This window comes from Pseudomonas sp. B22129, from assembly GCF_044218875.1.
Taxonomy (GTDB): domain Bacteria; phylum Pseudomonadota; class Gammaproteobacteria; order Pseudomonadales; family Pseudomonadaceae; genus Aquipseudomonas.
Map to the genome: position 1 here is coordinate 4242694 of NZ_CP162592.1, position 53755 is coordinate 4296448.

59 protein-coding genes (2 of these 59 running past the window's edge) are annotated in these 53755 nt (G+C 59.0%); 28 read left to right on the plus strand and 31 right to left on the minus strand.

The window, feature by feature from the left end; translation table 11 throughout:
* The 4 genes from AB4P94_RS19595 to yfcF all read left to right on the plus strand — a co-directional run.
* A protein-coding gene (locus AB4P94_RS19595) for a DUF924 family protein (protein WP_395611362.1) crosses the window boundary here: on the plus strand, window positions 1-21 show its final stretch. Its footprint begins 522 nt before the window's first position; only the last 21 of its 543 coding nucleotides appear in the window; its start codon lies beyond the left edge, outside the window; its stop codon occupies window positions 19-21.
* A gap of 154 nt (window positions 22-175) precedes the next feature.
* Entirely contained in the window at window positions 176-1096 is a 921-nt protein-coding gene (locus AB4P94_RS19600; protein ID WP_395606994.1) for a hypothetical protein, read from the plus strand.
* Window positions 1097-1298: 202 nt separating this feature from the next.
* Window positions 1299-2189 (plus strand): hypothetical protein, encoded by an 891-nt coding sequence (locus AB4P94_RS19605; protein WP_395606995.1) that lies wholly within the window; start codon window positions 1299-1301, stop codon window positions 2187-2189.
* A 149-nt stretch (window positions 2190-2338) separates the two neighbouring features.
* Window positions 2339-2971, plus strand: coding sequence for a glutathione transferase (gene yfcF, locus AB4P94_RS19610; RefSeq protein ID WP_395606996.1), 633 nt, complete (start codon window positions 2339-2341; stop codon window positions 2969-2971).
* Between the two features lie 3 nt (window positions 2972-2974).
* On the opposite strand, the gene AB4P94_RS19615 is transcribed toward yfcF, so the two are convergent.
* Window positions 2975-3220: a hypothetical protein gene (locus tag AB4P94_RS19615; protein ID WP_395606997.1), complete on the minus strand. Its 246-nt coding sequence runs from the start codon at window positions 3218-3220 to the stop codon at window positions 2975-2977.
* Between the two features lie 131 nt (window positions 3221-3351).
* Between AB4P94_RS19615 and AB4P94_RS19620 the strand changes: the two genes are divergently transcribed.
* Window positions 3352-3996, plus strand: coding sequence for an ATPase (locus AB4P94_RS19620; RefSeq protein ID WP_395606998.1), 645 nt, complete (start codon window positions 3352-3354; stop codon window positions 3994-3996).
* A 45-nt stretch (window positions 3997-4041) separates the two neighbouring features.
* Window positions 4042-4383: a hypothetical protein gene (locus AB4P94_RS19625; RefSeq protein WP_395606999.1), complete on the plus strand. Its 342-nt coding sequence runs from the start codon at window positions 4042-4044 to the stop codon at window positions 4381-4383.
* Window positions 4384-4559: 176 nt separating this feature from the next.
* Here AB4P94_RS19625 and AB4P94_RS19630 read toward each other — a convergent pair whose 3' ends face one another.
* Entirely contained in the window at window positions 4560-5306 is a 747-nt protein-coding gene (locus AB4P94_RS19630) for a creatininase family protein (protein ID WP_395607000.1), read from the minus strand.
* Between the two features lie 30 nt (window positions 5307-5336).
* The gene (locus AB4P94_RS19635; RefSeq protein ID WP_395607001.1) at window positions 5337-6050 is read right to left on the minus strand and encodes a murein L,D-transpeptidase catalytic domain family protein; all 714 of its coding nucleotides are present in this window, start codon (window positions 6048-6050) and stop codon (window positions 5337-5339) included.
* A 40-nt stretch (window positions 6051-6090) separates the two neighbouring features.
* Between AB4P94_RS19635 and AB4P94_RS19640 the strand changes: the two genes are divergently transcribed.
* Both AB4P94_RS19640 and AB4P94_RS19645 read left to right on the plus strand, forming a co-directional pair.
* Complete coding sequence (locus AB4P94_RS19640; protein WP_395607002.1) at window positions 6091-7671, plus strand: murein L,D-transpeptidase; 1581 nt, start codon at window positions 6091-6093, stop codon at window positions 7669-7671.
* A 259-nt stretch (window positions 7672-7930) separates the two neighbouring features.
* Window positions 7931-8389, plus strand: a complete 459-nt coding sequence (locus AB4P94_RS19645; protein WP_395607003.1) for an REP-associated tyrosine transposase — start codon at window positions 7931-7933, stop codon at window positions 8387-8389.
* Window positions 8390-8466: 77 nt separating this feature from the next.
* Here the strand turns inward: AB4P94_RS19645 and AB4P94_RS19650 are convergent, their stop codons facing one another.
* The 4 genes from AB4P94_RS19650 to AB4P94_RS19665 form a co-directional block, all read right to left on the minus strand.
* Window positions 8467-8946 carry an AAA family ATPase gene (locus AB4P94_RS19650; protein WP_395607004.1) on the minus strand — a complete coding sequence of 160 codons (480 nt, stop codon included), beginning with the start codon at window positions 8944-8946 and terminating at the stop codon, window positions 8467-8469.
* 42 nt (window positions 8947-8988) lie between these two features.
* Complete coding sequence (locus AB4P94_RS19655) at window positions 8989-10017, minus strand: alginate lyase family protein (protein WP_395607005.1); 1029 nt, start codon at window positions 10015-10017, stop codon at window positions 8989-8991.
* A gap of 263 nt (window positions 10018-10280) precedes the next feature.
* Window positions 10281-11429 (minus strand): ATP-binding protein, encoded by a 1149-nt coding sequence (locus AB4P94_RS19660; protein WP_395607006.1) that lies wholly within the window; start codon window positions 11427-11429, stop codon window positions 10281-10283.
* The gene (locus AB4P94_RS19665; RefSeq protein ID WP_395607007.1) at window positions 11419-12234 is read right to left on the minus strand and encodes an alpha/beta fold hydrolase; all 816 of its coding nucleotides are present in this window, start codon (window positions 12232-12234) and stop codon (window positions 11419-11421) included. Before AB4P94_RS19665 ends, AB4P94_RS19660 begins: the two co-directional genes overlap by 11 nt.
* A gap of 126 nt (window positions 12235-12360) precedes the next feature.
* On the opposite strand from AB4P94_RS19665, the gene AB4P94_RS19670 reads away from it, so the two are divergent.
* Complete coding sequence (locus AB4P94_RS19670; protein WP_395607008.1) at window positions 12361-13560, plus strand: TPM domain-containing protein; 1200 nt, start codon at window positions 12361-12363, stop codon at window positions 13558-13560.
* A gap of 245 nt (window positions 13561-13805) precedes the next feature.
* On the opposite strand, the gene AB4P94_RS19675 is transcribed toward AB4P94_RS19670, so the two are convergent.
* Window positions 13806-14483 carry a methyltransferase gene (locus tag AB4P94_RS19675; RefSeq protein ID WP_395607009.1) on the minus strand — a complete coding sequence of 226 codons (678 nt, stop codon included), beginning with the start codon at window positions 14481-14483 and terminating at the stop codon, window positions 13806-13808.
* Window positions 14484-14591: 108 nt separating this feature from the next.
* Here AB4P94_RS19675 and AB4P94_RS19680 point away from each other — a divergent pair, with 108 nt between their 5' ends.
* Window positions 14592-15125: a GNAT family N-acetyltransferase gene (locus tag AB4P94_RS19680; protein ID WP_395607010.1), complete on the plus strand. Its 534-nt coding sequence runs from the start codon at window positions 14592-14594 to the stop codon at window positions 15123-15125.
* Here AB4P94_RS19680 and AB4P94_RS19685 read toward each other — a convergent pair.
* The 3 genes from AB4P94_RS19685 to AB4P94_RS19695 all read right to left on the minus strand — a co-directional run bounded on the left by AB4P94_RS19685 (window position 15112) and on the right by AB4P94_RS19695 (window position 16569).
* Window positions 15112-15537, minus strand: a complete 426-nt coding sequence (locus tag AB4P94_RS19685; protein WP_395607011.1) for a GNAT family N-acetyltransferase — start codon at window positions 15535-15537, stop codon at window positions 15112-15114. The two genes, AB4P94_RS19680 and AB4P94_RS19685, sit on opposite strands and share 14 nt — an antisense overlap.
* The gene (locus AB4P94_RS19690; RefSeq protein ID WP_395607012.1) at window positions 15537-16028 is read right to left on the minus strand and encodes a GNAT family N-acetyltransferase; all 492 of its coding nucleotides are present in this window, start codon (window positions 16026-16028) and stop codon (window positions 15537-15539) included. Before AB4P94_RS19690 ends, AB4P94_RS19685 begins: the two co-directional genes overlap by 1 nt.
* A 247-nt stretch (window positions 16029-16275) precedes the next feature.
* Complete coding sequence (locus AB4P94_RS19695) at window positions 16276-16569, minus strand: fructose-bisphosphate aldolase (protein ID WP_395607013.1); 294 nt, start codon at window positions 16567-16569, stop codon at window positions 16276-16278.
* Window positions 16570-17033: 464 nt separating this feature from the next.
* On the opposite strand from AB4P94_RS19695, the gene AB4P94_RS19700 reads away from it, so the two are divergent.
* A complete protein-coding gene (locus tag AB4P94_RS19700; RefSeq protein WP_395607014.1) occupies window positions 17034-21914 on the plus strand; it encodes a hypothetical protein in 4881 nt (1626 codons plus the stop codon).
* Between the two features lie 108 nt (window positions 21915-22022).
* On the opposite strand, the gene AB4P94_RS19705 is transcribed toward AB4P94_RS19700, so the two are convergent.
* On the minus strand, window positions 22023-23258 hold the full coding sequence (locus AB4P94_RS19705; protein ID WP_395607015.1) for an MFS transporter: 1236 nt from the start codon (window positions 23256-23258) through the stop codon (window positions 22023-22025).
* 94 nt (window positions 23259-23352) lie between these two features.
* Here AB4P94_RS19705 and AB4P94_RS19710 point away from each other — a divergent pair, with 94 nt between their 5' ends.
* Window positions 23353-24246 carry a LysR family transcriptional regulator gene (locus tag AB4P94_RS19710; protein ID WP_395607016.1) on the plus strand — a complete coding sequence of 298 codons (894 nt, stop codon included), beginning with the start codon at window positions 23353-23355 and terminating at the stop codon, window positions 24244-24246.
* A gap of 247 nt (window positions 24247-24493) precedes the next feature.
* Window positions 24494-24841, plus strand: coding sequence for a barstar family protein (locus tag AB4P94_RS19715; protein ID WP_395607017.1), 348 nt, complete (start codon window positions 24494-24496; stop codon window positions 24839-24841).
* A 51-nt stretch (window positions 24842-24892) separates the two neighbouring features.
* On the opposite strand, the gene AB4P94_RS19720 is transcribed toward AB4P94_RS19715, so the two are convergent.
* From AB4P94_RS19720 to AB4P94_RS19735, 4 genes are all read right to left on the minus strand, one after another.
* Complete coding sequence (locus tag AB4P94_RS19720; RefSeq protein ID WP_395607018.1) at window positions 24893-25363, minus strand: hypothetical protein; 471 nt, start codon at window positions 25361-25363, stop codon at window positions 24893-24895.
* A 106-nt stretch (window positions 25364-25469) separates the two neighbouring features.
* Window positions 25470-25907 carry a GNAT family N-acetyltransferase gene (locus AB4P94_RS19725; RefSeq protein ID WP_395607019.1) on the minus strand — a complete coding sequence of 146 codons (438 nt, stop codon included), beginning with the start codon at window positions 25905-25907 and terminating at the stop codon, window positions 25470-25472.
* 260 nt (window positions 25908-26167) lie between these two features.
* Window positions 26168-26752, minus strand: coding sequence for a hypothetical protein (locus tag AB4P94_RS19730; RefSeq protein WP_395607020.1), 585 nt, complete (start codon window positions 26750-26752; stop codon window positions 26168-26170).
* A 112-nt stretch (window positions 26753-26864) separates the two neighbouring features.
* Window positions 26865-27248, minus strand: coding sequence for a winged helix-turn-helix transcriptional regulator (locus AB4P94_RS19735; protein ID WP_395607021.1), 384 nt, complete (start codon window positions 27246-27248; stop codon window positions 26865-26867).
* A gap of 97 nt (window positions 27249-27345) precedes the next feature.
* Between AB4P94_RS19735 and AB4P94_RS19740 the strand changes: the two genes are divergently transcribed.
* Window positions 27346-27927, plus strand: coding sequence for a glutathione binding-like protein (locus AB4P94_RS19740; protein WP_395607022.1), 582 nt, complete (start codon window positions 27346-27348; stop codon window positions 27925-27927).
* A gap of 17 nt (window positions 27928-27944) precedes the next feature.
* Here AB4P94_RS19740 and AB4P94_RS19745 read toward each other — a convergent pair whose 3' ends face one another.
* Together AB4P94_RS19745 and AB4P94_RS19750 are read right to left on the minus strand one after the other, a co-directional pair.
* Window positions 27945-28685, minus strand: a complete 741-nt coding sequence (locus AB4P94_RS19745) for an SDR family NAD(P)-dependent oxidoreductase (RefSeq protein WP_395607023.1) — start codon at window positions 28683-28685, stop codon at window positions 27945-27947.
* Window positions 28686-28904: 219 nt separating this feature from the next.
* Window positions 28905-30320, minus strand: coding sequence for a purine-cytosine permease family protein (locus tag AB4P94_RS19750; RefSeq protein WP_395607024.1), 1416 nt, complete (start codon window positions 30318-30320; stop codon window positions 28905-28907).
* A 222-nt stretch (window positions 30321-30542) separates the two neighbouring features.
* On the opposite strand from AB4P94_RS19750, the gene AB4P94_RS19755 reads away from it, so the two are divergent.
* Window positions 30543-31454 (plus strand): LysR substrate-binding domain-containing protein, encoded by a 912-nt coding sequence (locus AB4P94_RS19755; RefSeq protein WP_010171799.1) that lies wholly within the window; start codon window positions 30543-30545, stop codon window positions 31452-31454.
* A 265-nt stretch (window positions 31455-31719) separates the two neighbouring features.
* On the opposite strand, the gene argE is transcribed toward AB4P94_RS19755, so the two are convergent.
* The 4 genes from argE to AB4P94_RS19775 are packed head-to-tail and all read right to left on the minus strand — an operon-like array spanning window position 31720 to window position 35318.
* Window positions 31720-32865, minus strand: a complete 1146-nt coding sequence (gene argE / locus AB4P94_RS19760; RefSeq protein WP_395607025.1) for an acetylornithine deacetylase — start codon at window positions 32863-32865, stop codon at window positions 31720-31722.
* Complete coding sequence (locus AB4P94_RS19765; RefSeq protein WP_395607026.1) at window positions 32862-33539, minus strand: DUF1028 domain-containing protein; 678 nt, start codon at window positions 33537-33539, stop codon at window positions 32862-32864. The genes argE and AB4P94_RS19765 overlap by 4 nt, the downstream gene beginning before the upstream one ends.
* 11 nt (window positions 33540-33550) lie before the next feature.
* Window positions 33551-33961 (minus strand): RidA family protein, encoded by a 411-nt coding sequence (locus tag AB4P94_RS19770; protein WP_016969085.1) that lies wholly within the window; start codon window positions 33959-33961, stop codon window positions 33551-33553.
* Window positions 33962-33986: 25 nt separating this feature from the next.
* The gene (locus AB4P94_RS19775; protein ID WP_395607027.1) at window positions 33987-35318 is read right to left on the minus strand and encodes a flavin-containing monooxygenase; all 1332 of its coding nucleotides are present in this window, start codon (window positions 35316-35318) and stop codon (window positions 33987-33989) included.
* 184 nt (window positions 35319-35502) lie between these two features.
* Here AB4P94_RS19775 and AB4P94_RS19780 point away from each other — a divergent pair, with 184 nt between their 5' ends.
* Window positions 35503-35937: a GNAT family N-acetyltransferase gene (locus tag AB4P94_RS19780; protein ID WP_395607028.1), complete on the plus strand. Its 435-nt coding sequence runs from the start codon at window positions 35503-35505 to the stop codon at window positions 35935-35937.
* A 12-nt stretch (window positions 35938-35949) separates the two neighbouring features.
* Window positions 35950-36420 (plus strand): GNAT family N-acetyltransferase, encoded by a 471-nt coding sequence (locus AB4P94_RS19785; RefSeq protein WP_395607029.1) that lies wholly within the window; start codon window positions 35950-35952, stop codon window positions 36418-36420.
* A gap of 271 nt (window positions 36421-36691) precedes the next feature.
* Here the strand turns inward: AB4P94_RS19785 and AB4P94_RS19790 are convergent, their stop codons facing one another.
* Entirely contained in the window at window positions 36692-37171 is a 480-nt protein-coding gene (locus tag AB4P94_RS19790) for an HIT family protein (protein ID WP_395611363.1), read from the minus strand.
* A 42-nt stretch (window positions 37172-37213) separates the two neighbouring features.
* Window positions 37214-38122, minus strand: coding sequence for a LysR family transcriptional regulator (locus AB4P94_RS19795; RefSeq protein ID WP_395607030.1), 909 nt, complete (start codon window positions 38120-38122; stop codon window positions 37214-37216).
* Window positions 38123-38239: 117 nt separating this feature from the next.
* Here AB4P94_RS19795 and AB4P94_RS19800 point away from each other — a divergent pair, with 117 nt between their 5' ends.
* Window positions 38240-39451, plus strand: a complete 1212-nt coding sequence (locus AB4P94_RS19800) for a cation:dicarboxylate symporter family transporter (RefSeq protein ID WP_395607031.1) — start codon at window positions 38240-38242, stop codon at window positions 39449-39451.
* Window positions 39452-39521: 70 nt separating this feature from the next.
* On the opposite strand, the gene AB4P94_RS19805 is transcribed toward AB4P94_RS19800, so the two are convergent.
* Complete coding sequence (locus AB4P94_RS19805; protein WP_395607032.1) at window positions 39522-41144, minus strand: argininosuccinate lyase; 1623 nt, start codon at window positions 41142-41144, stop codon at window positions 39522-39524.
* A gap of 201 nt (window positions 41145-41345) precedes the next feature.
* On the opposite strand from AB4P94_RS19805, the gene AB4P94_RS19810 reads away from it, so the two are divergent.
* On the plus strand, window positions 41346-42266 hold the full coding sequence (locus AB4P94_RS19810) for a LysR family transcriptional regulator (RefSeq protein WP_395607033.1): 921 nt from the start codon (window positions 41346-41348) through the stop codon (window positions 42264-42266).
* 87 nt (window positions 42267-42353) lie between these two features.
* Here AB4P94_RS19810 and AB4P94_RS19815 read toward each other — a convergent pair whose 3' ends face one another.
* Window positions 42354-42821 (minus strand): copper chaperone PCu(A)C, encoded by a 468-nt coding sequence (locus AB4P94_RS19815; protein WP_395607034.1) that lies wholly within the window; start codon window positions 42819-42821, stop codon window positions 42354-42356.
* Window positions 42821-43429, minus strand: a complete 609-nt coding sequence (locus AB4P94_RS19820; protein ID WP_395607035.1) for an SCO family protein — start codon at window positions 43427-43429, stop codon at window positions 42821-42823. Before AB4P94_RS19820 ends, AB4P94_RS19815 begins: the two co-directional genes overlap by 1 nt.
* A gap of 179 nt (window positions 43430-43608) precedes the next feature.
* Here AB4P94_RS19820 and AB4P94_RS19825 point away from each other — a divergent pair, with 179 nt between their 5' ends.
* Together AB4P94_RS19825 and AB4P94_RS19830 are read left to right on the plus strand one after the other, a co-directional pair.
* Window positions 43609-43992 (plus strand): DUF2946 domain-containing protein, encoded by a 384-nt coding sequence (locus tag AB4P94_RS19825; RefSeq protein ID WP_395607036.1) that lies wholly within the window; start codon window positions 43609-43611, stop codon window positions 43990-43992.
* Between the two features lie 62 nt (window positions 43993-44054).
* Window positions 44055-44594: a putative natural product biosynthesis protein gene (locus AB4P94_RS19830; protein ID WP_395607037.1), complete on the plus strand. Its 540-nt coding sequence runs from the start codon at window positions 44055-44057 to the stop codon at window positions 44592-44594.
* Here the strand turns inward: AB4P94_RS19830 and AB4P94_RS19835 are convergent.
* A complete protein-coding gene (locus AB4P94_RS19835) occupies window positions 44569-45483 on the minus strand; it encodes an aromatic alcohol reductase (protein WP_395607038.1) in 915 nt (304 codons plus the stop codon). The two genes, AB4P94_RS19830 and AB4P94_RS19835, sit on opposite strands and share 26 nt — an antisense overlap.
* 91 nt (window positions 45484-45574) lie before the next feature.
* Here AB4P94_RS19835 and AB4P94_RS19840 point away from each other — a divergent pair, with 91 nt between their 5' ends.
* The gene (locus AB4P94_RS19840; RefSeq protein WP_395607039.1) at window positions 45575-45979 is read left to right on the plus strand and encodes a winged helix-turn-helix transcriptional regulator; all 405 of its coding nucleotides are present in this window, start codon (window positions 45575-45577) and stop codon (window positions 45977-45979) included.
* A 4-nt stretch (window positions 45980-45983) separates the two neighbouring features.
* Here AB4P94_RS19840 and AB4P94_RS19845 read toward each other — a convergent pair whose 3' ends face one another.
* Entirely contained in the window at window positions 45984-46271 is a 288-nt protein-coding gene (locus tag AB4P94_RS19845; RefSeq protein WP_395607040.1) for a hypothetical protein, read from the minus strand.
* A 192-nt stretch (window positions 46272-46463) separates the two neighbouring features.
* On the opposite strand from AB4P94_RS19845, the gene AB4P94_RS19850 reads away from it, so the two are divergent.
* Window positions 46464-46670, plus strand: a complete 207-nt coding sequence (locus AB4P94_RS19850; protein ID WP_395607041.1) for a PLDc N-terminal domain-containing protein — start codon at window positions 46464-46466, stop codon at window positions 46668-46670.
* Between the two features lie 98 nt (window positions 46671-46768).
* Here AB4P94_RS19850 and AB4P94_RS19855 read toward each other — a convergent pair whose 3' ends face one another.
* On the minus strand, window positions 46769-47551 hold the full coding sequence (locus AB4P94_RS19855) for a DeoR/GlpR family DNA-binding transcription regulator (RefSeq protein ID WP_395607042.1): 783 nt from the start codon (window positions 47549-47551) through the stop codon (window positions 46769-46771).
* 122 nt (window positions 47552-47673) lie between these two features.
* Between AB4P94_RS19855 and AB4P94_RS19860 the strand changes: the two genes are divergently transcribed.
* Window positions 47674-48834, plus strand: a complete 1161-nt coding sequence (locus AB4P94_RS19860) for an L-lactate dehydrogenase (protein WP_395607043.1) — start codon at window positions 47674-47676, stop codon at window positions 48832-48834.
* Window positions 48835-49026: 192 nt separating this feature from the next.
* On the opposite strand, the gene AB4P94_RS19865 is transcribed toward AB4P94_RS19860, so the two are convergent.
* Complete coding sequence (locus AB4P94_RS19865) at window positions 49027-49953, minus strand: alpha/beta hydrolase (protein WP_395607044.1); 927 nt, start codon at window positions 49951-49953, stop codon at window positions 49027-49029.
* 172 nt (window positions 49954-50125) lie between these two features.
* Here AB4P94_RS19865 and AB4P94_RS19870 point away from each other — a divergent pair, with 172 nt between their 5' ends.
* From AB4P94_RS19870 to imuA, 4 genes are all read left to right on the plus strand, one after another.
* Entirely contained in the window at window positions 50126-50713 is a 588-nt protein-coding gene (locus tag AB4P94_RS19870) for an NUDIX domain-containing protein (protein ID WP_395607045.1), read from the plus strand.
* A 21-nt stretch (window positions 50714-50734) separates the two neighbouring features.
* Window positions 50735-51883: a lipase family protein gene (locus AB4P94_RS19875; RefSeq protein ID WP_395611364.1), complete on the plus strand. Its 1149-nt coding sequence runs from the start codon at window positions 50735-50737 to the stop codon at window positions 51881-51883.
* Window positions 51884-52762: 879 nt separating this feature from the next.
* A complete protein-coding gene (lexA, locus tag AB4P94_RS19880) occupies window positions 52763-53380 on the plus strand; it encodes a transcriptional repressor LexA (protein WP_395607046.1) in 618 nt (205 codons plus the stop codon).
* On the plus strand, window positions 53380-53755 hold the 5' portion of the coding sequence (gene imuA, locus AB4P94_RS19885; protein ID WP_395607047.1) for a translesion DNA synthesis-associated protein ImuA. Its footprint extends 239 nt past the window's final position; 376 of the gene's 615 nt are visible here — the first part of the coding sequence; its start codon is at window positions 53380-53382; its stop codon lies beyond the right edge, outside the window. Before lexA ends, imuA begins: the two co-directional genes overlap by 1 nt.

Consider the following 53755-nt stretch of genomic DNA (forward strand, 5'->3'; position numbering starts at 1 on the left):
GAGGGAGGGTTCTCGGGTTAACGGCTTGGGTGCGGCTTGTGTCGGCGGGTTCTGTAGAAGTACCTGTTAGTTCTGACAGTAGACGGGCTGCGTGATCGGGTGTGAAGTGACTTGGCATCCGCCAATAGCTGCCAACCTTCGGGAAAACTACTCGAAGGTGTATGGAGTGCACAACATGCCTAATTCCAGCAAATGCCCGCATTCGGTACCTGCTACGCCGCAGGGGTGTCATGAACATCCCCAAGAGTGTTGCGGGGAACCGATACAAGTGCATGTCCATGTCCATTTGCACCGTAAATGCCGTTCGTCTGCGGCAACTACACCGGTGCTGCCAGTGACGCCAGCAGCAGTGCTACCTGTCACTCCAGCGGCGCCCGTGAAACCCCCTGAATTACCTACCATCAGGATAGGATATACAGACTGGGCAATTGGATATTCCGTTTATCCTGCTCTTCCGTCGCAAATCAAGGCGTTGGCAAATTACGGGCCGGTCGGGATTTATAATAAGCTAACGTCTGTAGCGTTCTTGAGTGCCATGGCAGATATTACTGCTTCCTCATTAACAGCCGCTCAACTGAAAGATAAGTATGAAATTATTTCCCTTGGTCTTCATTCGCTTGTTTGCACCGTGGCCCAAGCAGAGCGGCTTAAAGCCTATGTCGACTTGGGGGGTGTTTTGATAATGGTGTGCGATCATGGCATTTCCGCCGGTTCGATTAATGTGCTAAAGAGTTTTGGGCACATTGGGCCGTACAGTGTGTCGTCTGCATTGGGCACGCCTTATACGGGACAGTCATCGGCGACAGAAAGTTTAAGTAATTATTTTGGTGATTCCCGCGCCGTGCAACTTAAAGGGCACGCGGGGCTTGAAATGAAGAGGGCTCAGTTGCCGCCTGGAAGCAAGGTTTTAGCCGAATATAACGGCAATGTACTGGCTTGGGAGATAGGTGGAACCAACGGGGGGGCTCTCGCCTTTTGTGATATACAACTTACGGAGTATCAGGTGGCGGGGGTTGATGTCGATAACGGTCAAGAAAGGTTTTTGAATAATGCGATGGCTTATCTGTTTGATCGGGTGATCGAGCGCAATAAGTAAAGGCTGATATTTTTAGGGTTGGCGGATTGAATAACAAGCATCGGTTGCAAACAGTGAAGGTGGTGACGGCTTGTTGCTTTTGACCGTGAACCGAGCTCTGAAGCAGGTGTGTAGTATCCGTCTCTCGTAGGGCCGAGGAATGCTGATCTTCGTTAATCACTCGCTTGGGCGATAGAGGCCTGAGATTACGGGAGTTTAGATTATGTCTGATTCAAACCAATCTTCGCGTGATGTCAGTTGCTGCGTAAACGCTGTGGCGTGTGATCACTGCCCTGATGATTGTGATGATGGCGGCGCAGACGTGCATGTGCATGTCCATGTGCATCATCACCATCATTGCTGTCGGCCTGCCTCAGCTAAACCAGCGGTAGTGCCGGAAAAAAAGCCAAAGGTATTGCCGACTATTAATATTGGATATGCAGGTGCCACACTCGGCAGTCCTGCTTACTCCAAGGTGCTGCCCCTAATTGGCTCGCCTTCAAATTACGGGGCGAATGGGATTTACAATAAAGTTGCGGCGATAAAGTTTACCGATGCATCAGCGGATGTCATTGGCTCATCGTTAACCGCTCTGCAACTACGGACCAAATACCCAATGCTTTCCATCGGGCTGTTTGCCAGTGCTTTTAACCTGACGGAAGCGCTTAGGTTTCGGGAGTATGTGAAGGCTGGCGGCGTCATGTGGATTACGAGCGATCAGGCGGCTAGCCCGGGGGCGACGAATGTTTTAACGCAGTTTGGTCATACCGGTTCCTTTGCGAGAACGATTGCAGCTCCCTACAGTGGTGTGTCCTCTGCAACCGAGGCTTCGAGCAACTATTTTGGTGCCTCTACTGGCGTGCCGCTGAGTGGCAATGCAAAGTTTGTGATAGCGGCGTCACAACTTCCCCCCGGTAGCAGAGTACTGGCAACTTCCGGCCCTGAGCCCATTGTCTGGCTTCCGGGCGGCACTGGAGAGTGCGTGGCCTGGACGGCGGATGCTGAGCTTGTGAATTCCAATACTGATGGAACAACAGTCGATGGCCCGCAGGAGATTTTTTTCCAGAACTTGTTCGCTTTCCTTATTGATAAAGTCTTGTTGAATACCCAGTGATGAAGTCGCCTGTAAAACGATAACATCAGTGCTTTTAATGAGGGTGTTCTGAGTTCGCCATTCCCGCCAGGAATGCCCCCATAAAAACCGCGCATTGTCTTTCCGCTCGCGGATCTCGTAGCGTGGGCTTCCAGTCAAGGAGACCCGCCATGAACGCTCCCTCGTTGCGCCTGTATGTCGATGCCCAATTCACCAGCCCCTATGCGATGTCGGTGTTTGTCACCCTGCGCGAAAAAGGTTTGGCGTTCGACACGCTCACCGTGGACCTGGATACCGCGCAAAACCAACAGGCTGACTTTGCACGACTGTCCCTGACCCAGCGCGTGCCGACATTGGAGGAGGGCGACTTCTCCCTGTCGGAGTCCTCCGCGATCAGCGAATACCTGGACGCGGTTTACCCCGGCACGGCGGTGTACCCCGCCGACCCGAAACAGCGGGCGAGGGCGCGGCAGGTGCAGGCCTGGCTGCGCAGCGATTTGCTGCCGATTCGCCAGGAACGCTCGACGCTGGTGGTGTTCTACGGGCAGAAGATGCCGGCGCTGTCGCCAGTGGCCGAGGCGGCTGCGCGCAAGCTGATCGGCGCGGCGCAGACGCTGTTGGCGGGCAACCCGGATAACCTGTTCGGCGAGTGGTCGATTGCCGATGTGGACCTGGCCGTGATGCTCAACCGCCTGATTCTCAATGGCGACAGCGTGCCCGCGCAGTTGGCGGCCTACGCCGAGCGCCAGTGGCAGCGGCCTTCGGTGCAGGAATGGGTCAATCAACCCCGCCCGGCGCTTTAGGCGTTACAGCCATTGCTGGGTCACGCGCCGGTCCAGGTCTTCCCAGTCGGCCATGCCCAACACCCGTGTGGTGTTCAAGCCGCGCAGGTAACCGCGCAATTGCTGGGCACTGGCGTAGCGTTGGTCGGCGTCAGCGGCTTCATCCTGCAACACGCTTTCATAGTCGACCAGGTAATCGGCGACGCGCTCGCGAAACTCCGGCAAAACGGCTTCGCGAATACGGTCGAAGGTTTTCTGGTGGGGCTTCATGGCGTGGTCCTTATCAGTTTTATGTGAGCACTATCGGTTCAGATAATAGTCACCATCAAGAATCGCAAGTTCTGTTTTTTGTACAAGAGCGCAAAATCGCTGCATCAAGACGCTGCTCAAGGAAATGCGCGATGAGGACGATAATCCAGCTGGCCTTAATGACCATGATGCTCAGCGCCGTGGTGCTGACCAACCCCGCGATTGCCGGTGATCTGCGTACAGCCCATTTGCTGCCGCTGGCCGGTAGCGTAGACTCCCTGGCGCGCGCGCAGTCGGTGGGTGTGTTGTACAGCGAAAACACCCGCGACAACCTCAGCTACCTTGAGCGCTACCACGCCATGGCCTTGAACGGCGCCAAAGATGACCTCGACGGGCGTATCCGCGAGGCGTTCGTCAACAGCTCCGACCCTGAATTGGCCATTGATTGGTTAATGAACTCGTTGCAGGGCACTTTTCTATCGGTCACGGTCTATAGCAGCCTGGATGAACTGGTTCAGGCGCACCCGGACGTGGTGGTGATGCTTGATACCCATAACCAGTTGTTGACCCAGCGTAACGACATGGTCGAAGCCCGGTTTACCGCACGGTTCTATGACGCGGACCTGCAATACATCGCCAAGGCTCAAGGCTCGGTGCGCAAGCAGGTGTCATCGGTATGGGTACACGACAAGGCGGCCCCCGAAATCGCCGCGCAGATTGAACAACAGCGTGATGTACAGCTCGATGCCTTGAAGCAGTTCGATGCGTCGCTCAAGGCACTGGTCCGCGCAGGATGACACGCGGGCTGATGTGAACCCTATTTGCTCTTTTCAGGAATGTTTATGCGCTCTTTTTTCGTCCCGGCCCTGGCTTTTTCTTCTGTGTTGCTGACCGGTTGTATCACTGCTCCAAACGCTCCAACCCTGACCCTGCAAACCGACAAGACGCCTGAAGGCTACTTGCAGTGCGTGTTGCCCAAACTTGAAAAGCACGGCATCACCTCGACCGTGACGCAGAACTCACGCCACGCCAAGGTCGTGTTGACCAGCAAAATTGCGGCCGATGACGTGCTGGAAGCGTACAAATCCCAGGACGGCACCAAGGTGTTCCTGTATGAGCGCAAGCCGTTGGCATCGGCGATCAAGCCATCGCGGCTGGAGATGACGGCGCAAGATTGCAAGTAACCGCAGGCCATACACAGATCCAAATGTGGGAGCGGGCTTCTGTGGCGAGGGAGCTTGCTCCCGCTGGGCTGCGTAGCAGCCCCAAAAACCTGGGAGCGCTTCGCACTGGAGCGCCAGCCCGGTCCAGCGGGAGCAAGCTCCCTCGCCACAGAAGCCCGCTCGCATTTTTGTGAAACCTAGGGCTTCGCTTCGTTGCTGAAGCTGTTCACTGTATTGACCAACCCTTTAGCCGCCAACGCCACCAACTCCCCACCTTTTTCCACCGTGGCCAGTGCCGGGTCCGAGCCCATGCGGCCGTCGGGGAAGCGTGCGCGGAAGTCCAGGGCTTCGCGGATCGGCCCGGTGTTGGCGATTTGCGGTGAGTAATCGGCGGTCTTGATCGACTCCGGGTACGCCCATTGCGTCACCGCAATTTCCGACGGCGTGGCGTGGCTGCCGTGGCCGACCGGGAATTGGCGGTGGGCCAGGTCGTTCACACCTTCCAGGTCCCACCAGTTGACCAGTTTCAGCGCAAAGCCGGCCGGGCGGCGGGCGAAGCTGGCTTCGGCGTACAGCTCGGAAAACGCCGCTTCAATGGTCGCAATGTTGCCGCCATGGCCATTGAGGAACAGGATTTTCTCGAAACCATGCCCGGCCAGCGAGCGCACCCAATCGCCAATCGCGGCGATAAAGGTGGAAGGGCGCAGGGATATGGTGCCGGGAAAGCCCAGGTGGTGTTGGGCCATGCCGATATTGAAAGTCGGGCCGATCAGAATGTCGGCGTTCTTCTGCGCCTCATGGGCGATGATTTCCGGGCACATCCAGTCGGTGCCCAACAGGCCGGTGGGGCCGTGTTGTTCGTTGGAGCCGATGGGGATCACCACCGTGCGGCTGCGCTCCAGAAACTGCCCGATCTCGATCCAGGTGGATTTATGTAGAAGCATTCGACGCTCTCTTTTATCTGTGGGGACAGGCTAACCACCACGGATTGTACGACTACTCGCCACTTGTTGGGGCTTGCAGTTCAGGTACGTCGACGACTTCAACCAGCGTTGGTCCGGGTACCAGGAAAACATGAATTGCCCATCCTTGAGCTTGTCCACCACCTGGCGCGCCACTTGCGGGCGTACGGCGGGGCAGCCCTGGCTGCGGCCGATGCGGCCTTCACGCTTGCTCCAGGCCGGGTTTACATAGTCAGCGGCGTGGATCACCAACGCGCGGTCGCGGGCCTGATCGTTGAAGCCGGGTTCCAGGCCGTCCATGCGCAGCGAGTAGCCGTGGGCGCCCAGGTAACTTTCCTGGGTGCGGAACAAGCCCAGGCTGGATTGGTGGCTGCCCTCGAGGTTGGAGAACTGGGTGGCGAAGTTTTCCCCGGATTTGGCGCCGTGGGCCACCAGGTCACGCAGCACCAAGGTCTTTTTGCGCAAATCGAAGATCCACAGCCGACGGGCGGTCGAAGGCTGGGAGTAGTCAATCACAGCCAGGCGGTCCGAGCGTTCTTCACCGTTATTGACCGCACACTGCACCGCGCTCAGGGCGCTTTTCAAGACAGTGGGATTGAGTTCTGGAGCCGAGCGCGCCAGGCTGCTATACAAAGTAGGAAAGGTCTGATTGGCGGCGAGCGCAGAATTGCTCAGCGTAGCCAGGCTTACGGCCAACAGGCCGAACAGGTATTTAAAAGTCAGCATCTACAGTACATCCCCCCACTGTGGATTGGAGCGTAGCCAATTGTTCAAAAAACACGCATGTTACTTGAGCATTTGCCTGCTCGTTGCGCCGCTGGTCGCGACAGCCGACGAGCTGCCGGTGGCGCCCATCCCGGTGATCGCCACCAGCCCCGTGCAACAGGCCCTGGCGCAGTTGCCCAGCGTTTGCCCCGGCCTTGCCCCGCACGTAGACACCGCCGCGTTGGCGCGCCTGCAAGCCTTTTACCAGCAGCAGGGTGATGCACCGCTATGGTCCGCCGCCGAACGCCGCCACGCTTTGCAATCTCAGTTGCAATTATTGGCCGACGACGGCCTGGACCCCGTCCACTATAGCCTGCCTGCGCCAGACGCCACGGCCAACGTGCTGTGCAGCGATATCGACGTGAGCCGCCAGTACCTGCAAGCCCTGCAGGACTTGCACTTCGGGCGCTTGCAGCAATCGCGCTTCGAACCTTTGTGGCACTCCCAGCCGCCGAGCCGCGACCCGAATACCGAAGTGTTGGCGTTCGCCGCCACCGGCTTGCAGGACATGGCCCAAGCGTTCGACCAGGCCCGCCCCAGCGCCGACCTCTACCGCAGCCTGCGCAATGCTTATTCCACGCTGCGCCTGCAACCCTTGCCCCATTGGGACCCGGTCGCCACCGGCCCGTTGCTGCGCCCCGGCATGGAAGACCCGCGCGTGCCCGAGCTGGCGCGGCGCCTGGTCAGCGGCGGCTACCTGGCCAAGGCCCCCAGCGGCAAGCAATACCGTGACGAGTTGGTCAAGGCGGTCAAAGCCTTTCAGCTCAGCCACTCGCTGCAAGCCGACGGCGTGATCGGCGCCGGCACCGTGGCCGAACTGAATATCAGCCCGGCGGTGCGCCGCGAACAGCTGCGCATCAACCTCGAACGGTTCCGCTGGCTGGCCCAGGACCTGGAGCCCGAGGGCGTGCTGGTCAACGTCGCCGCCGCGCAGCTCAGTGTTTATCAAAGCGGCATTCCGGTGTGGCAAACCCGCCTGCAAGTCGGCCGCGCCGAGCGCCAGACGCCACTGCTCAAATCCCGCATCACCCGGCTGACCCTCAACCCGACCTGGACCATCCCGCCGACCATCATGCGCGAGGACAAACTGCCGGCCATCCGCCTCAACCCTGAATACCTGCGCCAGCAAAACCTGCAAGTGCTCGACCCCGAAGGCCGCCCGCTGGCCCCCGAGCAAATCGACTGGGCGCGCCCCGGCAATATCCTGCTGCGCCAGCAGGCCGGCCCGCGCAACCCGCTGGGCAAAATCGTGATGCGCTTTCCCAACCCCTATTCGGTGTACCTGCACGACACGCCGAGCCAGCCACTGTTCACCAAAGGGCCGCGCGCCTTCAGTTCAGGTTGCGTGAGGGTCGAACAGCCGCTGCTGCTGCGTGACCTGTTGGTGACCCCGGCCGAACGCACCCGTACCGATGAACTGCTCGCCACGGGCGTGACCCATGAATTCCGCTTGGCCACACCCGTGCCGGTGCTGTTGGGATACTGGACGGTAGAGGTCAACCGCGAGGGCGGGTTGGTGTATTCGCCGGACATCTACGGGCGCGATCTGGTGTTGATGAAGGCGATGGGGAGTGTGCTCTGATACTCAATTGGGGCGAGCGCGTCTCCTGTGGCGAGCGGGCTTGCCCCGCGTTGGGCTGCGAAGCGGCCCCAAAACCAGCACCGAGTTCTTCCTGAAACAACTCGATGTTTTTCATTGGGGCTGCTGCGCAGCCCAACGCGGGGCAAGCCCGCTCGCCACAAAAGCCTGCCTTGCGACACATATGGAAATCCAGTAGTACAGGATGGCAGTCCAGCCTTGGCTAGTTTGAAAACTCCTCAATACCAAAAGGCGCAACGGAATGCCGCTTCAACCCAACTCTCACCGGCTACGTCGTGGCCGCTATTCAGAAACCGGTCGGGCTTATCTGGTCACCGCAGTCGTACATCAACGCCAGCCCTTGTTCCGTGACTTTCACTTGGGGCGGTTACTGGTTGCTGAACTCAAGCGTGTCCATGACAAAGGGCTGGTCAACTCGCTGGCGTGGGTGGTGATGCCGGGTCACGTTCACTGGTTATTCGATCTGAAGAATTCCACCCTGCCCGATGTGATGCGTCAGACCAAATCCCGCAGCACGCTCAGCATCAACAGTGCGCGCGGCAGTAAGGAGCGGTTCTGGCAGCGGGGTTACCACGACCGTGCGGTTCGGGCTGATGAAGATGTTCTGAGAATGGCTCGTTACGTTATCGCTAACCCTTTGCGGGCGGGGTTAGTTGAGCGCATCGGAGATTACCCCTTGTGGGATGCGGCCTGGCTATAACCCCAAGGCGAACGGGCTGATTTTTGTGGCAAGCCCGCTCGCCACAGGAAGCCTGCTGGCTACAGGAGTCTGGCTTGTTAGAGTTTGAGGGCGGCCACGGCTTGCTCCAGTGTCATCACGGCTGTATCGATCGTCAGTGGCGGCTTATCCCACGGCTCATACTCATGCGCCAACACTGATTGCCAGCTCGGCGGCGTCAGGCCGGGAATATCTCCGGTACGCGCTTCCACGCGGCGCTGGTGCTCCAGCCGGTCAGAGCAAATCACCAGAATATCCAGCAACTCAACGCCTGCCGCCGAAGCCGTGGCTTTCCACGCCTCGCGGCTCTCCTTGACCGGGTTTACGCAGTCCGCAATCACGGAATGCCCCAAGCGCAAATTACTCAGCGCCAGACCATTCGCCACCTTGTAACCGCTGGCCCCCACCCACACACCGGCATCGCGCAGGGCCTGCTCGATCACATCAATGCGCAGGTACACCGCGCCAGTCTGGCGTGCGAGTTCGCGGGCAATCGTGGTTTTGCCGGTGCCGGGCAGGCCGCTGAATACAATAAGCATCGTCAATCCTTTGAGAGGGGAGCCTGGCCAGTCTAGCCGCAGCTATTTCAAATAGCAGGCACTGATCCAGTCCGCCGGGTGCTCTGCCAATTGCTTGGCCACCGGCAGGTAACGCGCGTCGAGCTGCGCCGCCAGCCAGAACAGTGTGGCGCTGCTTTTGGGTTGCCAGGTGCCGCTGTAGCCGGCTTCCCCCACGCCCGCGCGGTCTTTGTCGAATTGCACGTGGGTGTGCACGAACTCCTGGTGGCTGCGTTGCCCGTTGGCATAGGGCACCAGCCAATCCAGGGCGGCGGCGAGCGAGGCGCCGTTGCTGTTGAGGTTCAGCCAGTCTTCGCCATAGGCCTTGGCTGCCAGCGCGGCCTGCACCAGCGGTTCAAGGTCGTAGACCACGTAATGCAGGGCGTCGCGGTCCTGAAAGTCGGTGACCGAACCGTCGGGCAACACGTTGTCGGCGATCTGTTGTTTGAACAGCTGATGCGCCTGCTCGAGCATCGCCTTGTCGCCCAGCGCGGCGGCGGCCACGGTCACCAATTTGACGCGGTGGCTCTGCCAGTTGTTGGTCTGGGTGCCTTTTTTCTGCCCGTGAAATTGCTCGATGCGCGCGATGTAGCCATTGCCCAGGTTGCTGATCAGGCGGCGGCTGGCGTCGCGGGTTTCCAGGCGCAAGTGGTCAGCGGTCAACGCGTAGGCGTTGATCAGCATGTCGAGGTTGGTTTCGTCGATGGGGTTGAAGTCCGGCTGATACACGTCGGCCCAGGCGGCCAGGTAGTTGTCGACTTGCCTGAGGTAACGCGGGTCACCACTCAAGCGCCACGCCAGCGCGGCCTGGCGCATCAGCGGCCAGTCTTTTTCGGCGGCGATGCTCTGCTCGCGAATGCCGTGGTTCGGCAACGTACCTTCGGTGTGCAGGTGCGCCAACGGGTTGGGTTGATCACCCAAGTGGCGTTGGGCCGCGGCCAAAAAAGCGGCGTTCGCCGGATTTGACGCAACCGGCTGGCAGAGGTTGGCAGCCAAAGTCGCATGAGATAAACCGGCGAATAAAGCAGACAAGACCAAGGTGGTTTTTTTCATGGGCGGCTCAGGTGGGCTCGAACGCGTTTACGCTAGCACGCGGCCAGTTTCGGCTGGATGAAACTCCCATATCCTTCGCAGAGTGCTTTTTTTGTGGCGAGCGGGCTTGCCCCGCGTTGGGCTGCGAAGCAGCCCCAATCCAGCCACCTCGTTTCTTCAGACAATTCGCGTGCTCAGGGTTTAGGACGGCTTCGCCACCCAGCACGGGGCAAGCCCGCTCGCCACAGAAAACCCGCTCGCCACAGGTGATGTGCAAGCGCCATTCAGCCAAGCGCAGCCTGAAACGTCACGGTAAAGGTCGTGCCCCGTGTGGCGCAGGAACTCACCGCCACGTCGCCGCCGTGCACCCTGGCCAGTTCGCGCACGATGTACAGGCCCAGCCCGACGCTGCGCACGTCGCTGCCCTGGTCGGTGCCCCGGGTCATGGGCTCGAACAACACCGCGATCAGCGCTTCGGGAATCACCGCGCCATGGTTGTGCACCGCCACCTCGCAGCCACCGTCGCCGAGGCGTGAGGTGACGGTGATCGGCTGTTGCAGGTCGCCATAGGCCACGCTGTTGGCCACCAGGTTGCCGATAATCTGCTGCACCCGGTCGGCGTCGAGGCACGCATCGCCCCGGCCTTCGGTCTTGTGTTCCAGCGTGGCGGCGGGGAAGGCCACGCGCAGCTCATCCACGGCGCGATGGATAACGCCGTGCAAGTCCAGCGGCGCGGCCTTGATGGTAATGCCCTGGCCAACCCGCGCCTGGGTGAAGTCCAGCAGGTCGGCGATCATGCGCTGGGCCCGCTCGGACGACTGGCCGATATGCCCCAGCAACTGGCGCTCCTTGGCCGTGCGTTCGCCACGGCCGAGAAAGTCCGACGCCATGCGGATCGCCGTCAGCGGGTTTTTCAGGTCATGGCTGACAATCGCCACCATCTGCTCGGCAAACAGCGCACGGCGCTGGGCGATGGCATAGGCCTCGCTCAATTCGGCCTGGGCCTGTTTCAGGGCGAGTTCCGTCGCGGATTTTTCTTGCAACAACGCTTCGGCGAGGTTGCGCGCGTTGAGCAACTCGCGCTCGTACTTGTCACGATCGGTGGTGCCGAACAGCGCCAGGTCGTACACCGTGCTGTCGGCGTTTTCGCGCTTGATGCCGTTGAGCAGCACGGTCACTTTGTGGCCGTCCTGGTGCAGCATGTCGAGCTTCACTTCGGTGACGCTGCCGCGCAGGCGCAGCATCGGTGCCAGGTGCGTCTGGTGGAAAATCCTGCCGCCCATGGTCAGCAAGTCCTGGAAGCGTCGGCTACACAGCTCGGCGGTGCTGAACCCCAGCCAGTCGCTGAAGCGCGCATTGGCTTGCAGGATCGTGCCGTCTTCGGCTGTGACGGCCAGGGCGCACGCGGCGCTGTCGAACAGGTCAGCTGGCATGGGCGACCGCCCACGGCGCCAAAAACCCTTCCATCGCCGCCGCGCACGCCTGTGGCGCGCTCATGTGCGGGCAGTGGCCGACATTGTCCACCAGGCAATAGGTGCTGTTGGGCAACACGCTGTGCAGGTATTCGCCCACGGCCACCGGGGCGATCAGGTCGTCGCTCGATTGCAGGATCAGCACTGGCGTAGTCAGGCCGGCCACGTCCTGGCGGTTGTCCGATGTAAAGGTCACCCGTGCAAACTGCTTGGCGATCTCGGGCTCAGTGCGGCAGAAGCTGTCCGTGAGGGCTTCGCTCAACGCCGGCTGGTCCGGCGCGCCCATGATCACCGGGGCCATGGCGCTGGACCAGCCGAGGTAATTGCTGTCGAGGGTGTCGAGCAGGTCGTCGATGTCGCTGCGCTTGAAACCGCCCACGTAACCGGCGTCATCGATATAGCGCGGTGACGGGCCGATCATCACATGGGCGGCGATGCGCCCGGGCGCCAGGCGGTCGGCGAGGGTGCCGATCATCGCGCTGACCGAGTGGCTGACCAGAATCACCGGGCCGACGGCGAACGCATTGATCAACTCGTTCAAGTCGCGGGCGTAGCCGTCCAGCGTGTTGTACTTGGTTTTGTCGAACGCCGTGAGGTCCGACAACCCCGCGCCCACCAGGTCATACATCACCACCCGAAAGCGATCGAAGAATTGCGGCGCGAGGTAATTCCACATCGCCTGGTTGCAGCCGAACCCATGGGAAAACACCAGGGTCGAGGTGCCGCTGCCCATCACACTGACGTTATTGCGGTGCTGCAGGTTCATGGGCTTCTCGATTCATGGCGTTTTGCTACGTGCGAGGAGTTTAGATAGTCAACGCCGTGGGGTCACGCGTTATACGTCGATAAGGTAGAGTCGCCACCTTCAGGAAGAAACTTCAGGTAACAAAGCATGATGGCGATTTTGCGGCAAACCGTCTTGAGCCTGCTGGCGCTGGTGTTTATCGGCTTGCTGGGCACCGCCCAGGCGGAGACTTCGCCCATCGGCGTGGCCCTCGACCAGCGGGTGATCGACCTCACCAACACGCTGGACGCCAGCACCACCACGCGCCTCAAAGACCAACTCGCCGCCCTTGAACAGCGCAAAGGCGCGCAAGTCGCCGTGTTGCTGGTGCCCACCACCGGCGGCACGAGCATCGAGGACTACGCCAACCAGCTGTTCCGCGCCTGGAAACTGGGGCGCAAGGACGTCAACGACGGCATCCTGCTGGTGGTGGCCAAGGACGACCGCAAGGTGCGCATCGAAGTGGGTTACGGCCTGGAAGGCACCGTCACCGACCTGCTGGCCCATCGCATCATCGAAGAACACATCACCCCGGCGTTTCGCCAGGGCGACTACGCGGGTGGCGTGCAACAGGCGGTCAATGACCTGACCATGCTGGTCGACGGCGGCGACTTGCCGCAGCCCGCCGCGCGGGAGGTCAACCCGCAGATCATTGCCGTGTTGCTCGCGTTCATCGCCGGTGCCATTGGCGGCGTGTTGATCGCCGCCGGCAAGCTGCACTGGCGCCGGGCGTTGATCGCCACCGCGCTGGTCACGTTATTGCTGGCGATGTTGGCCGGCGGGGCGGACTGGTTGCTGTTTCTGCTGGTGATGCCACTGACCATGCTGATCGGCGGCGCCACCTTCGGCGCACTGTGGCTGGCGCGTGCGGTGTTTTACGGCGTGGTGGCGTTGCTGGCGTACATCGTCGGGCTGCTGGTGGTTGACCACTTTGTCGAAGTCAACTTCGTGCACTGGCTGGTCTGGCCGCTGGGCAGTGCGTTGGTGCTGGCGCTGTATGCAGGGCTGTTCTTCGTGATGCGCGAGTCCTGGCGCAAGAGCCCGCGGTTTTTCATCGTGCGCGTGGTGGCCGTGGCGGCGGTGTATGTGGCGGTGGGGTTGTTGCTGGGGCATGGCTACCAGGATTGGCTGGTGGCGATACCGGCGGCGTCGATTGTGGCGTTTATTCTGTTTGTTGCGAGTATTTCCGATGGCGGTTCTGGCGGCGGGTCGGGTTCGAGTTCGGGCGGTTCCAGTTCCAGCTCAAGCAGCAGCTCGTCCGGCGGCGGTGGTTCCAGCGGCGGCGGCGGGGCGTCCGGCAGTTGGTAGACGATTGAGCCTGTTTCCGTGACGAACGAGCCTCCTGTGGCCAACAGGCTCTTGTGGCGAGCGGGCTTCCTGTGGCGAGCGGGCTTGCCCCGCGTTGGGTGGCGAAGCCGCCCCAGTGAAAGCACCGCGTTTTTTCAGGCAGAACGCGGCGCCTGGTTTTGGGGCCGCTGCGCAGCCCAACGCGGGGCAAGCCCGCTCGCCACAGGAAGTCCGATCGCCACAACAGCCCGCTCGGCGCCAGGTCGTCAGCTCGGCTTGTAACCCACCCACCCCTTAAAACTGAACCCCGCATAAAACAACTCAACCCCCTCAAACCCGGCCTCAGCCATCAACGCCGCATCCGCCTCCGGTGCCATCACCGGCAACTTCTCGCTGATCGCCGCAATCGCCCGCTCGGCATCCGCCGCCGGCACCCCCGAATCCACCGCAAACGCCGCATAGCGCTTCAACCAACGGAGTTTTTCCTCCGGCGCCTGCGGGAAACTGTGATGCGCCACCACCAGCGGCGCTCCCGGCCGCAGCCGTTGCCATAAAGCTTTCAGCGTTTGCAGCCGCTCCTGCGCCGCAATGAAGTGCAACGTCAGTAAACACGTCGCCCCATCAAACGGCCCCAGTGGCGCCGTATCGATATACCCCTCATGCAACTGCACGCGCTCACTCAACGGCCCCAACGTCGCCTGCGCCAGCTTCAGCATCTCCGCCGACGGGTCCACCCCCACAAACCGCCACCCCGGCTCGGCATCGGCAAAGCGCTTCAACTCCAGCCCGCCGCCCGCGCCCAGCACCAACACATTGCCGGTGGCCGGCACGCGTTCACGCAGCAGCAGGGTGGTCATGCGTTGCAACCCCTCAAAGCCCGGCACCAGGCGCACGGGGCCTTCGGCGTAACGGGCGACAGCATCGGGGTCGGAAAAAAAGCTCATGGCACGCTCCTGCGGATTTGGCGAGGCGTAAACCCTACTGCGGCGCCTGCACAGTGGCAACATTCATGGTAAAACGTCGGCCTTCATCACCCCGAGTAAGGACGCTCAATGCCGGCCATCACCCTTCGCCTCGCCACGCCCGACGACGCCCAATGCATCGGCGTGCTGGGCATGCAAGTCTTCCTCGACACCTACGCCACCCAAGGCATCCGCACCTCGATTGCCACCGAAGTGCTGCAAGCCTTCGCCCCGGGCACCATCGCCCATCTGCTGGCCGAGCCGGGCGTCTCACTGATAGTGGCTGAAGCCGACGACCACCTCGTCGGTTTCGCCCAACTCAAACTCAACGCGCTACACCCCATGATCGAAACGCCGGGCGTGGCCGAACTGCAACGCCTGTACATCCAGGAACGCTTCACCGGCCTGGGCATTGGCTACCAACTGCTGCAAGCGGCAGAACAGCGCGCAGCGGCGGGCGGCGCTTCGCTGTTATGGGCGACGGTGTGGGTGGGCAACGAACGTGCACTGGGCTTTTACCCCCGGCGCGGCTATGACGTGCTGGGTGAACCGACCTACAGCTTTCAGGGCGAAACCCATGGCAACCGCCTGTTCGGCAAAGCCCTGAACCCTAAAGCGGCTTAGACAAAAACACCCGGCTGCTGCCCTGCGGTTCACACGGCACCTCGCCAAACCGCACCCAGCCATGCTTCTCGTAAAACCCCGGCGCCTGAAAGCTCAAGGTGTACAACACCGCATTCGCACACCCCCGGCGCCGAGCCTCGTCTTCAAAGGCATGCAACAACTGGCTGCCCAGCCCCGAACCGCGCAGGGATTCGGGCAAGTGAAACAGGTCGAGAAACGCCATGCCCAGCGTGGTTTTGCCGTTGATGCCGCCGAGAATCTGCCCGGTGGCCGGGTCCTTGATCAGCACCGTCAACGGGCGCCGGTCGTTGTAACCGGTGGCCGCCTCGTTAAACACCGCCAAGGCGTTGCCGAGAACCCGCTCGGCCTCCGCGCTGTGCTGGTCGCTGACTTCTACAATCGGCGCCGTCATCACAGCGCCATGACCATTTCATGCCACGCCATCCCGCCATGCTCCGACGGCGAGGGCTTCACATACGCATAGCCCATGCGCGCATACAGCGGCACATGCTGCTCCTTGCACATCAAATGAATCGTCAGCTTGCCCAGGTCGCGCATGCGCTGCACAAACTCGGTCATCAGCAGCTTCGAATACCCCTTACCCTGCTGCGCCGGGTCGACCACCACCGACATGATCACCACATTCGGCGCCTCGGCCGAATGCCCCACCAACTCCTTGAACGCCTCGTCCGACATCACCACGTCATAGGCGCAACCACAATTGATAAACCCCACCACCGCGCCATCCGCCTCCAGAATCAGAAAACCCTGTGGGTACTGCGCAATGCGCGTGGCAATCTTCTCCAGCGTCGCCGCTTCATCGCCTTCGTAGGCAGTGGTTTCGATTTCAAAGCAGCGGTCGGCGTCGGCGGGGAGGGCGTTGCGGAAGGTGAGGGCGGGCATGGGCATTTCCTGGGGCGTTGAGCGAAAGGCCCCATGATAGGCATCCACCGAGAACACCGCCACAGCGGTTGCGGCCCTCACACCCTTTCTACGACGAGCAAAAATCAAACTGTGGGAGCTGTCGAGCTTTAGCGAGGCTGCGAAGACGGCAGCCCAGACACCAAAAATCTAGCTCCTTCCGCCAATATCCAACCCACCAAAAACCAGAAAACCCGCCAAAGCGGGTTCTCTCACACCTCAAATCCCATCAAGCCACCACAGGCACGTCAAACCCCCGCCGCTCAATCACCAAAAACACATCCGCCACATCCTGCACCATGATCCGGGCAGTGTTGGCGACGGTATTGATGTCGTGCTTGGCATAGTCGGACACGCTGGAACAGGCCATCAGGTTCAGATAGGCGAGGGCAGCGTTCAAACGCTCGCTGGCGCAGGCATGGAGCTCGCTGAGCGGGGCGTCGCTGTCGATGAGCAGGACGGGGTAGTCGGTGGCGGATTGGGACATGGGGGTGAAGCGGCGGGGTGGGTGTTCAGTTGTCATGGTGTAAATCCTTAAGAAAAAAGATTTACCACCGGCTCTGCTGCGAAACAGATTGGGTGGCAGTTGTGCGCGGGTTCGCAGACCGGACGATTTACACCAAGACCCGGCAGACCCGAAGGTCTCCCACGCACAACCGCCATAAAACATTCGGCAGCCGGGAACCGACTGGGGCATGTCTGATGGTATTGGTGTGAATCGTTTTAGGGCTGCGAAACCCTGTCGCCGAGCGAGGTCGGCGACAGGTCGAACTATAGAGGGGCATTTTAGATAACGCAATCGTACGATTGTTTGACATGTGTATCCGCGCGCCGTCTCTTGATTAGGCGACAAAGTGCGACTACTGAGGCCTCATTTCGAGTAGGTCGCGCGCAAAGAATACGAATATTTAGAGTGTTAATGTTAGGGTTGTAACTTTTTGTATGATTTGTGTTATAAAGCTTAAAAAATGTGGCCATGGAGGGTGTATGAGTAATTTGATTAGCCGTGAAAAAGAAAAAATTAATTGGAATTATCTCCAGGCATTTCCCGACTTGGTGAGCGATAAGATCGCTCGCAATGATATTTTGGGTACTATATCTGATGTGTATGGGCCTGAAAATCATGTAGTTTTCTTAGAGGGTGAAAGTGGGATCGGTGCGACTACTGTTTTGGCACAGTTTGTAGTTGAAAACCTTGAAAACACGTTTTCACTTTTTCTAAGTCCTGCCAGTAGATACTCTTATAGTATTGATTATGTTAAGTTAAGAATCGCTGAACAGTTTAAGATGTTTCTTGATGGCGTAACCTCTGAAAGTTTTGCTGTCGGTGATTCAGAATATACTTCGCTTGTTTTTAGAGTTAGAGGAAAACTTAAAGGGAGGATTGCATATTTCGTTGTAGATGGCCTTGATCATATACCGCCGGAGGATGATAGCTATATTTCGGAGATTTTCAGCTCTGCACTTCCGGTAGGTATTGATGGTTTTCGGTTTCTGATATCTGGGTCTCAATCTCGTCTTGCGCGATTTTTGAATAAGTCTTTCTCGAAGACTTGTCAGATCAGGCGTTTTACATCTATGGAGGTGGATCAGTTATTTGCAGAGTTTTCATTTTGTGAAAATCAGCTCAATGATTTAAAACAGCTCTGTCGCGGAAATCCAGGTAGAATGTGTGCTATAAAACGCCAACTGAAAGTTGGTGCGGATTTAAAAGAAATATTGGAAAGTTCACCGGACAAGTATTTAGATTTCATTGCGCTTGATTTCAAAGGGTTTGACGAGCTTAACCTTGAGCAAAAAAGAGCCGCCGCGGTATTGGCTTTTTCAAAACAGACATTGACGCGAAATGAAGTGGAGTCAATAAGTGGTGCCAGTAGTGGTGATGTGTCGGAGCTTTTAGAGAGTTGCACTTTTTTAGAGGCGAAAGAGTTGGGTTTGATAGTTTTTGTATCTAACTCGCATAGAAAGTTTGCCGAGCACAAACTTAAAAGCTATCAGCTAGAGGTTGCGGATCTTCAAATCGCACATCTTAATAAGGCTCCTGAAAGTGATGCTTCACTTCTATTTTTAGCTAGCTATTTGCAGCAGCGAAATAAACATGCCGAACTGCTTGAGCTGATTTCGAATGACCATTACTATTCTTTGCTCGAGTCTACGCAGTCTATTTCTCAGTTAAGGGGGCGTGCCGAGCTTGGAGTTGAAAGTGCGCAAGTTATAAAAGACAGTGGATCAGTTTTTAAATTCTCCTTGCAGAAAGCGCTTTTTATTGATTTGGCTGGTTCAAGTTCTTCAGGAACGGAAGTTAATGCTCTTGTAGCAATTGGCAAGACCCAGCATGCGATGCAGTTGGTTGGTCGAGCCCTTACAAAAATATCAAAGCTTTCACTTCTTACTGCTTATGCAACGGGATTAAAAGCACAATCAAAAAACATCGACACATTTTTGGTTAGTCAAATTCTAGAGTTGGCCAAAAGTATTGATTTTAGTGAGGAGGGAGAGATTGCTCTTCAAATTGCAGAGGATCTAGTTTCAATAGACATGAACTTAGCTTCTGAAGTTCTTGAGAAGTGCCTTAGTAATGTGAATGATCTAAAGCATAAGGACTTAACTTTTTCTCGATTCAGTATTGTGGCATCTAGGGAGCAGCAAGGGTTTGCGGGCAATTCTTTTGAAGGGCGAATAAAGAATAAAGCGGTGCAAGAATTTACTTCTGCTATCACTCAGTTTCACAAAGATGAAAGTTCTGCAGACATAATATCTTTCTTTCAGTCGTCGAGAATAAAAAATAAAACTAGAATGCTTATTCATTTTGTGTCTACTCAAACTCAGAGAGAAGGCCTTCTGGATATCGTTTCTTACGTGCTGGGTGTGCTTGATGTAGATACGGATTTTGTTGTAACGATGAAAGATTTAGCAGACCTAGCGTCACCGCTTAAATTTCAAAGCGCTGATTCAGGTCTTAGAGTAAGATTAGTAGGCGACTTTGATCGTCAGATTAATTTAGTTAAAGATAAGTCCGCAGTTCGAGAGTTTGTCCGGTTTAGTACCTTCATAGCATACGCAGAAAAGGAAATTGATTCATCAAAAGCGTACGACCGACTAATTGATGCATATTACTTGGTATGTGATTCCAAAGACTATGAGGTCATATCCGAATGTTTTGTTAGGATATATTATGCACTTAAGTACGTTGATCCTGATGGGCGTTTAGAGTCCGAGCATGGACTTGTGGATGTCGTCTCCGATGAATTAAAGCATTCCGTAGATGAGCTTCTTAGTAATGCGGCATCTCAATATGATTGTATAGAGTCAATACTCCCGGCCATAATCGAACATGATGTTTCTCAAGCATTTGATTTGGCTGGTCGTTTAAATACAACGCAAAATCGCTATTCAGCATTCCAGCTAATCGCTGAAGCTCTCGTAGGAAAGGCATCATCGAATGAAGGTCGTGATGTATTGTTAGATATTATTGAGGCAATAACCTATCGGGACTTTCTTTGGGAATTGCTGTTGTCTTGCACCAAGATTTTAAATGATCGTACCTTCGATGAGGGATGGGGGAACATTATACGCAGTGCAGTCGGACGGATAGATAATTATTCGCTTGCCGCAAAGTGTAAGGTTAATTTATTTAGGTATTATGCTGCCTCCGAATCCCCTATGGCTCCTTCCTACCTAGTAAGTGCGATCAATTTATTAATTGAGAAGGTTTCTCCTACTGCAGCCCGAAATGAAATTTGCTTTAAAGCAGTGGAGGCGCTTTCAAGTGTGGCATTAGAGGAGGCAGAAAAAATTTACCAGCGTTCGACTGAGCTTAGAGGAACTCTGGAGTTCGAGAACTCAAGCGTACAGCAAAATTTTATGCAGTGTTTGGCACTTGTTGTTAGATCTTTCGGGGCGGCTCTTAAGAGCAACGCTCTCACTGCAGAGATGTTGTCGCGAGTTTCCGCCTCAATTGGAAAGCTTTCCTCCCAAAGGCAACAAATAGCTCTATATACAGACTTGGCTTGCCGAGCATGGATTGCAGACAGCATGTTGAAAACGATAGTTTCCGATTATTGTAATCCGCTTCTAGAGCAAGCACGTCGCAATGATGAGTGTTTGTACGTAGGAATGTTTGAGATTGCATTTCCTGCACTTTTTGTTTGTCACAGCGAGTCAGCGTTGAAAGATTTAGCCTGCTTGCCTAGGGTTCTCAGGAACTCTGCTTTATATAACACATGTGAACTAATAAGGCGTGGGCAGACAGCAACCGATCCTGATCCAACTGACCCGTCTGAAGAATTTCCTATGGACTATCCGCAGGCGTCAGATATTATTACATTAATGGAGCATATGAATTATGACTCTACGATATATCAAACACTTGAAAAGTTGGTTAGATCTGTTTTAAGTAAGAAGAATAAGTCAAGATTTTCATCGTCGCAGCGGAAAAGTTTAAGTTTGCGGCTGGGTCAGCTAGTTGCTGATAAGCTACCTGATCCTAATAATATTGTTCATAAAGGCTACTTTATTTGTTCTATGGCTCGCGTATACATGATTTCAGAGCCATCAATTATAGAGTGGCGGGCACTTATTGATGAGGCTGAAAAAATACCTAACGAGGCTGACAAGGCTTTTGTATATATTGAAATCTTAAGCTCTATGCCGGCGAAACTCATTGACAAAAAGAAAGAGCTTTTAGGTTTAGCTCAAGCTAGTTCGAATTTTATATCGTGGTTAATTGACAAGCTCGGGCGTCTTGAATTGTGTGCGTTAGCATGCAAGGAGTTTAACGTTTTTTCTGCAAAGAAGATGCTAAGTGAATCCTTTACGATGTCGCATTTGTTGGAAAATATTGATGCTGCCGCAGATATTCAAAAATCGTTGATTGAAACTGCCGATCTGATTGATGCTAAATTTGCAGAGGAGTTGATCGGTTTGGTTGATAGTGATCCAGCACGAAGAGGTGCACAGCTATATGCAAAACATAGTTATGATGTGGTTCAAGCAAAAAAAGCATTAGCAGATTGTAATGGCACTGAGTCATCCAAAACGGTACCTCAAGAGTTTCTATCGGAAGCGGCTTGGAGAAATTTGTCCTCTTTACTGGCTGGCCGAATTACTACAAAACCGCTGTCTGCGCTGACAATGCATATGACAGCAACTTGTGGGTTGGGCCTAGGTGAGCTTTATCCATTATTGTGCTGGTACATTGAGAATGCGTCTAGGAAATACGTTTCGATCGAGGATGTATCTCATCATATCGTTCCTATGTGTGATGTGCTTTTGGCGACAGCAGAGCTCGCAATTTCGGTTGTTGATAGAAGACTTTATTCTTCGTCAACTGTGCTTGATTATGACTCTTCTATCAAGGGCTTAATTATTCGACCCAATACGAGGGCTGCGGCATTAGAGTACATTCAGAATTGGCTAAATCAGAATTGCATAGAGTATATAAAGTTGTGTGATCCGTATTTTTCATCCGAAGATATGGCAGTCATTCAAATGATCCAAGCCGCAAATCCGGCTTGTAAAATACATGTGCTAGCGGTTGCAAGCCATCTAAAAGCCAAAGGGTGCGCGTCAAACGAAGAGTTCGAATTAGCGTGGCATAATATTTCTGACCAAACTGCCCCTGAAACTTATATTTATGGGGTGGGCAAATTGGACGACCAAGAGCTGATTCATGACAGATGGGTTATTAGTAAAGGGGTAGGTTTGCGGCTTGGTACCTCTTTTAACTCAATTGGATATAAGATTAGCGAAATTTCTGTTATGACACCGCACGAGCTGGCCGAGTGTGAGATGACGTTGAATAATTTTTTAGGCGATCAGGTGTTTGTCAATGGTGGAAGAGTAAAAACTACAAGATACCAACTATAATTTTATTCGTGATAGATGCTATTATTTTTACGCGTGTTTCGATAGGTACAAAGGGCGAGCTATTTAAACGTTGCCCTTTTATTGTCCTTCTCTCCTGTAGAATCGGGGTCAGACCACCATTGTTTTAAATGTTGTATGGCCTCGATTTTTCTTTCCCGTGGTTATCGAGAGTACGAATTCAAACCACCCCCACCTCCCCCCCCTAGACCGCCAAACACCCCTCAACACCATCACCAACCCCAACCCCGCCATCGCCGCCCCCGCCAGCGAAATCGCCGGATACCCCAACCCGGCATTAATCACCGCGCCCCCCAGCGCCGCTCCAATCGCGTTCCCAAAATTAAACGCCCCAATATTCACCGCCGAAGCCAGATTCGGCGCGTCCTTCGCCGCTTCCATAACCCGCATCTGCAACGGCGGCACCAGGGCGAAGCTGGCGATGCCCCAGATCAGGATGGCGACGGCGGCCGGCAGCGGCCAACGCATCAGGACGGTGAACGCCAGCAGGACCAGGATCAGCACGCTCAGCGAGACGATCAGTGTGCGGTCTATGGAGCGGTCGGCGGCTTTGCCGCCCCACAGGTTGCCCAGTGTCAGCCCTACGCCGAACAGCACCAGCATGGCGGTGATGTAGGCGGTGGAGGCGTGGGTCTCGCTGCTGAGGATGGGGGCGATGTAGGTGAAGACGGTGAACATCGCGCCGGAGCCGACGACGGTGAGGGCCAGTGCGCCGAGTACCGGGCCACGGCCGAGTACGCGGATTTCGGCCATCACACCCACGCTTGGCGGCGCCTTGAGGTCGGGCAGGGCGAACCACAACGCGGCCATGGCCACCACGCCGAGGCCGGTAATGCCCCAGAAGGCGGTGCGCCAGCCGAACAGTTCGCCAAACCAGGCGGCCAGCGGCACTCCGCCGATGGTCGCGAGGGTGAGGCCCATGAACATGGCGGCCACCGCACCGGCACGTTTTTCCGGGGCGACCACGCTGGCGGCGACGATGGAGCCGACGCCAAAGAATGCGCCGTGGTTGAGTGAGGTCACCACTCTTGCGATCATCAGGCTGTAGTAGTCGGTCGCCAGGGCGGACATCAGGTTGCCCAGGGTGAAAATCGCCATGAGGCCGATCAGCAGATAGCGCCGGGGGATTTTGCCGGTGGTCAGGGTCATCAGCGGTGCGCCGAGCAGTACGCCGAGGGCGTAGGCGCTTACCAGCAAGCCCGCAGCGGGAATTGAAACGCCGAGGTCCGCAGCAATGCCCGGCAACATGCCCATGGGGGCGAACTCGGTAACGCCGATGCCAAAGGCACCTATGGCGAGTGCAACAAGGGGTGGATTGATACGCATGGAAGGCTCCTTATCTATGCCGCCAATGCTACGATCTAGCCTTTTAGGGCGGTAGATAGTGTTTTTGGCAATCACCTTTGCGTAAGGGGCACAAGTGGACTTCAACGGTCGATCAGGTGAAATGTTTGTGTTCGCCACCGTGGCGCAGGAAGGCAGCCTGTCGGCGGCCGCGCGTGCATTGGGGCTCACGCCCTCGGCGGTGAGTCGAATCATCGCGCGTGCCGAACAGCGCCTCGGCACCCGGCTGCTGTTGCGCACCACGCGGGCGATCACCTTCACCGCCGAGGGCGAAGCGTTTCTGCGCGGCGCGCGGCGCATTTTGGCCGACATGGATGAAGTCGAAGAGGCCATCGCCGACCAGGGCGTACCCCGTGGGCGATTGCGGGTCAGCGCCGCCCTTGGCCATGGGCGCATGTCCATCGTGCCGTTGGTGGCGGCCTTCAGCGAGCGCTACCCGAACATCGTCGTCGACCTCACCCTGGGCGACGAAGTGGTCGACATCCTCAGCGGCCAGGCCGACGTGGCGATACGTTTTGGCTACCTGCCCGACAGCCCGCTGACCGCGCGCAGAATCGGCGACACCGGCCAGGTGGTGGTGGCATCGCCCGAGTACCTGCAACGCCACGGCACCCCGCAGGAACCAGAAGACCTGCTACGGCACAACTGCCTTCGCTTCAACTTCCGGCGCGCCGAACCCAACTGGCCCTTTGCCCGCGACGGCAAGGAATTTTCCCTCAAGGTCAGCGGCAACATCGAATGCAGCAGTGGGGAAGCGCTGGCCCAGCTGGCGCGATTGGGCGCCGGGATTGCGCGTATCGGCGAGTTCACCGTCAGCGAGGACCTGCGCCGCGGCGAGCTGATACCGCTGTTGCAAGCCTGCAACCCCGGCGACCGGGAGCCGATTCATGCGGTGTTTGTGGGTGGCCCCACGATGCCCGCGCGGGTGCGGTTGTTTGTGGATTTTTTGGTGGAGCATCATCGGATGTAGGTGGGGGAGTGGGCTTACAGGTTTGATTGGGATAATCGGGTGTTGTCAGGTGGATGTCAGACCTAAACATCGTGAATGGCCGGGATGAGGGGATGTTTTTCTCCCAGAGCTTCCCCTCGCCAGGGGGAACGATCGGCCAAAAGCGGTCATTGCAATGTCATTGGGAGCAGATCGAGCCCTGGATTGCGCAAATAGCAGCCAGCAGTTGACTTCATCGTGCGAGACCGCCATACAGAAATTTTCCAACGTGGCGAAGGTAGGTCTGACAATGGTGCAAGTGGATGCAAACCTGATTTCTGATTGGCCAACATTCCACAATGTTTTCGCAGAAAAGTTCGGCTTTCCTGGCTTCTACGGTCGCAATATGGACGCCTGGGTTGATTGTCTTTCATACCTCGATGACCCCGGCGCAGAAATGTCGACTATCCACGTTCAAAGCGGACAAACACTTCCGTTAGTCATCGACAATGCCGGGAGCTTCAAGCACCGCTGTCCTGAACAATTTGAAGCGCTTGTGGAATGTGCCGCTTTTGTGAACTGGCGAATCGTGATCGCTGGCGGAACTCCGCTCTTGGCACTTGCTTTCAATGTTTAAATGCTCGCCGATGCCAATCGACGGGATGTCATCCACTTGTGACTATTGGAATCATGCGCCCACGTCATTTATCAGTTCGCGCCAGACATCCCTTGCCATCTGCTCAGAGGTAAAGACTTGTACTTTTGGATGCCAGAACTGCCCCTCATTTACGATGCATTCCAAGGTAGAGTCCTGAAACGTAAAGACATAATGGATGGCATTTTTTAGAAACCGCTGTTTATCGTGTCGCGGGTGAATGGCGTTTCTCTGTTCAAGCTCTGCTAACCAGGGCGAGTTATCTATTCGATGAATTCTGTAGTGCTTGAGGCCATGTCCAATAAGCGGATGCCCGCCCAGAGCCTCGTCGTTTGGTGAGCCGAACTGAATTTTTTTCACTAGGGGAAAATGGATTACAGCTATTTCTTCTCCAGCAGTGCAATACCGTAAACAAAGCTGCGTGTCCGTGGCGAACACCACGGGTTCGGGCGACGTACTTGGCTGTGGCCAGGAGTCGAGCAGGACTACGGTCGCGGATGACATAGGGATTCCAAGTGAAGAAACGAAGCAAAAGAGAGTGCGAGAGCGACACGTCGTCGTCAAACTTTTCTGACCGCGACAGGCTGCTTCTGGTCGAAAGCGGACAGGGTCAAAAGTCCCGGAGCTGCATGATGTGCGTCGCCTGAGCGTCTTCAGTTAGTGTGAAACCGCAGGACAGGTAAAAAGCGCTTCCCTGTGCAGTGTCGGTGTAAAGCCGCACAGTTTCAAAATGCAAAGTGGCGTGGGCGAGCAAGGCGTTAACCAATCGTCTGCCAACCTGTTTTCCTCGTGAAGCAGGGGTTACATAAACACGCCGCAGCCTCCCTGTAGGCGCCTGCGTGAACAGATCAACAGACAAACCGCCAATGCCCACCAGTTGGCCGTCTAGATACGCTGCCATCAGGCATTCGCCTGGCGCATCGAAGCGATTGGTACCTGAATACCATTCCGAGGTCAGCCGGGTGATGAACCTGAAACCTTCTGCCACTGCTTCTCTCTCAAGGTCGGTAGTTTGTGGCGGCAGGTGCGTGACCTGATGAATCTCCATGTACGGTCAATCCTCCCTGATTGGGTACGAAAAACTTCTGAGCTGCCATAAGATCTTGATCTGCGGGCTGTGGGCACGCAACCGTCAAAATTCGCCTCAAAGCAGTCGCCCACTCGCAAGCGACCGCGTTCGACCTGCATGTGACCATTCAAAAGTTCGGAAACAATCTTCCGACCTTGTATGGCAGGCAGGAGCCGGCCAATAGCCGTCATTTACCGAGCTGATTCAAGTACCGCGCTTGCCTGAACCTTTTTTTATCGCTAGAAACTCTCAAGACTAACGCGGATTCCCGCTCGTCCAGCCAGCTCAATAATGGCTTCCAACCGATCAGCGTCAACAATGACACCGTCGTAGTTTTCACCTCCGGTGTTCAGGTGAAGATAACGTTTTCCGAGCGGGGCCAACCACTGATCAAAGTTGTGGAGTATCTCTGGCATTGATAAAGCGGCTTCCTGAACATAGACATAGGGCTCTTTCAAACCACTGGCTCTGACCAGATAGGGCGCTTGATACTCAAATACGTCATAGCCCTTCCAATCCATGCTCAGGAGAACGAGGTGTTCGAGTTTTTGTCCCCTTGAGTCATTCAGGAACCCCTCCGTGAGGGCACTGGGTGCGTCATCTCCCATTGCGTATCTACGCATGACACGCCGGACAAGCCTGGCGCCTTCTTTTTCCGGGATGGCCGCCACCAGTGCCTGAGCAAACGCCTCAAGTGCTTTTTTTTGCCCGGAATCGCTTCGCTCGGGGCGCAGTTCCTTCATGATCGCTGAAGCGCTGAGGTTGGTCTCTTCGGGTGAAGGCATGGTGAAGCGCCCACCAAAAAGCTTATCCAGAATACCCATGTCAGTCCCTGTATGACGGAGAGGAAAACCATTTGGTTTGAACAACCTTGGCCAAGAGCTGGAGCTTGGCCTACGACGCCAACCAGCCAGAAAAGCCGAGGCTCATGACTGTCTACGAACCCCGTAGCGACTCACTGTGCGCATCATAACGAGCGCGATTGTCGTAAAGCGTGTGCATGTTCGCCACGGCCCACTCGGCCAGGCCCCGCAGCGGTTGCGCAAGCGAATGGCCAAACGGCGTCAGCGTGTAGTCAACTTGAGGCGGTGAGGTGGCGCGCACCGTGCGTTCGACCAGGCCGTCGCGTTCGAGCACTTTGAGTGTGCGGGTGAGCATCTGCTGCGAGATGCCGCTGACTTGGCGGCGCAGGTCGTTGAAGCGGTGGGTTTGCTCGAGTAGCGCCACGATCACTTGCACGCTCCATTTGTCGCCCACGCGGTTGAGCACTTCGCTGACGTTGCGGCAACTGGGTGTTGCAGGCGGGGTGGTCACATTCATCTGACTTGGCCTTAAAAATATGCGTTTTCATCGAAAACCCGATAATCGCACACTGAGTGCCGGTCCACATATGTGACTGAACTTAGAGGGTGTTTTGATGATTCTTTATTACTTTCCCGGCGGCTGCAGTCAGGCCTGCCACATTGCTCTGATTGAGGGTGGCTTGCCGCACCAACTGGTCAAGGTCGGCCGCGAGCGTCGTACCGACGATGGCCGAGACTTTAACCTCATCAATGGCAAGGGCTATACGCCGGCGCTCGAACTGGACGATGGCACTGTGCTGACCGAAGGCTTGGCGATCCTCATGTTCATTGCAGAGCAGTCGGGCCAGCTTCTGGCCAAAGAGGGTCTGGCGCGTTGGCGTGCCCTGGAAGCGACGGCATTCATGAACACGGAAATTCACCGCAACTTCATTCCTTTTTTCCGGGGTGGTTCCGAGCAGGAGAAGGCACAGGCCGCGCAGACGCTGCGGATGCGCTTTGGAACGCTGAGCGAGCAATTGGGTGAGCGCGAGTTTTTGGTGGGCGCCCAGATGACCATTGCCGACTGCTATCTGTTCATCATGTTGTCCTGGGCCGCCAGGATGGACGTCGCAGTGCCTGCGCGGCTGGAAGGCTACCTGACGCGCATGAAGCAGAGGCCTTCCGTTGCCAGGGCGCTGGCCGCAGAAGGCCTCTGATCTCGCGGGCATCCTGGCTACGTAAGATTCAACCCACCATCAGACAGCAGGATTTCACCGGTGAGATAGTCCGATGCAACCAACAGCGCAACGGCTTGGGCAATGTCTTCCGGGCTGGCCGCCCGGCGCATCGGTGAACGCTCTTTCCACAGTTGCTGCGCCTGAGTCCACTCTGCGGTCAGCGGTGTATCGACCAGCCCCGGGGCGACGGCGTTGACCCGGATGTCGGGCGCAAGTGAAACGGCGAGTAGCCGTGTCATATGATTCAAGGCCGCCTTCGTCGCGGAATAGGGGATCGATGCGCCTTTCGGGCGAACACCCGCATGTGAGCTGATGTTGACGACGCAGCCGGGTCGGCCGGAGCGTGCCGAATCACGCAATGCTGCTTCAGCTTCGGCGATCAAGCGAAAGGGCGCAATGACGTTCACTTCATGGAGTTCATGCCACACATCGGGCGTCGCAGCCGCCAAGTCTTGGTGAGGAATAACGCGGCTGATGCCGGCGTTATTCACCAGAACATCCAACCGCCCCCAGGCCCCTATGGCTTGGCGGATCAGTCGTGCTCTGTCTTCATCAATAGCCAAATCAGCTTGCACATAAATGGCCGCCCCGAGTTCGAGCGCCAGGCGCTGTCCGGCCTCTGCCGAATTGCGCGAATGCAATACGATTGAATACCCTTCACTGGCAAGCCGCCGGGCAATGGCCACGCCGATGCCTGAAGTCGAGCCGGTAACCAGTGCGACGGGAGCCTGAGTCATCATGTGAGCCTTTAGGGGTTAAGGGTTTTACGACACTGCATGACCACTGATACCGGTTCTGCTCACGGTTGTGAAGGCCTGTTTTTGGCCGAAAGCGGCCGACTCATCACACACGAGCGTTCGTATTGCCTCTCACCCAAAACGAAAAAACCACCCATACCCCAGCCGCGAAGCCGAGATAAGGATGGTTTAAGCCATCACTTACTACGGGAAGTTACCTCAAACCCCACCCACCAACTTCCCGCCCTCCATCCTGCGTTTATAAGCGCTGTCCCGGCTCGCCAACCAAAAATACAACGGCGACGTCACGACCAACCCCACCACCCAGGACAAATCCGCCCCGTTAATGTGTGCCGAAATCGGCCCCACATACAGCGGCGTGTTCATAAACGGAATCTGCACCGCAATCCCGATGGCATACGCCAGCAGGGCCTGCGGGTTGTACCTGCCGTAGATGCCGCCGTCCACGCGGAAGATCGAGGCGATGTCGTACTTGCCTTTGTGGATCGCATAGAAGTCGATCAGGTTGATCGCCGTCCACGGCACCAGGACCACCAGCAGCACCAGCACCATGTCGACGAAGTGGCCGATGAAGTCTTTGGAGGCGAACACGGCGGCAATCGCGCAGGCGGCTAACACCAAGGTGGAGATCACCGCGCGGCTTTTGGCGGTGGGGATCCAGCGGTAGGCGAAGGTCTGGATCAGGGTGATGATCGAGAGCACGGCGCCGTAGAGGTTGAGGGCGTTGTGGCTGATGACGCTGAGCAGGAAGAGCACGAGCATCAGCGGGCCGATGGCGCCGGTGGCGAGTTTGACGGCGTCCATGGTGTCCATGCCGACCGGGGTGGCGAGCACGGCGACGGCGCCGAAGATGAAGGCCAGGCTGGAGCCCAGCGCCGAGCCGAGGTAGGTGGTCCAGAAGGTGGACGCGACCGGCACGTCGGCGGGCAGGTAGCGGGAGTAGTCGGACACGTAGGGGGCGAAGGCGATCTGCCACAGCGCCGCGAGTGAAACCGTGGCCAGCCAGCCGGAGATGTTGAATTCGCCGCGGGTCAGGAAGTCGGTGGTTTGCACGTGGGTGAAGATGTAGCCGAAGCCCAGCACGATGCCGGCGCCGAGCACCCAGGTGCCGATGCGGTTGAGCACGTGGATGAAGCGGTAGCCGATGATGCCGATGATGCCGGACCCGATGGCACCGATGACGATGCCGACCGGTACGGGCACGCTGTCGACCACGCCGTGCAGGGATTTGCCCGCCAGCACGATGTTGGAGGCGAAGAAGCCGATGTACATGACGCCGGCGATCACCACCACCAGCAAAGCGCCGAGGGAGCCGAATTGGGCGCGGCTCTGGATCATTTGCGGGATGCCCATTTGCGGGCCTTGGGCCGAGTGCAGCGCCATCAGCACGCCGCCGACCAGGTGGCCGACGAGGATGGCGACGATGCCCCACAGCAGGTTGAGGTGAAACAGTTGCACGCCCAGCGCGCCGGTCACGATGGGCAACGGCGCGATGTTGCCGCCGAACCACAGGGTGAACAGGTCTCTTACCTTTCCATGGCGGTCTTCGGGGGGCACGTAACCGATCGTGTGTTTTTCAATCAGCGGGGCGGAGGGTGTTGCAGTGGTAACCATGACGAGCTCCAAGGCAAGGTGAGTACGTTGACGTACTTCGCTGTGCGCCGCACGGGCGGGCGGGCGCTTTGTTGTTGGAGTGATCATCTGCAATGGGCGCAGAGAGGTAAATTAGTAAGTTTGTTGCTATAGACCTTAAAAAATATAGCTCGCGCTTGAGCACGCTCCGGTATGTTGCCTACGTGTGTTTACGGGCGAAGTCCCACGTTTCTGGAGGTCCCGATGGCTGCCTATAACCTGCGCCAGCTCAGATATTTTGTCACCACGGCCGAATGCGGCAGCGTCGCCGAGGCCTCGCGCAAGCTGTATATCGCGCAGCCGTCGGTCTCAACCGCGATCAAACAGCTGGAAGACAGCTTTGGCGTGCAACTGTTTATCCGCCATCACGCCCAAGGGGTTTCACTCACGCCGAGCGGCGCGCGGTTTTATCGCAAGGCGTTGGAGCTGTTGCGGGTAGCCCATGAGTTTGAGCAAAACGCCCTGGCGGACAATGACGTGGTGGCGGGGCAGATCGATATCGGCTGCTTTGAGACGGTGGCGCCGTTGTATCTGCCGCGCTTGATCGCGGGGTTCAAGGCGCTGTGGCCGGGGGTGGAAATCCGTATTCGTGATGGCGAGCAGCAGGAACTGGTGCAGGCGCTGACGGCGGGCAGTATTGATGTGGCGATGCTGTTTGAGCACGACCTGGGCGGCACCATCGAGACCACGCCGCTGATGCCGCCGCAGCAGCCGTATGCGCTGTTGCCGGCGGATCACCGGTTTGCGCAGCAGGCCAAGGTGTCGCTGGCGGACTTGGTGCTGGAGCCGATGATCTTGCTGGACGTGCTGCCGAGCCGGACGTACTTCGTGAGCATCTTTGAAGAGCGCGGGCTGACGCCGAATATTGTATTCAGCTCGCCGTCCATCGAAATGGTGCGCGGGATGGTGGGGCGCGGGTTCGGGTTTTCGATCCTGGTGACCAAGCCGTTTACCGAGTACACCTATGATGGGCAGAAGGTGGTGTGTGTGCCGTTGGCCGAGACAGTGACCGGATCAGGCCTGTCTGCCGTCTGGCTGCGGCGGGCACCGCTGACCAAACCGGTCCAGCTGTTTGTGGACTACTGCCGCGAAGAACTCGCCAGACTCCTCGGCTAAACAAACAGCCAAAATGTGGGAGCTGGCTTGCCTGCGATAGCGGCGGCCCTGCTGGCCTATCTACCGGCTGACCCACCGCCATCGCGGGCAAGCCCGGCTCCCACAAGGACCTCATGATCTCGAAAGACTTTCTGGCAAAACACGGAGCAAAATGTGGGAGCGGGCTTGCTCGCGAAGGCGGAGTGTCAGTTAACGGATTAACCGACTGATACACCGCCTTCGCGAGCAAGCCCGCTCCCACAGTTGATGTTGGTGTTTGATCGATTCAGGCCCGGATGGAGTCCAGCATGCGCTGTAGCATGGCATCGCAGCCATCCAGCTGCTCGACACTCACAAACTCGTCTGGCTTGTGCCCCTGGTCCATGCTCCCGGGCCCGCACACCACGGTGGGAATGCCCACCGCATCAAACAAGCCACCTTCGGTGCCAAACGCCACGGTGCCAAACTCCCGAGAACCCGAGAACGCGGCGATCAACTCGGCCGCCTGGCTACGCTCATCAGTGACTAAGCCGGGGTAGGCTGATAACTCGGTAAATTTGATCGCACTCTGTGCGCTGACTGCCTGCATGCGCGGCAGTACTTTCTGCTCGGCGTAGGCCTTTAGCTCCGAAGCTACTTCAGCCGGATCCTGCGACGGCAACGCGCGCACTTCAAAATCAAACCGGCAATCCGCCGGCACGATGTTCAATGCTTTACCGCCACTGATCACGCCGGTCTGCACTGTACTGAACGGCGGATCAAAACGCGGATCCTGCGTCTCGCGCAGGCGCTGGCCAATGCGGCCCAGTTCGCCGATCAGGTCGGCGGCGTGTTCGATGGCATTTACCCCGTACGGCGCATAGGCCGAGTGGCAGGCCTCGCCATGCACATCGCAGCGCATCGCCAGTTTGCCCTTGTGACCCAGCACCGGCTTGAGCTCGGTGGGTTCGCCGATGATGCACAGCATCGGCTTGACGGGCCGTTGTTCCAGCACCGCCAGCAGTGAACGCACGCCGAGGCAGCCGACTTCTTCGTCATACGACAGCGCAATGTGCACGGGCATGCGTAAGGTGGCTTTGACCAGTGCCGGCACCAGCGCCAGCACGCAGGCGATGTAGCCCTTCATGTCGGCGGTGCCCCGGCCAAGCAGCTTGCCGTCGCGCTCGGTCAGCTCGAACGGAGGCACCGTCCACGGCTGGCCGTCCACCGGCACCACGTCGGTGTGGCCTGACAACGCAATGCCCGGCACGTCCACCGGGCCGATGCTGGCGAAGAGGTTGGCCTTGCTGCGCGCGTCGTTGTAGATCAACTCGCTGGCCACGCCGAAGCCCGCCAGGTAATCGCGCACAAACTCGATCAACTGCAGGTTGGATTCGCGGCTGGTGGTGTCAAACCCCACCAGCGTTTGCAGCAGTTCGCGGCTGCTGCTCATCGGTCATCTCCGGCCACGCCGTAGCCGGGGGAGCGGTCGGGGGCGAGGGCGCGGTCGATGTAGTCCTGCACTTGCGGGCGGTAAGCGTCCCAGAGTTTTTGTAACTCGGCGATGGGCTGCTCATCGGCCCAATCCACACGCAGGTTGATGATCGGCCAGGTCAGTTCGCCCACCACCGTCAAGGCGGCGGAGTGTACCGGGCCGGCTTCGCCACCGGCGGCGATGGCGGCGTGCATGGCGGCCAGCAGGCGGTCGGCCAACTGGCCTTCGCCGTGTTCGAAGGCCTCGACCATCGCCTCGATCACGGCGCGGTCGGCGAGCATGTTGCCCGCCGCCACGCATTGCTCGCCCGACACCGCGTTGTGGGTGCCGAGGGTTTCGCTACCGCTGAAGTGCACGCTGCGGCCCAGGTGATCAATCGCCGTGAGTTGCCGGTATTGGCTGTAGCCGTTGCTCGTCAGGGCCTTGTCGATGGCCTCGGCCGGGGCGAGGCCTTGTTCCAGCAGGTCGAGCACGTCCGGGCCCAGGGCGGGCAGGGTGATGTTCTGGGTCGACACCGCGCCCACACCGGGGCGCAGCCATGGGCAGCGGGCGCCCACGGCGATGCTCGACGAACTGATGGCGATGCCCAATTGGCCGGTGTCGGCGCAGCGGGCGACGATGGAAAAGGTCATGGTGGCGCTCCTTATTCGGGAATGACGGCGATCACATCAATTTCCATCAGCCACTGTGGCTGGCCCAGCGCCGACACCACCAGCCCGGTGGAAATCGGGAACACGCCTTTGAGCCACTTGCCGACTTCCTGGTACACCGGCTCGCGGTAGCGCGGGTCGATCAGGTAAGTGGTGGTCTTGACGATGTGGCTCAGGTCGGAACCGGCTTCTTCCAGCAATTGCTTGACGTTTTTCATCGCTTGTTCGGCCTGGGCGCGCGGGTCGCCGAGGCCAATCAGGTTGCCCTCAAAGTCGGTGCCCACCTGGCCGCGCACGTACACGGTATTGCCGGCGCGCACGGCCTGGCACAGGTCGTTGTCCAGGCTCTGGTTGGGGTAGGTTTCCTTGGTGTTGAACATGCGGATGCGAGTGTGGGTAGGCATCAAAAAAACTCCGGACAATAGGTGATCAGGCAATGACAGGCGAGGTGTGAGCAACCGGCGCGGGTTCGCGGTATTCAAGGTATTGGCGCTGGATCGCGATGTGGTCGGCCACGTATTTGGCGTCGTGCCACACGCCCCAGATAAACGACGAGCCCCGGCGTGACTGCCACGGCAAGCCGAGGAAGTAGATACCCGCTTCACTGGCCACGCCGCGCTGGTGCTGCGGCTTGCCGGCGGCGTCGAAGGCGTCGACCTTGAGCCAGCTGTAGTCCACGGAGAAACCGGTGGCCCAGATGATCGAGGTGATGCCGGCCTCTGCCAGGTCGAGTTCCAGGATCGGGTTCTTGATGCACTCGGCGTCCGGGAATACGCGACGGGCTTCGGGCTCGAGTGGCAGGTCGAGGCCGTTACGCTTGATGTAGGCGTCGGCGGCGTCCAGCACGGCCAAGTAGTTCTCGTCGCCGCGCGCCAGGTTGTCCACCAGGTTGGCCTGGAACGTGGCGGTGGTGCCGTTGAAAGCCTGGGTCAGGCCGACCAGGGTCATGCCTTGCTGGGCCAGCTCACGGAAGTCGATGGTCCTGCCGCCGTGGGCGCCGCTGACGGCGATGGTCACGTGCTCGCGGCCGGGTTTCATCGCGGCCTGGTCCCACTCGCCCAGCACGCCGAGCCACCAGCAGAAATCGCGGTTGCGGTAGGCGCGGGGTGGGCGGTCGTGGGCGCCGACCGACAGGTACACCTGGCGCCCGGAGCGTTGCAGTTCATCGGCAATTTGTACGCCGGAAGAACCAGCGCCCACCACCAGCACGGCGCCGGCGGGCAGTTGCGCCGGGTTGCGGTAGTCGGCGGAGTGGATTTGGTGCAGCGCGGTGTCTGTGGGCGCGATGGCCGGAATCACCGGTTTCTGGAACGGCCCGGTGGCGGCGACCACGCGGTTGGCTTCGATCACACCTTCGCTGGTGTGCACGGTGAAGCCCGGGCGGCCGACGTTACGCACCACGGAGGTCACGTCCACGCCGGTGCGGATCGGCGCGTTGAATTTGCGGGCATAGGCTTCGAAGTAGTCCGCGACGCGCTCTTTGGGGGCGAAGCCGTCGGCAGCGACGTCATCGAATTCCAGTCCGGGGAAACGGTCATGCCAGGCCGGCCCGTTGGCCACCAGCGAATCCCAGCGCCCGGTGCGCCAGCGCTCGGCGATACGGCTGCGCTCCAGCACGATGTGTGGCACGCCTTGCTTGCTCAGGTGCTCGCTCATGGCCACCCCGGCCTGGCCGGCGCCGACCACCAGCGTGTCTGTTTTTGTTATGGCTTGAGTCATGTCTCTGTCCTTGCGTAATGCAGTTGGATTCAGCTTGGGCATGGCGTCAAGGCTAGGGGGAGGGCGGTTTTTAATAAAATATTATTAAGCTGGGAAGTGAGCATAAATATCGGATGCAGAACGTGTGGGAGCTGGCTTGCCTGCGATTGCCATTTCACAGCCGATAGAGTCTTATCTGAGCCACCGCCATCGCGGGCAAGCCCGCTCCCACATTTGGACCTTCACCATGCCGACGATCCGGGTCATGACCCCCACCGACTACGACGCCGTGCTTGCCCTGATGCACAGCACTCCTGGAATTTCCCTGCGCGACGCGGATTCGCGCGAAGCCACCGAGCGCTATCTGGTGCGTAATCCTGACTTGAGTTTCGTCGCCGAAGCCGAAGGCCGGTTGATCGCCTGTGTGATGTGCGGCCATGATGGGCGCCGAGGGTATTTGCAGCATGTTCTGGTGCTGCCGGACTATCGCCGCCAAGGCATCGCCCAGGCCCTGGTCGAGCGTTGCCTCGCTGCACTGGAACACCTGGGCATCCACAAATGCCACCTCGACGTCTTCAAGACCAACACCAGTGCAGCCAGCTATTGGCAGGGACAGGGTTGGAAGCTAAGAACGGATATCGACCGGTATTCATTTACCCGCGAGGGCAATGAAAACGCATGAAGGGACATAGCAATGCTCGCTATAAAACGCGCCACCCTGCAGGACGCAAACGCCGCCTTTGAGATCCGTCGAAAGGCCATTCTTGGCCAATGCATCGGTGCCTATACCGCAGAGCAAATGTCACTCTGGACCCGGGGCGCCGCTGAAGATGGCTACAGCGTATTAATGGAAAAGCCGTTTTACCTGGGCTGGGTTAACGGTGAGCCTGTTGCCACCGGAATGCTTGATCTGGACAACAATGAGATAGGTGCGTTGTTTGTTTTGCCTGAATTCACTGGGCAAGGGTTTGGCAGGGTGATGCTGGATCATCTGGAAACAGTGGCGCGGGAACTGGCGATTGAAGAAGTAGTGTTGGACTCGACGTTGAATGCGGCGAGTTTCTACCGAGGTTGCGGCTATGCGGGGAGTGAGCAGGCGGTTTATCACTCACCGTCGGGGTTGTCGTTGGCGTGCATCCCTATGAAAAAACGCCTGTTTCCCTGATTCAACACCGCCCAAATGTGGGAGCTGGCTTGCCTGCGAAGACGGCGACACCGCTAAAAAAGATGCCGCCTGACCCACCGCCTTCGCAGCCTCGCTAAAGCTCGACAGCTCCCACAGGGGATCTGTGGTGTTTGAAAAAAGTCACCTGACAGGACACTCGCGTGCAGGCGATGCCGCTCCAATGTGGGAGCTGGCTTGCCTGCGAAGGCGGCGGCAGTGCCAACAAAGCTGTCACATGAATTACAGCCCCCAAAGCCGAACGCGATCAGCTCTAAAAATCCGTACGCAGGCGCTGGATGACCTGGCTAATCGATGGGCCCTGAACCTCTGGCGGCACCGGGCTCTCTCCAAACGCCCGCCACACAAACAGCGTCAACTCAGCCCCATCAGTCAGAGACTTACCCGCCTCCTGCAGCCCAAACCCTTGCAGCACCCGATAACGCTCGTCCCGCCAAAATGCCTCTTCAACCCAGCCATACACCGGGATGAAATGAAAGTGCAGCGGGAACCCCGGCATGTGCCCGTAGCGGCTGATGTACAGCCACTTGGGGTTGAGCTGCGCCTCCATGACGCGCTGCACTTTGGCGAGCAAACCGCCCAACTCAGCCAATGCCGCCTCAGGCATATCCGCCAACGAATGGATCGGTGCCCTGGCCCCCAGCATCAGGTAACCCGGCAGCTTCGACGCCTGGTGATGGTTGAGCCGCCAGTGCTCGGTTTCATACACGATAAAAGCCGGATCAATCTGCACAAGTGTGTCCATGTGGGCGGGACGGGCAGGTTAGCAAGCGCGTCAGCTTTTGCGATACACCCCACCCAACTCCCGCGCCAGCCCGATGAAGTTTTGCAACGGTGCCGACGGGTTGAACGTGCGCCGCACCAGCGTAATCGGCGCCAGCAGCTTGGGCCGGGCGTCTTTGATTCGGCAATACACCACGCTTTCGCGGTGCACGTCGCGCATCGATGCGGGTACCACCGAGATGCCTTCACCGGCGGCGACCAGGCTGACGTTGGTCAGCATGCGTTCCACTTCAAAGGCGATTTTCGGCTCGAAACCGGCGTTCTGGCAGGCCTTGATAAGGTTGGCGTACATGCCCGGCGCGCCGGGGCGGCGCACGAGGATGAAGCGTTCGTCCCTGAGGGCGGCGAGTGGAATGGCCGCGCCGTTCAACAATGGATGGCCGGTGGGCAGGGCGAGCAGCATTTCTTCGTTGAGCAGGCGGTGGAAGGTCAGGCTTTGGTGGGTGCTGACGGGCGCGCGCAGAATGCCGATGTCGATGCGCTTTTCAATGGTGTCTTCAGTGACTTCGCGGGCGCTGCCTTCGTTGATCGACAGTTCCACGCCGGGGAAGCGCTCGCGGTAGGCGCGGATGATGCGCGGGATCAACGGGTGGGCGGCGGCGGAGCTGGTGAAGGCCACCACCAGCGTGCCCTCTATACCCTGGGCGGCGCGCGAGGCCTTGAGCGAACCCTGTTCGACGCGGGCGAGGATCACGCGGGCTTCGTCAAGAAACACCAGGCCGCCGGCGGTGAGGTCCACGCCCTTGGGGTGGCGCTTGAACAGGTCAAAACCCAGCTCGGTTTCCAGCGCACGAATCTGTTGGCTCAGGGGCGGTTGCTGCATGTTCAGGCGCGCGGCGGCACGGGTGAAATGTCGCTCTTCAGCCACCATGATGAAATAGCGTAAATGGCGAAGTTCCATGGTGGTATATCCCGTGACAAGACTTTATTATTTGCGGCCTGCAGCGGCCAGGCGGTCAATATGCCCAACGCGGTGAATAACGACAATAACAATAAATAAAAACACGCTGGAGTCACGATGCCGAGCCGATACGCCAAGAATGGAACCCTGCCTATCTTGATTGCCATCGCATTGGGCATGACGTTGGGCTTGGTATTTCCGGACCTGGCAATCGAAATGAAACTGCTCAGCGACGGGTTTATAAAGTTGGTCGGTCTGTTAATGCCGTTCCTGCTGTTTGTACTGGTGTCCACCGGCGTGGCTGGTATCAAGCGCGAGCCCCACCATCGGCATGTGGTGCGGCGCATTATTGTTTATTTCCAACTGATGTCCTGCGCGGCGCTGGTGGTGGGCATGGCGACCGGCTGGGTGTTCAATCTGGAACACAGCGCGTTGCCCGCACCGCCGTTGCCCACGGGCGGTTTTCTGCACGAACTGTCGCTGTTGTCTGCGTCTTCGACGCTTTATCACGTCTTTACTCAAAGCCTGGTGCTGCAGGTGATGTTTGTCGCGGTCATTTGCGGCGTGCTGCTGGGGCGTGGGAGCCGCGTAGGGAATCGCTGCCTGGGCTGGCTGGAAGCGGGAGTTCAGGGGTTGTTTTATGTGCTGCGGATAGTGTTGAAGTTTGCGCCGCTGGCAGCGTTTGGTGCGATGGCGTTTGTGGTGGGTAAATACGGAGTGGCCTCGGTATTGCCCTTGCTCAAGTTTGTCGTGGTTATTTATTTGGCCAGTGCACTATTTGTGATTTTAGTGTTCGCCGCTATCACGCGCTGGGCCGGTGTGAGGTTATCTCGCCTGATTGTTTATTTGAAAGAAGAGTTGTTGTTGGTGACATTTACCGGTTCTTCCGTCGCTGCACTTCCAGGCTGCGTGAATAAACTTGAGGCGCTGGGCTGTGATCGGCAATTAGTGCGCCTGGTGTTGACCACCGGCTACACCTTCAACCTGGCGGGTACCAACCTGTACCTGACCACGGCCATCATGTTTCTGGCGCAGTTGGCGGGCGTCGAGATGAACATGGCGCAGTTGCTCGCGGTGCTGGGGGTGTGCCTGATCACCTCGTTGAGCTCCACCAGCGTGGCGGGTTCGGCGCTGTTTACGCTGATTGCGACGTTGAACATTCTGCAATGGGTGCCGCTGGAAGGGGTGGGGTTGTTGCTCGGCGTCGAGCGCTTGATGAAGTGCCGGTCGTTGACCAACGTGCTGGGCAATTGCGTGGCGTGCCTGGCGATTTGCGGGTGGCAACGGTCGATTGATCGTGAGGTGCTGCGGCGGGAGTTGGCGATCTGAAGCAGACACGGGGCAAATGTGGGAGCGGGCTTGCTCGCGAAAGCCCGCTCCCACATTTTTGAACCGCATTTCAGTCTTTGGCATTGGCCAGCTTGTTGAACGCTTTATCCAAATTGCCCTCAGCGCTTTGCAGCTTTTCACGCCGCTCTTTCAGCCATTGCTGATCCCCCTCCAGCGTCTTGCGCGCTTGCACCAGCATGCGCTTGACCTCCTGCGGCTGCGGGCCGCCGGTGCCTTTGCGGGTTTGCACCATGATGGTCGGCGACAACGAGGCACGGAAACCTGCCTCATCCAGCGGCAGGGTATTGGGCGTCCACTTGTACTTGTCCGCCGCTTGGCTATACAGCTTCTGCGCGTCTGCATAGGGGAAGGTTTTCGGCGTGGTGCCGTTACTGCGTGCTTCGGTGACGATCAGCGAGGCAAAGCTGTGGCCAATGCGGAACGGCACTTTGTATTGGCGCTCCAGGGTGTCGGCCAATTCCATCGACGTGGTCCACTCCGATTCCAGTTCTTCCAAAGAGCGCTGCGGGTTGATCTGCAACGCGTCGAGCACCGCGTCCGTGGCGTCGAACATCTCTTTGGTGGAGCGGAACACGCCCAGGGAGTCGAAGGCGAACTTGTAGTCGGTCATGCCGGTGGTGACGTTGTGCGCACGCAGGGTCACGGCCTGGGCCAGGCCAACCACGTCCGAGGCGCTCTCACGCGCGCGCATCAGCAGGCCCGGGTTGCGCTTTTGCGGCATGGCGCTGCTGGTGTAGGTCGCTTCTTCATCCAGCAACAACCAGGGGCGGATCTGGTGATACTGGGTGTGGATGTCGCCGATCATCGCGCCTACGCGAATGGCCGATGAGGACGCCAGGTTGGCCGCTTCGATTGGAATGTCGTAGGTCGATACCTGGCTCGAATCCAGCGAGTTCTCGCGCACGCCATCAAAGCCCAGCAACTCGGCCAGGCGTTCGCGGTTCAACGGGTATGCCGAGTTCGCCAGCACGGCAGTGCCCATCGGGCTCTGGTTCAGGCGCGTGTACAGCTCGCGGATGCGCTGGCCGTCGCGGTCAAACGCGGCTTCAAAGGCCAGCAGGTAATGCGCGTAGCTGATCGGCATGGCCTGCACGCCGTTGGTGTAGGCGGGCACCAGGGTGTCGACGTTTTTGTCGGCGAGGTTCAGCAAACGCAGGCGCGTGGCATTGAGCGCTTCGCTGTAGGCCAACACTTGGCTGCGCAACGCCGCGAGGCGATAGGTGGCGAGCATGTCCTGGCGGCTGCGGCCGGAGTGGATCAGCGAGGCTTCGGGACCGATTTTGTCGGTCATGATTTTTTCCAGTTGCAGCACATCGCTGGGGCGCGTGCCGCCGGGCTGGTCGGCCTGGGCAATGGCGTAACGTACGCCGCCGGCGATCTTGGTGCCCATCTGCGGCTTGACGATGCCTTCTTCGGTGAGCATCACGATCGAGGCTTTGTTGATGCGGTTCAGCCAGGCGAATTGAGTCTGGGTCGGGTCGCCCTTGGCCTTGTGCTCGGTCTGTGAGCTGTCGGGGGTGGCGCCGACTTTCGCCGCCTGGGCTGCGCATTGCTCGGTGGTGGTGCAAGGCAGTTCGCCGGTGTTGGCCGCGTGGGCCCCCACGCTGTTGAAGAGGGCGAAGGCCACGGCCAGATGAAGCAGGCTTTTAAGGGCGCGAGGGGATGTGTTCACAGGAATACCCGATTATTTTTGGAATTGTGAGCCGTCGTCGCAAGGAGGCGTGCGCGGTGGAATCAGGCTATCGAGTCTGTTTGCAGATTGAAAATATATAGTAAGTGTCAATGGCAGAGCTTTTGAATATGACGCGCAAAGGCTTTGAAGTCTTTCTTCATAATGCTTGTGCTATACCGTGGTTTTTGTGTGGAGTCAGGCATGCGCCAGGATCAGCTCGACGGCTTGGTGGCCTTTGTGTGTGTCGCTGAACACGCCAGTTTCTCGGCCGCCGCTGTGCGTCTGGGGGTTTCGCCGTCGGCGGTCAGCCAAGTGATTCGCAACCTGGAGCGGCGCCTCGGGGTCGCGCTGTTCAACCGCACCACGCGTAGTGTCAGCCTGACCGAAGCGGGGGTGGGGTTTCTCGCCAAGGTGCAGCCGGCGGTGAACGTGCTGACCGCAGCCGCTCTGGAAGTCGGCGACAGCAGTGGCCTGCCGTCCGGGCTGTTGCGTCTGAACGTGCCGCGCGCCGCTTACCTGACGGTGCTGCAGCCTTTGTTGTCGGCGTTTCTTGCCGCACACCCGCAGATCGATTTGGAGCTGACCCTGGAAAACGCTCTGGTGGACATCGTGCGCCTGGGCTTTGACGCAGGCATCCGCTTTGGTGATTTCGTCGAGCAGGACATGGTGGCGGTCAAGGTCGGGCCGACGTTACGCATGCGCGTGATCGCATCCCCCGAGTACCTGGCGCGACACGGCACGCCTGCGCATCCCGGGGAATTGCTCCAGCACAACTGCATCGCCTTTCGCGCCTCCAGTGGGGTAGTGGAGCGCTGGGAGTTGGCCAGGGGCCAGGAAGCGCTGGCATTGCCGGTGAGCGGGCGGATGATCGTCAACGACTCATCGGCGCTGGTGCAGAGCGTGCTGGACGGTTTGGGCATTGGCTACATGATCAGCGGGCATATCGACCCGTTTATCGCTCGGGGCGAGTTGGTCAGCCTGTTTGAAGCGTGGTGCCCGGAGCTGCCGGGGTACACCCTGTATTACCCGGACCGACGACGGGTCAGCCGCAAGTTGCGCGCGCTGATTGATTTCTTGCGGGAGCCGCCGGTGGTTTCAGTGGGCCCACTGCGCGTTCTGTGAACGGGCTTGATGTGGTGAATGGACTTGAGCGGGCTTGTGTGGTGAGCGGGGCAAGTCCGCTCACCACAAAAGCCCGCCCGTTTGCCCTTAGTGCATCTTGCTGTGGTCCATCCCATCCAGGCCACGGGCCGGGGCCTGGATGTCGATCGACTGCTTTTCGCCCTTGGCGTTTTCCACCGTCAGGGTCAGCGGCACCTGGTCGCCTTCCTTGATCTGCCGGGTCAGGCCCATCAGCATCACGTGGTAGCCGTTCGGGTCGAGGGTCACGGCTTTGCCGGCGGGCAGGGCCACCGAGTCCACCGGGCCCATGCGCATCACGTCGTCCTTCATGCTCATTTCATGAATCTGCACGTCCTTGGCCACCGGCGAGGCCACGCTCAGCAGTTTGCTGTCGCTGTCGGCGGTGACGGTCATGAACGCGCCGCTGGACGGCTGGCCCGGCACCGAGGCGCGCACCCAGGCGTCGGTCACTTGCACCTGGGCACTGGCGTGGGCGGCGAGGCCCAGCAGGGTCATGCCGAGCAGGGCGCGCTTGAGGTGTTGAACGGCAGTCATCAGCAGACCTCCATGACGGTGAGCAGGTCTTCTGCGCACTCTTTAGCGGTAAGGGAAGCCTGGAGGCCCAGGCGCAGGTTGCCACGGGTGTCGAACACAAAGCTGGTGGCGGTGTGGGACAGGGTGTAGGTGTCACCGGCGGGGATCTTTTCATAAAAGATCCCGAACTCCTTGGCGGCCACGGCGATTTCTTCCGGGGTGCCGTACAGCGCCTGGAAGCTGGGGTCGAAGGCCTTGACGTATTGGTCGAGGATTTGCGGGGTATCGCGCTCGGGGTCGAGGGTGATGAACACCACCTGCATGATCTTGCCGTCGCGGCCCATCAGCTTCTTGGCCTGGGCGGCGCGCGCCAGGGTGGTGGGGCACACCGCAGGGCATTGGGTAAAACCGAAGAACACCACCGGCATCAAGCCACGGTACGAGCTCAGGGTGACGGTTTCGCCGGCGGTGTTCTTGAGCTTGAAGGTGCGGCCCATGATCTTGTCACTGAGGTCCTTGCCGTACTTGAAGTTCAGCTTGGGGCTGTAGTCACAGCCGCCCAGCAGGCTGCCCAGGCCCAACAGGCCCATACCGGTCAGCACTTTGCGGCGGGTGAATAACGTACTCATCAACTGTGCATCCTGTGAAACGCCTGCAGCGTTCTGATTCAACCCGGCAGGCTTTGAAAGGAGTAGCGAGGAAGGCGCCAAGTCTACCAACCCTGGCCGGCCCGCGTAATCTGCGACGTTCTGCCACAGGGGCGCGCCGCGCTTCATCCCGGCGGGCCTTCGGTGGTAGAGTCGCCGCCATGAAATTGAGCCACCCCGACCGTGCACTGATCGCCTGGGCCCTGTACTTTTGCGTGCTGATGAACGTGTTCGTCTGCGGTTTGGGGCATGGCCAGATGATGGGCTTGCAGCTCAATGGCATCGGCGGCCAGTTCTGTTCCGTCGAGGGCGGCCAGCTGCCACTTTCCGACAAAGGGTTGGCTAACCCGTCTTCCAGCAACATCTCGAACTACTTTGCCTGCCCGGTGTGCAACGCCGTCACGCTGGCGATCGTCTTTCTGATTGGCCTCGCGTGGCTGCTCGGTGTCGGGCAAGCCCCGCGCCCGGCCCATGAGCGGCGCAACAAGGCGCCGCCGCGCTATTCCTGGCCCTCGGCCAACCCCCGCGCATCTCCCGCCTTCTGACGTGTGCCCTGGGCTTCCTGTTTACAGGAGGCATTCCATCGTCATGACTGTGAGTGCGTTTCATGAATCATGCAGTGCCTGCAGGCGCCAGCCGCCTGGTCAGCAAGGCTTCCCGTCGCTTGCGTACGGAGCCGGTGCCGGCCGAGTACCCGAGTAATTCCCGCTGTTTCGTGCACCTGGATGCACGCCTGTTGCCCCATTGGCACAGCCTGTTCGACATCTGCCCGGCGCTGCTCAAGCTCGACCCGCCCGAGGGGTTGAACCTGTTTCGCAGCTTCATGACCTGGGCCTACCGCAACCAACCCGCCCTGGATTGGACGTATCACCTGAACGTGTGTCGATGGCTGCTCGCCTCGCCCTATCGCGTGCAGATAGACGACGAGCCTATCGAGGCCTTCATGGCGGCTGCGGTGGCCTGTTGGGTGAACGGCGATGACAGCCAGGCCGGGGGCGTGGTCGTGGCCTGGCAAGGGACAAAGGTGTTCGATTGGAAGGGGGCCGGTGCAGACGAACACCAGGCGCTACCGGTTGCCCCCTGGGATTTCGCCTGGTGCCCGTTAAGCGCCCGAGGTGAATTCAGCGGTTGGTTGCCGGTGCCGTGAGGTGTTGGCGAATCCAGCTTTTGACGTCGGTCACGGCGATCTGCTGCTGAGCGTTGAACGTGACGGCGGGGTCCCAGGCCACGCCGTTACCCTGGGCGAATACTGCGCGGTATTTCTGCAGGTTGTCCTCCGGGTTTTTGGCCAGGTCCGCCAGCAATGTCGGTACTGGCCAGGGCTCGCGGATGAGCGTGGTGCCGAGGGCTTCGTCGACGGTATCGGCCAGTTGCCCGTAGGTCAGGGTGTCGCCGGCGGTGAACACCACCTGATTGGTGATGGCGGGCTCAGTCAGCACGATGCGCGCCGTCAGCCGGCCAATATCCTCAGGCGTGGTGACCGTGACGGCAGTGTCCCAACTGCCCAAGGCATGCACTGTGTTGTGCGCCAGATCCACCACACCGAATGAAGGCTCGAACAGAAAGCTGGTGAACATCCCCGTGGAGATGATCAGCCATTGCGTGCCGTGCTGGCCGCGCAGCAGGTCGCGCACATCCAGTTGTTCATCGAATGAATCCTGCGGGCTGCCCCGGCCGATCACGTCGTAATCCACACCGAATTGCCACGGCACATAGCGCTGCACACCGCCCTCGATGGCGGCCCGTGCAAGTTTGCGCTGGGTACCGGGGCCGGCGGCGAAACCGGTGCAGCAGATCACGGTGGTGAAGGGCGCGAAGATTTTTGCCAGCGTGCTTTGGCTGTCGTGCTGCAAGTCGCCGGGTAGCACGTCGATACCCAACGCACGCAAGGCGTCGGCGGCCTCCGATTGCAGGCGGGAGGGGCGCAGCAGTACGGCAATGCGCGTTGTGTTCGTTATTGTCTGAGCCGCGAGCTCCTGCAGCACGGCCATGCCCAGTTCACCGGCGCCGAGTACCAGAATGGAAGGGGTTGTCATCTGCTTTTCCGTCTGTGTTGAAAGTCGTGGCATGCTTGCAGAATTAATCGGCGCGCATAAGAAGGCACACCAGTGATACCGGGAGTACGCAATGGATAACGACGAAATCATCCGGCGTTCGAGAGCGGCGTGCGACGCGCTGAGCGCAGACGATGACGGCCTCAAGCGCGAGGTGCTGACCCACGCCGGCAACCGCTGGTCACTGGGCATCGTGCACGTACTGGGGGTGAACGGGCGCCTGCGTCATGCCGAGATTGGCCGGCGCATGCAAGGCGTCACACAACGCATGCTGACCCGCACCTTGCGCCAGCTCGAGCGCGATGGTCTGGTGCTGCGCCACGACTTCGAGGAAGTGCCGCCCAGGGTCGAATACGAGCTGTCGGCGCTGGGTACGCAGCTGTTGGTCAACATGTTCCCGCTGTGGAATTGGGTGGTGGAAAACGCCGATGCTTTCCGTGAGGCGCGCGCACGATTTGACGCAATCACACCACCTTGAGCGCTTAGCTGTCAGCGTGCGTTTTGGTTTTTCTTGGTTTCTTCGGGTTCGGCTGCTGCTTGCCAGAAGAGCCCGATGTGGCAGCCTTTTCCTTGGGCGCAGTGTCTGCCTTTTTATCGCCATCAGCGGGGCTGCTGGGGTAGGTGCCCGGTGGCAAGGCCGAGCCCGGCACGCTGTTACCACTCAGGGAATTGGGGGTTACGGCGTCGCCGAATGCGGCGAGGGCGGGGCCCGTCAGCAGGGCTGACAAGCTGATGGCAAGCACAATCCTTCGGGTCACGTTGGTCTTCATGACGCAATCTCCTGTCGCGGGGACGGATGATCAAACAGGGCCAAACCGTGGTCCTGCTTAATTGGGAGTGCGCGCCGCAAATCAAAGTTTGAAAAGCCTTGCTGCGATACGACGAGCGGCCATCGGTGCAATTTTTAATGAACCCTCACGCCGATCCCTTGACCTAAACCATACGACCTCAGGAGGTGAAGCATGCAAATAGAATATGTCTGGATCGGTTTGGCGGTGATTCTGCTGCTCTTGGAACTGTGGGCGATCAATGTCGTGTTGCGCAGCACCGGTGGCTGGGAGACCAAGGGGCTGTGGCTGATCATTCTGATTTTTGTGCCGCTGTTCGGGCTGATTGCCTGGGCGATGTTCGGCCCCAAACGCGAGATGCCAGAGCATCGTCGAAGCTGACCCGCTCAAGTAAAGGTAAAAGCGAACACCGTCACTGTGGCGAGCGGGGCAAGCCCGCTCACCACAGATTAGTCGTCCTGATTTTCAGGCTTGGTGTTTTAAACCTCTACCCGCAACACTTCCAGACCCAGCTGTTCATACCCCTCGACACTCGGCACATGCCACTCGGTAATCAACGTGTGGATGCGCTCGCACGGTGCCACCACGAAAGGCTCCACCGCCCCCAGCTTGTCGGCCATGGTCACGGCCACCACGTGGGATGCGCTGTCGAGCAAGGCGAGCTTGACCGCCACTTCATCGAAGTGCAGCGAGGTAATGCCAATTTGCGGATGCAAGGCGCACACCCCGGTAAACAGCAGGTCGGCCTTGACGCTCTGGATCAGGCGTATGGCCTCCTGGCCGCCCGTGGACAAGGTGGCCGGGTTGAGTTGGCCGCCGGCGAGTATCACTTTCACATGGGGGTGGTCGGCGAGGGCGATGGCGATCATCGGCGAGGCGGTGACGACGGTCAGGTGGATCTCGCGGGGCAGGGATTGAGCGATTTGCAGTGTGGTGGAGCCAGAGTCGAACAACACGATCTGGCCGTCTTCCACACGCTCGGCGGCCAATTGCGCAAGGTGGCGCTTGGTGTCGTTTGTTTCGCCGACGCGGGTGAAGAAGTCCTTGCCGGTGTCTTTGGGCCGGGGCAGGGCGCCGCCGTGCACACGCTGCAACAAACCGGCGGCTGCCAGCTCGCCGAGGTCGCGGCGGATGGTGTCCTGGGACACCGCGAAATGCTCGACCAATTCCGAGGCGGTGACTTTGCCGTCACGTTCCAGCAGCAACAGGATTTTTTGTTTGCGCAGCGAAGGCAGGTCGATGGCTTGATGGGTGTTGTGCATGGTTGTGCGTCTTTTTGCGGGTTTGTGCGAGATTATTCCGCCGTCTGATTAAATGCAATGGCTGGTTGCGCGGCCGATGGGCGGTTACTCTCTGCCATCAGTTCAGGGAGAGGTGACCCCCGATGTCGTTGATCACAACCATCGAAGATTTACGCAAGCTCGCGCAAAAACGTGTCCCACGGATGTTTTACGATTACGCCGATTCCGGCTCCTGGACTGAAAGCACCTACCGGGCCAATGAAAGCGATTTTGCGAGCATCAAATTCCGCCAACGCGTGGCGCGCAATATCGATGAGCGCTCCATTCGCGCCCGCATGCTCGGCCAGGACATGGCCATGCCCGTGGCGCTGGCGCCGACCGGGTTGGCCGGCATGCAACACGCCGACGGCGAGATTCTCACCGCCCGCGCCGCTGCCGCGTTCGGCCTGCGCTACACCTTGTCGACCATGAGCATCTGCTCTCTGGAAGACATCGCCGAGCAGGTTGGCCAGCCATTCTGGTTCCAGTTGTATGTGATGCGCGACCGCGCATTTATCGAGCAGTTGATCGAGCGTGCAAAAGCCGCCGGGGTGGATGCCCTGGTGCTGACGCTGGACCTGCAGATTCTCGGGCAACGCCACAAGGACTTGATCAACGGCCTGTCGGCGCCGCCGAAACTGACCCTGCCGAACATCCTCAATATGGCCACCAAACCGCGCTGGGTGATGGGCATGCTCGGCACCAAGCGCCGTGGGTTCGGCAATATCGTCGGGCATGTCAAGGGCGTGGCGGACATGAGTTCGCTGTCGTCGTGGACCGCCCAGCAGTTCGACCCGCGCCTGAGTTGGGATGACGTGGAGTGGATCAAGAAATGCTGGGGCGGCAAGCTGATCATCAAGGGCATCCTCGATGTGGAAGACGCACGCCTGGCCGCCAATTCCGGCGCCGATGCGTTGGTGGTGAGCAACCACGGCGGCCGTCAACTGGATGGCGCACCGTCGAGCATCAGCCAACTGCCGGCAATCGTCGAGGCGGTAGGTGAGCGCATAGAGGTGTGGCTCGATGGCGGCATCCGTTCCGGCCAAGACGTGCTCAAGGCGATGGCACTGGGCGCCAAAGGCACGATGATCGGCCGGCCGCATTTGTACGGCTTGGGCGCTCTGGGTGACGCCGGCGTGACCAAGGCGCTGGAGATTATTGCCCGCGAACTGGACGTGTCGATGGCGCTGTGTGGCTATAACGATATACGTGATGTGAATCGCGATATTTTGCTGCCGGGCACCTTTCCCACGGGTGTTTACTGAGCAAAAAAAACGTAAAAAAGTAAAAAGAGTTGTCCACGAAAACCGTGGGTATCTCTGTGGATAACTTTGCGAGACCCCGGCAGGTATGGCGATTTAACCTGCGGTTAATATTTGATCAACTTTCGGCGCGGGCCAGTATGGGCAGGGTTTGCGCTTGACAGCCAAGTGCGAACCCAGTGCCGAAAAGTACTTTTACGAGTCGCCGTTACGGCCTGTGGAGTGCGTGACCACCTGTGCAGGCACCTTCGCGCGCATCAAATTATCCAGCGCCTGGCCATAACTGCGACCGGCCAGGCTCATGCTGTTGTTATGGGTTGCGCCGGGCACCAACAACAGCCGCTTGGGTTCCTGGGCGGCTTCAAACAATTGCTGGCTGAAACGCGGTGGCACGTATTGGTCGGCCAGGCCGTGGACCACCAGCAGTGGCATGTGCACATCGGCCATCTTGTCGATGGAATCGAACTTCTGCGACAGCAGCCAGCGCACCGGCAATGAGGTATTGGCCACGGCAGTGGCGGCATCGCCGAGCGAGGTAAACGTGGATTCGATCACCAGCCCGCGCACGGGAACCGGCGTTTGCCTGCTCAGTTCGACGGCCAGGTCGATCGCCACCGCGCCGCCCAGCGAGTGCCCGTAGATCAGGCGCTTTTCGGGGTCGGGTTGCAGCACCTGGAAGCGTTCCCAGGCAATGCGTGCATCCTGATACACCGTGGTTTCCGAGGGCAAATCCCCGTGGCTTTGGCCAAAGCCGCGATAGTCGATGGCCAGTACCGAATAGCCCAGCGCGTGCAATTGTTCGATGCGAAAAAACTGCCCGGTGAGGTTCCAGCGCACGCCATGCAGGTAGAGGATGGCGGGTGCGTCTTTCTTGTCCGCCGGGTACCACCAGGCATGGATGTTCTGCCCGGACTTGAAACTGGCGGGCTTGAGATCAAATTCCTGTACCGCCTTTGGCAAGCCGTTGTACCAACTGGCCGTGCCCGGTTCGATGCGAAACACCAGCTCGCGCTCCTTGTGTTGCAGTACGGCGCAACCCACCGGCAGGCCGACGATCAGAATGGCCATGCACAGCAGGGGAAACCAGCGCAGGCCCAGGCGAGACAGAAAACGCGATGACATGAAGGTTCCAGAGCAAAAGGCGAAGCACGGGTTTTACCAGATGGCTTACTGGGGCAGGAATTAATTCGACGGCTGCCCACGGGTATCTCTTGCAAAGTGTTGCAGCGCTGCTCCCTTGACGCTGGTATCGCCTGCGCGACATGCTCCAGCTCCTTTGAGCAAAGGCCCGACCATGGACAACAGCCCCGTTCGCATCACCGCCGAAGAGACCCTTTCGGAAAACTGGTACCTCTTGAAAAAATACAGCTTTGACCTGCGTCGCCAGGATGGCAGCTGGCAAGCCCAGACCCGTGAGGTGTATGACCGGGGTAATGGCGCGACCATCCTGTTGTACAACCGCACCCAACGCACCGTGCTGTTGATCCGCCAGTTCCGCATGCCGACCTTCGTCAACGACTACCACGGCTACCTGATTGAAACCGCTGCGGGTTTGCTGGACAACGCAAGCCCCGAAGAACGCATCCGCCTGGAGGCCGAAGAAGAGACCGGCTACCGCGTCGGCCATGTGGAACAAATCTACGCGGCGTTCATGAGCCCGGGCTCGGTGACTGAGCGCATTCACTTCTTTATCGGCGAATACCAGCCGGGCGACCGGGTGGGTAAAGGCGGTGGCCTGGAGGAAGAGGGTGAGGACATTGAAGTGCTGGAGTTGGGCTTTGAGCAGGCGCTGGCAATGGTGCACAGCGGTGACATTGTCGACGGCAAAACCATCATGCTGTTGCAGCATCTGGAGCTGCGCATGTTGAAAGAAGGCTGGTGACCCGTGAGGCGCTGGTGTGCGTTGCTGTGTGTATTGATTGCGGGCAGTAGCCACGCGGCCGACGCGTTTTATACCTGGGCCGATCCGGTGCCCGGCCAACCGGGGCTGTTGTTGCGCAGTGAAGCCTTGACGCCGCAGCAGAGCCTGGCTGATGCCGCGCAGAACCTGCGGATTCTGTACAGCTCCACCGATGGCCTGGATAACCACACGCCCATCACCGTGTCCGGTGCGTTGTTCCTGCCCAAAGGCACAGCGCCCGCAGGCGGCTGGCCGCTGATGGCCTGGGCCCATGGCACGGTCGGCAGTGCTGACCGTTGCGCGCCATCGCTGAATGCGCGCAGCCCCCGGGATACGCGCTACCTCAATTATTGGCTGAGCCAGGGTTACGCGATTGTGGCTACCGACTATCAAGGCTTGGGCACGCCCGGGCTGCATCCTTATGGGCTCACAAGGCCGTTGGCGTATGGCGTGCTGGACAGCATTCGCGCGGTGGGCGGGGCGGGCTTCAATGTGTCCAAGCCTGTGGTGGTGTTCGGGCAATCCCAGGGTGGGCGGGCGGCGTTCGCCACGGCGGTCTCGGCCAAGGCTTACGCACCGGATGTGAATATCGTTGGCGTCGTGGCCACGGGTACGCCTTATGCCTCTGCGCACCCCCAGGGTAAAAGCGCCGAGCTGGATAATGCCCGTCGCTCGGTGGTGCCGACCTTTGCCTACAACCTGCTGCGCCTGAGTACTGCCAGCTTGCTTGATCCTTCTTTCGTGCCCACCGACTACCTTGCCGAGCAGGCTTTACCGGCCTTCAAGAGCAGCCAGGAAGACTGCCTGCATGCCATCGAGCAGCGTGTGGTGGCGGATGGGTTGACCTTCAACAACAGCTTCAAGCGGTCGCCCAAGGCCGCGCTGGATCAGGTTAATCGGCAATCGGCGTATCCCACGTTAAAAACCGATATTCCGGTGTTTTTCGGTACGGGCGGCAAGGACCTGGATGTGTTTGTGCCGGGGCAGAAGGCGTTGGTCCGGGATGCGTGCAAGGCGGGGGACCGGATTGAATGGCATTTTTACCCGGAGCTGGATCATTCGGGGACAGTGAATGGTTCGCTTGGGGATTCGAGCGGGTTTGTGCGCAGGGCGTTTGCCGGGGAGGGGATTTTGGGGAATTGTGCTTTGTGAGTGTATATCCGTTATTTGGGTGATGGCGGAGATTGGTTCCGCTCTTACAGCGGCTCACTTTGGAAAGCCCCAAAGTAAGCAAAGGGCTCTTGCCCCACCACTCGGCACCTCGCTCACGCTCGGCGTGCGGCCAGCGTGGTTAACGGGGCGCCCAAGATCAAGATCTAAAGCACGGCGGCCTGACAGCCGGCCTGAGTGGTTGAATCAAAAACACAGCTACACACCGTTTACCTGATTCATGGAGATCCAAATGTGGGAGCGGGCTTGCTCGCGAATGCGGTGGATCAGTCACCAAATTCATAAACTGACCCACTGCATTCGCGAGCAAGCCCGCTCCCACATTTTTGACCGAGTTCGGCTCAGCTTCTCTGTGGGAGCTGGCTTGTCGGGTCGCCGCACCGCTGCGATAAAGACACCTCGGTACATCAGGCACACCCAGTAGATGCCATCGCAGGCAAGCCAGCTCCCACACCAGACCGCTTTTGCTCCACACCACTCAGGCCGGCTGTCAGGCCGCCGTGCTCTTGCTTTTGATCTGCTTTTGATCTCAGGCGCCCCGTTAAACCACGCTGGCCGAACGCAGGTATTACGGAGCGGGTAAACCGGCAGGGCGCCGGTTTAGCCGCGACGGGGCAGGGACGCCCCGTCGCGGCGGCCCGCGCAGTAATGCCGGAGTGAGGGCACACCGAGCCTGGGCGAGGTGCCGAGTGGTGGGGCAAGAGCCCTTTGCTTACTTTGGGGCTTTCCAAAGTGAGCCGCTGTAAGAGCGGAACCAATATCCGCAGCGCCCCAAATAACGGATATGTACTCAATCCAACCCCCCCAAAAAAACCACCCCCGACTGACGGCTATTGTCAGAAATTTCCCACAAGAGTACAAATGTACTCCATGACAACCCTGACCCCCCGCCGCACCGCCATCCTGACCTTCATCCGCGACCGCATCGCACAACAAGGCCAGCCCCCCAGCCTCGCCGAGATCGCCGAGGCGTTCGGCTTTGCCTCGCGCAGCGTCGCCCGCAAGCACGTGGTGGCCCTGACCGAAGCCGGCTTCATCGAGGTCAACCCCAACCAGGCCCGTGGCATCCGCTTGCTCAACCAACCCGCACGCCCCGAGTGGCTGGACATCCCCGTGCTCGGCCGTGTCGCCGCAGGCCTGCCCATCGGCGCCGATGCCGAAGTGCACAGCCGCTTGCAACTGGACCCCGCAACCTTCGCGAAAACCCCGGACTACCTGCTGCGCGTTCAGGGCGACTCCATGATTGAAGACGGCATCCTCGACGGCGACCTGGTCGGCGTACGCCGCAGCGCCGAGGCCTTGAACGGGCAAATTGTGGTGGCGCGCCTGGACGGCGAAGTCACCATCAAGCGTTTCGAACGCAGTGGCGATCACGTGCGCCTGTTGCCACGCAACCCCGCGTATCAACCCATCGTGGTCGGGCCTGATCAGGACCTGGCCATCGAAGGGGTGTTCTGTGGCCTGGTGAGGCAAGGCTGATGGGCGCCGTGGTTGCCCTGGACTCGCTGTTCAATGGCGGGCGAGTCTGGAAGGGCCGGCCCGCCGCGCCACCGGCCAGCGTGCACCCCACGGGGCTGGCGGCGCTGGACGCGGTGCTGCCCGCGGGCGGTTGGCCGGAGGCGGCGTTGAGCGAAATTCTCATGGCCAGGGAAGGCGTGGGCGAGTTGCAACTGGTGCTGCCGACCCTGGCGCGTTTATCGATGGCCGGGGAGCGCATTGTGCTGGTGGCGCCGCCTTATACGCCGTACCCCCACGCCTGGCAAAACGCCGGGGTGGATTTGCGCCAGCTGTCGGTGATCCAGGCCGAGGAGCGTGATGCCTTGTGGGCAGTGGAACAATGCCTGCGCTCGGGCA

What these genes read in the sequence shown, in the direction of transcription:
- AB4P94_RS19870 (WP_395607045.1), top strand. Translation starts at nt 50,126, where the DNA reads ATGGACAACAGCCCCGTTCGCATCACCGCCGAAGAGACCCTTTCGGAA.
- AB4P94_RS19725 (WP_395607019.1), bottom strand. Translation starts at nt 25,907, where the DNA reads ATGGAGATTCATCAGGTCACGCACCTGCCGCCACAAACTACCGACCTT.
- AB4P94_RS19860 (WP_395607043.1), top strand. Translation starts at nt 47,674, where the DNA reads ATGTCGTTGATCACAACCATCGAAGATTTACGCAAGCTCGCGCAAAAA.
- AB4P94_RS19720 (WP_395607018.1), bottom strand. Translation starts at nt 25,363, where the DNA reads ATGTCATCCGCGACCGTAGTCCTGCTCGACTCCTGGCCACAGCCAAGT.
- yfcF (WP_395606996.1), top strand. Translation starts at nt 2,339, where the DNA reads ATGAACGCTCCCTCGTTGCGCCTGTATGTCGATGCCCAATTCACCAGC.
- AB4P94_RS19675 (WP_395607009.1), bottom strand. Translation starts at nt 14,483, where the DNA reads ATGAGCTTTTTTTCCGACCCCGATGCTGTCGCCCGTTACGCCGAAGGC.
- AB4P94_RS19765 (WP_395607026.1), bottom strand. Translation starts at nt 33,539, where the DNA reads ATGACCTTTTCCATCGTCGCCCGCTGCGCCGACACCGGCCAATTGGGC.
- AB4P94_RS19810 (WP_395607033.1), top strand. Translation starts at nt 41,346, where the DNA reads ATGCGCCAGGATCAGCTCGACGGCTTGGTGGCCTTTGTGTGTGTCGCT.
- AB4P94_RS19825 (WP_395607036.1), top strand. Translation starts at nt 43,609, where the DNA reads ATGAAATTGAGCCACCCCGACCGTGCACTGATCGCCTGGGCCCTGTAC.
- AB4P94_RS19745 (WP_395607023.1), bottom strand. Translation starts at nt 28,685, where the DNA reads ATGACTCAGGCTCCCGTCGCACTGGTTACCGGCTCGACTTCAGGCATC.
- AB4P94_RS19845 (WP_395607040.1), bottom strand. Translation starts at nt 46,271, where the DNA reads ATGAAGACCAACGTGACCCGAAGGATTGTGCTTGCCATCAGCTTGTCA.
- AB4P94_RS19635 (WP_395607001.1), bottom strand. Translation starts at nt 6,050, where the DNA reads ATGCTGACTTTTAAATACCTGTTCGGCCTGTTGGCCGTAAGCCTGGCT.
- AB4P94_RS19820 (WP_395607035.1), bottom strand. Translation starts at nt 43,429, where the DNA reads ATGAGTACGTTATTCACCCGCCGCAAAGTGCTGACCGGTATGGGCCTG.
- AB4P94_RS19800 (WP_395607031.1), top strand. Translation starts at nt 38,240, where the DNA reads ATGCCGAGCCGATACGCCAAGAATGGAACCCTGCCTATCTTGATTGCC.
- AB4P94_RS19785 (WP_395607029.1), top strand. Translation starts at nt 35,950, where the DNA reads ATGCTCGCTATAAAACGCGCCACCCTGCAGGACGCAAACGCCGCCTTT.
- AB4P94_RS19755 (WP_010171799.1), top strand. Translation starts at nt 30,543, where the DNA reads ATGGCTGCCTATAACCTGCGCCAGCTCAGATATTTTGTCACCACGGCC.
- AB4P94_RS19630 (WP_395607000.1), bottom strand. Translation starts at nt 5,306, where the DNA reads ATGCTTCTACATAAATCCACCTGGATCGAGATCGGGCAGTTTCTGGAG.
- AB4P94_RS19815 (WP_395607034.1), bottom strand. Translation starts at nt 42,821, where the DNA reads ATGACTGCCGTTCAACACCTCAAGCGCGCCCTGCTCGGCATGACCCTG.
- AB4P94_RS19775 (WP_395607027.1), bottom strand. Translation starts at nt 35,318, where the DNA reads ATGCCCAAGCTGAATCCAACTGCATTACGCAAGGACAGAGACATGACT.
- AB4P94_RS19625 (WP_395606999.1), top strand. Translation starts at nt 4,042, where the DNA reads ATGCGCTCTTTTTTCGTCCCGGCCCTGGCTTTTTCTTCTGTGTTGCTG.
- AB4P94_RS19830 (WP_395607037.1), top strand. Translation starts at nt 44,055, where the DNA reads ATGAATCATGCAGTGCCTGCAGGCGCCAGCCGCCTGGTCAGCAAGGCT.
- AB4P94_RS19685 (WP_395607011.1), bottom strand. Translation starts at nt 15,537, where the DNA reads ATGACGGCGCCGATTGTAGAAGTCAGCGACCAGCACAGCGCGGAGGCC.
- AB4P94_RS19730 (WP_395607020.1), bottom strand. Translation starts at nt 26,752, where the DNA reads ATGGGTATTCTGGATAAGCTTTTTGGTGGGCGCTTCACCATGCCTTCA.
- AB4P94_RS19615 (WP_395606997.1), bottom strand. Translation starts at nt 3,220, where the DNA reads ATGAAGCCCCACCAGAAAACCTTCGACCGTATTCGCGAAGCCGTTTTG.
- AB4P94_RS19770 (WP_016969085.1), bottom strand. Translation starts at nt 33,961, where the DNA reads ATGCCTACCCACACTCGCATCCGCATGTTCAACACCAAGGAAACCTAC.
- AB4P94_RS19700 (WP_395607014.1), top strand. Translation starts at nt 17,034, where the DNA reads ATGAGTAATTTGATTAGCCGTGAAAAAGAAAAAATTAATTGGAATTAT.
- AB4P94_RS19600 (WP_395606994.1), top strand. Translation starts at nt 176, where the DNA reads ATGCCTAATTCCAGCAAATGCCCGCATTCGGTACCTGCTACGCCGCAG.
- AB4P94_RS19735 (WP_395607021.1), bottom strand. Translation starts at nt 27,248, where the DNA reads ATGAATGTGACCACCCCGCCTGCAACACCCAGTTGCCGCAACGTCAGC.
- lexA (WP_395607046.1), top strand. Translation starts at nt 52,763, where the DNA reads ATGTACTCCATGACAACCCTGACCCCCCGCCGCACCGCCATCCTGACC.
- AB4P94_RS19605 (WP_395606995.1), top strand. Translation starts at nt 1,299, where the DNA reads ATGTCTGATTCAAACCAATCTTCGCGTGATGTCAGTTGCTGCGTAAAC.
- AB4P94_RS19705 (WP_395607015.1), bottom strand. Translation starts at nt 23,258, where the DNA reads ATGCGTATCAATCCACCCCTTGTTGCACTCGCCATAGGTGCCTTTGGC.
- AB4P94_RS19680 (WP_395607010.1), top strand. Translation starts at nt 14,592, where the DNA reads ATGCCGGCCATCACCCTTCGCCTCGCCACGCCCGACGACGCCCAATGC.
- AB4P94_RS19665 (WP_395607007.1), bottom strand. Translation starts at nt 12,234, where the DNA reads ATGAACCTGCAGCACCGCAATAACGTCAGTGTGATGGGCAGCGGCACC.
- AB4P94_RS19670 (WP_395607008.1), top strand. Translation starts at nt 12,361, where the DNA reads ATGATGGCGATTTTGCGGCAAACCGTCTTGAGCCTGCTGGCGCTGGTG.
- AB4P94_RS19740 (WP_395607022.1), top strand. Translation starts at nt 27,346, where the DNA reads ATGATTCTTTATTACTTTCCCGGCGGCTGCAGTCAGGCCTGCCACATT.
- AB4P94_RS19650 (WP_395607004.1), bottom strand. Translation starts at nt 8,946, where the DNA reads ATGCTTATTGTATTCAGCGGCCTGCCCGGCACCGGCAAAACCACGATT.
- AB4P94_RS19850 (WP_395607041.1), top strand. Translation starts at nt 46,464, where the DNA reads ATGCAAATAGAATATGTCTGGATCGGTTTGGCGGTGATTCTGCTGCTC.
- AB4P94_RS19645 (WP_395607003.1), top strand. Translation starts at nt 7,931, where the DNA reads ATGCCGCTTCAACCCAACTCTCACCGGCTACGTCGTGGCCGCTATTCA.
- AB4P94_RS19660 (WP_395607006.1), bottom strand. Translation starts at nt 11,429, where the DNA reads ATGCCAGCTGACCTGTTCGACAGCGCCGCGTGCGCCCTGGCCGTCACA.
- AB4P94_RS19620 (WP_395606998.1), top strand. Translation starts at nt 3,352, where the DNA reads ATGAGGACGATAATCCAGCTGGCCTTAATGACCATGATGCTCAGCGCC.
- AB4P94_RS19795 (WP_395607030.1), bottom strand. Translation starts at nt 38,122, where the DNA reads ATGGAACTTCGCCATTTACGCTATTTCATCATGGTGGCTGAAGAGCGA.
- AB4P94_RS19840 (WP_395607039.1), top strand. Translation starts at nt 45,575, where the DNA reads ATGGATAACGACGAAATCATCCGGCGTTCGAGAGCGGCGTGCGACGCG.
- AB4P94_RS19750 (WP_395607024.1), bottom strand. Translation starts at nt 30,320, where the DNA reads ATGGTTACCACTGCAACACCCTCCGCCCCGCTGATTGAAAAACACACG.
- AB4P94_RS19855 (WP_395607042.1), bottom strand. Translation starts at nt 47,551, where the DNA reads ATGCACAACACCCATCAAGCCATCGACCTGCCTTCGCTGCGCAAACAA.
- AB4P94_RS19695 (WP_395607013.1), bottom strand. Translation starts at nt 16,569, where the DNA reads ATGACAACTGAACACCCACCCCGCCGCTTCACCCCCATGTCCCAATCC.
- AB4P94_RS19655 (WP_395607005.1), bottom strand. Translation starts at nt 10,017, where the DNA reads ATGAAAAAAACCACCTTGGTCTTGTCTGCTTTATTCGCCGGTTTATCT.
- AB4P94_RS19835 (WP_395607038.1), bottom strand. Translation starts at nt 45,483, where the DNA reads ATGACAACCCCTTCCATTCTGGTACTCGGCGCCGGTGAACTGGGCATG.
- AB4P94_RS19690 (WP_395607012.1), bottom strand. Translation starts at nt 16,028, where the DNA reads ATGCCCGCCCTCACCTTCCGCAACGCCCTCCCCGCCGACGCCGACCGC.
- AB4P94_RS19865 (WP_395607044.1), bottom strand. Translation starts at nt 49,953, where the DNA reads ATGTCATCGCGTTTTCTGTCTCGCCTGGGCCTGCGCTGGTTTCCCCTG.
- AB4P94_RS19780 (WP_395607028.1), top strand. Translation starts at nt 35,503, where the DNA reads ATGCCGACGATCCGGGTCATGACCCCCACCGACTACGACGCCGTGCTT.
- argE (WP_395607025.1), bottom strand. Translation starts at nt 32,865, where the DNA reads ATGAGCAGCAGCCGCGAACTGCTGCAAACGCTGGTGGGGTTTGACACC.